Origin of the sequence: Pseudonocardia sp., from assembly GCF_025465255.1 — a bacterium.
Classification (GTDB): Bacteria; Actinomycetota; Actinomycetes; order Mycobacteriales; family Pseudonocardiaceae; genus Pseudonocardia.
The window spans coordinates 56,198-112,609 of record NZ_JAODNI010000026.1; the positions used below are offsets into that span (position 1 = coordinate 56,198).

Genomic DNA, 56,412 nt, shown 5'->3' on the forward strand with positions numbered 1-56,412 from the left:
CGTGACGGTGCGCTCGACGAGCGGGCGGCGCATCAGGTCGTCGAAGGTCAGGGTGATCTCGCGGTCGACCATGCCGTGGATGCGCAGCCGCCAGTCCGCCGCGCGCAGCTGGGGGATCCGCAGGGCCACGTCGATCCGGTAGAAGTCCGCGTTCGACGTCAGGAAGCGGGTCGTGCCGGGCACGGCGGAGGCGAAGTCCACGCCCGCCGGGATCGCCGGCGCGGGGGTGGTGGAGCCCGCGAGCATGCGGGTGACCGTCGCGCGGGACTCCTCCGCGCCGCGGCCGAGCAGCAGGCCCCCGCCGCCGGAGGCCAGAGCGCCGAGACCGACCGCGGCGGACGAGCCGATCAGCACCTTGCGCCGGGAGACCCCGGTGCCCGCCGTCCGCTCGTCCGCCGCGTCGAGTGCGAGGCGGTGCAGCCACCGGAACGAGACGACGCCGGCGAGCAGCGACGCGAGCGGCGCCACCAGGTCCAGTGGCGCGAACGACGGGGCGAACGCGACGGCCGCGAAGCCGGCGACGCCCAGGACGGTGACCACGGCGACACCCGGGCGCCGGCTGCGGCGCGACGCGATGCCGGCCGCCGCGGCCACCAGCAGGATCACCACGGCCATGCCGCCGAGCAGGATCGGCTTGTCCGCGGTCCCGAAGGTCGCCTTCGCGAACTCGGTGACCGGCTCCGGCGAGTAGCGGATGACCGTGTCGCCGACCGCGAGATAGGGCGAGGACGACGGGGAGACGACCCCCGCGACGAGGCTCCCCGCGCCGAGCGCGGCCCCGACGGCCAGTACGCCGATCAGCGCGGCGAGAGGCCACGGGATGACCCGGGACCGGGGCGTGGGTGCCGCCTCGGGGGCGACTGCTGTGCTCACGACCGTGCTTTCGGCGCCCGGGCCCCAGCGGTTCGGCGCCTCATCGCAGGCGCCTCATGTCAGGCACTTCATTTCGGGCCTCATCTCGGGCGCCTCACGTCAGGGCCGAACGGAACCGCTTCTCCTCCACCCGCCAGAACCCGTGCTCCCGGCCGTCGATCAGGATCACCGGGACCCGGTCCCCGTACTCGGCGCGCAGCTCGCCGTCGGCGTCCACGTCCGTGGCCTCCCACGGGACGCCCAGCTCACCGCAGATCCGGCTCACCTCGGCCTCGGCGGTCTCGCACAGATGGCAGCCGACCCGCGTCAGCACGGTCACCGAATGACTCATCGTCCTAAACCTCCGCGAGGGTGCGGCGGGCGATCTTGCCCGTCGGGGTGCGCGGCAGCTCGTCGACGAACGCGACCGTCGTCGGCCGCTTGAAGCGGGCCAGCCGCAGCGCGCAGTGCTCGACCACCTGTTCCTCGGTGAGGTCCGAGCCGGGCGTGCGGACGATGACCGCCTTCACCGCCGCACCCGTCCGGTCGTCCGGGATGCCGATGACCGCGGCCTCGGCCACCTCCGCCAGCTCGGCGAGCACCTGCTCGACCTCGCGTGGGTAGACGTTGAAGCCGTTGACGATCACCAGGTCCGACGTGCGGTCGACGAGGTGCAGGTCCCCGTTCCCGTCCAGGTAGCCGACGTCCGCGGTGCGGAACCAGCCGTCGGCGTCCGGGCCGCCCTCGCCGTCGGGCCAGTAGCCGGAGAACAGGCTGGGCCCGCGCAGGGCGACGAGGCCGGTGTCGTCCGCGGGATCGGTGTAGACGTCCGCCACGTCCCCCTCCTCGCCCTCGTCCTCGTCGTTCCGGGAGTCCGTGAGGGGGCGCCCTTCGGCGTCGACGAGACGCAGCTCGACGCCCGGGAGCGGCCGTCCGACGGAGCCGGGGCGGGCCGCGCCGCCGACCTGGTTGCTCGTGACGACCGGCCCGGCCTCGCTGAGCCCGTAACCCTCGACGATGTCCAGCCCCGTGGCGTCGTGGAACGCGGCGAACCACTTCGGCGGCAGCGGCGCCCCGCCCGAGGTGCAGATGCGGACGCCGGCGAACCCGGCCCGCAGCTGCTCCGCGGGCACGTCGAGCAGCGCGCGGTACATCGACGGGACGCCGGCGATCGCGCTGACCCGCTGCCTGACCAGCAGATCCGGCATCGTGTCGGCGTCGAAGCGCTCGGTGAGCACGACCGTGGCACCGGCCCAGGAGACCTGCAGCAGCCCGGCGGCGAGGCCGAACACGTGGAACAGCGGCAGGGCCAGCAGGACCCGGTCCGTCGGGGTGACCGGGGAGGGGCGCAGCGAGGCGAGCTGCGCACGGTTCGCGAGCAGCGCCCGGTGGGAGAGACGGACACCTCGCGGACGGCCCGTGGTGCCGGACGTGTAGACAAGGAGCGCGATGGCCTCCCCACCGTCCCCGCTCGCTTCCCGAGCACCGTCGGCGCTCCCCGCCCGCGGACCCGTGGCCGCCGCCCCTTCACCCGAGGGAGGCGGCGGGAGCACCTGCGCGCCCACGCCGGCGGCCGCCACGGCGCTCTCCCCCGCTCCGGCGACCACCACCCGGGGGGTGGCGTCACCCAGGATGATCTCCAGCTCGCGCGCCACCGCGCCCGGTCCGATCGGGACCACGACGGCACCGGCCCGCAGCGCACCGAACACGGCGACGCCGAAGGCCTCGCCGTTGGGCAGCAGGACGGCCACCCGGTCGCCCGGGGTGACCCCCGCGGCCCGCAGCCGCTCCGCCTCGATGCCGGCCGCCGCGTGCAGGTCCGCCCAGGTCAGCGTGGTGCCGCGGGTGACGTCGACCAGTGCGGGATGCTCCGGCCCGTTCGCCGCGGCCCGCTCGACCAGCGCGTACACGTGCGTGAGGCCCTGCGGCACGCGACCTTCTCCGTCTCGTGGGCCTTCTCCTGGCACGGCACTCGCTCCTCGGGATACGACACGGCAGGCGCGGCCGCCGGTGACGGCCGATCCGACGAGTGTCGCAGAGACTCCGCGTGCGACGAGCGGGCGCAGGTGCGGACCGCCCGTACGGGTCGACCCCCGAGCGGTCGGGCAGCCACGCCGACAGCACGTCCCGGGACGACGGACGGCTCGACACGCCGTCACGGACGGACACGCTGCGCCACCACGACGTTCACCGCGCGTAGTCTCCCGCTCACCGGATCCTCCCGGCGGCGAGCGGCGCGGCGCGTCGGGGGGCTCCGTCCCGGACCTATGCTCCGCCGCTACGACCGGATCAACGCACGACCGTCCGGATCGGCACGAGACCTCACCCAAGGGAGTGGCATGCAGCCTGTTGCCAGCGCTCGGCGGGCTCACCCGCGGGGCCCTGTCCGACTCCGGGCACGCAGGGCTTCATGACCCGCCCGATGCGCCCCCGGCTCCGCGCCGACGCCGGCTGGCACGCCGACGCCGCGGTGCGGCCGACTCCCCCCACGAGGACGCCTGTGGCACCACTGACCCAAGCTCCCCCGACCCAGCCCTCCCCGCCCGGGCAGCGACCGACGACACCCCATCGGCCGGCCGCACAGACGCCCCCGGCCCAGTCGCCCGTGCACGGTGAGCGCTACGACGCCGTCCCGCAGGCGGACGCACCGCTCGCCCCCGGGGCCGGTCCGGCGGACCGCTCCGCCCCGGTGCCGCAGCAGCGCCCCGTGACGCCCTCCGCCGAGGAGCACCCGGTGGAGCCGTCGCCCGAGGAGGGCGGCACCTGGACGCTGGTCAAGCGCTGCCAGGCCGGCGACCTCGCCGCGTTCAGCGAGCTGTACGAGAAGTACCACGAGGTCGTCTACCGCTACGTGCTCTTCCGCATGGGGGACCGCACGCTCGCCGAGGACCTCACCCAGGAGACGTTCGTCCGGGCCCTGCGCCGGATCGGCTCGGTCAGCTACCAGGGCCGCGACATCGGTGCGTGGTTCGTCACCATCGCCCGAAACCTGATCTTCGACCACGTGAAGTCCAGCCGCTACCGGCTGGAGTCCACGACGTCGGAGATCGTGGACTACTCCCCCACCACGCACGGCCCCGAGCAGCAGGTGCTGGAGAACGCCACCAACGACGAGCTCCGCATCGCGATCGCGAAGCTGAACCCCGACCAGCAGGAATGCATCCAGATGCGGTTCCTACAAGGCCTGTCCGTGGCCGAGACGGCCGAGCGGATGCAGCGCAACGAGGGTGCGGTCAAGGCCCTGCAGCACCGCGCCGTCCGCCGGCTCGCCACCCTGCTCCCCGATGGTGTGCGATGAGTGCGCGCTATATCGGCCATTGTGGCCGTGTCGTTACGGGTGCGACGAACGAACAACTCGAAGCGGTGAACGGTCCCTACGCCGTAACCGACGACCGCCTGGCTCGTTGTGTGGGTGAACGTCGAAGCAGTGCGGGGTCCCGACCGGGCTCGGCGCTGACGAACAGTGCAGGGATGCAGTGAGGACGGCCAACATGCCCGCGGGACGGGGCGACGACGAGGAACGGTACGAGGCGTACGGGACACCTCCCGGCGCCGACGCCGCGGAGGAGCTCGCACACGAGCTCGCGCTGGCGGCTGCGCTCGACCGCAGCCGCTCCTCCCTGTCGCCGGACCGGCAAGCCTCGGTCCGGATGAAGCAGCGGTTGTTCGCGGCGCTCGCCGAGGAGGGCTTCGGCCCCGGCGGCGGCGTCGACACGATGGCTCCGCCGGCGGCACCGCCGCCCGGACCGACCGAGACGACCGTGGAGATGGCCTCCGTGGCCGGTCCGCGGCCGGACGGCGGGACAGGCGGCACGGACGCCCCGACGACCGTGGCAGGCGTGTCGGTCGGCGCGGGTGGTACCCGCACCCTCACGAGCGCCGGCGCCGGTACGGACGTGCCGCGGGGGCGCAAGCCCCGCCACGTCCTCCCGTCGGACCACCCGGACCAGCCGAACCGCCCCGGCGGTGCCCGCGGCTCGCGCCGGCCCGGCGGCCGCCCGAGCCTGCGCAAGCGGGTCGCGCTGGTCAGCGGGGCCGCCCTGCTGGCGCTCGTCGCCATCGCAGGCGGTGGCGCACTGGTCGCCCGCAACGCCCTGCCCGGAGATGCGCTGTACGCCATGAAGCGCGCCTCGGAGTCCACCGGCACCGTCTTCACCTTCAGTGACGACGCGCTCGGCCACCGCCACCTCGACCTCGCCGCGACCCGGCTGGGCGAGATCAACCGGATGGTCGCCGACGGTTCCCCGGACGCGGCGCTCGTCGGCGCGGCGCTCGGGCAGTTCCGCGACTCCGCCACCGCCGGGTCCGTGACCCTGCTCGGCGACGGCGCACCGACCAGCACCGAGCTGGGGGACCTGCGCACCTGGACGACCGAGCAGGCGGCCGTGATGCGGGGGATGTCCCCGTCGCTGCCCGCCGCGAACCGTTCGGACATCGAGCAGTCCTACGCGCTGCTCAACGCGATGAACCAGCGCGCCGAGGCGCTGCGGGCCCGCACGGGCTGCAGCGAGGTCGTCGCGGGCGCCGACGAGCTGGGGGCGGTCCCGGCCTCCGCGTCCTGTGTCCCGACGTCGGCGACCGTCGCCGACCAGAGCGGCGAGTCGGAGCAGCAGCCCCGGCCGACGACGACCCAGTCGTCGCAGGCCGGGACGACGACCACCCAGGACGGGACCGGCACCACGGCCCCCGAGGGCACGACGACCACGCCGCCCACGGGCACCACGACCGAGGAGCAGGGCGATCTGCTCGACGTCCTGCCCGGCGACGGCCGGCTCGGCGTCGACGGGGCGGCCGGGAGTGCCGAGACAGCCGCGCCGGACGCCGCCGAGGGCTCCGCGGACCCGACGACCAGCGGCACGGCCACGCCGCCGCTGCTGCCGCCGATCACCCTGCCCCCGCTGCTGCCCGGCCTGCTGGGCGGTTGATCCACTCGCACCACGGTGCACCTCTGCACGGCCCGGACGGCACTCTCCTCGTGAGGGTGCCGTTCGTCCGTTCGGGAGGCCCTCGACAAGTAGTCTGTCGGGTGTTCGTCGTCCGTCGTTCCGGAAGGCTCCCAGGTGGTTGGACAAGGTGACCCGCGCCCAGGCGACGGGGACACGGGGCTCGACGGGAAGGGACCCGGCCTGACCGGGGACGGGACGCCGCTCGGGATGGGCGGCCGGGCCGAGGTGGCCGGCGTGGCCGAGTCCGGTGACGTCATGGACAAGGTCACCGCGCTGGACCCCGCGGTCCGCGCCGGGGAGGCCGCCGCCGCCGCGGCCGTCGCCGCGGGCGAGACCCCGGTGGCGTCGGACGCCCCGCCGACGGACCTCACGGCCGCCGCGTTCTTCGACGTGGACAACACGATGATGGTCGGCGCGTCGATCTTCCACTTCGCCCGCGGTCTGGCCGCGCGCAAGTTCTTCACCACCTCGGACATGGCCGGATTCGCCTGGCAGCAGATCAAGTTCCGGATCGGCGGCCGGGAGGACAAGACCGGGATCGCCGGGCACCGGGACACCGCGCTGTCGTTCGTCGCGGGCCGGCCGGTCGAGGAGGTCGTCACCCTCGGCGAGGAGATCTACGACGAGCTGATGGCGGACCGGATCTGGACCGGCACCCGCGCGCTCGCCCAGATGCATCTCGACGCCGGGCAGCGGGTCTGGCTGGTCACGGCCACCCCGGTGGAGCTCGCCCTGATCATCGCGCGCCGCCTCGGGCTCACCGGGGCCCTGGGCACCGTCGCGGAGAGCGTCGACGGACACTACACGGGCCGGCTCGTCGGGGAGATCCTGCACGGCCCGGCCAAGGCGCACGCCGTGCGCGCGCTGGCCGCCACCGAGGGGCTGGACCTACGGCGCTGCGCCGCCTACTCGGACTCGGTGAACGACGTGCCGATGCTCTCGGCCGTCGGTACCGCGGTCGCGGTCAACCCGGACTCGGAGCTGCGGGACGTCGCGAAGTCCCACGGGTGGCAGATCCGGGACTTCCGGACGGGCCGCAGGGCCGCCCGGATCGGCGTCCCGTCCGTACTGGGCGCCGGGGCCGTCGCGGGCGCCGTGGCGGCGGGCGTCGCGTACAAGCGCCGCTGACGCGGCCCGTGCGCGGATAACGTTGTTCCAGCGACGTTTTTCCGCGCACGGACCCCCGGTCAGCCGAGGAAGACGTTCCTGCGCTGGCTCAGCAGCCGGTAGAGGGTGTGCTGGATGGTCTCGCGCACCTGGTCCGTCAGGTTGAACACCAGCATCGGGTCGTCGGCGTCCGCGGGGTCGTGCTGGTCCGTGCGGATCGGCTCGCCGAACTCGATGTACCACTTCGACGGCAACGGGATCGCCCCGAGCGGGCCGAGCAGCGGGAACAGCGGCGTGACCGGGAAGTACGGCGCCCCGATCAGCCGGGCCAGCGGCGCGATGTCCCCGATCTTCGGGTAGGTCTCCTCCGCCCCGACGATCGAGCACGGGATGATCGGCACACCGGTCCGCAGCGCCGCCGACACGAAGCCACCCCGGCCGAAGCGCTGCAGCTTGTAGCGGTCCCGGAACGGCTTCCCGATGCCCTTGAAGCCCTCCGGGTAGACGCCGACGAGCTCGCCGGAGTCCATCAGCCGCTCGGCGTCCGGCATGCAGGCGAGCGTGGCGCCGTTCTTGCGGGCCAGCTCCCCCACGATCGGGAGCTTGAACATCAGGTCGGCGCCGAGGAGACGCAGCTGGCGGTGCCGGGGATGGTCGTCGTGCAGGGCGACGGTGGTCATCAACGCGTCCAGCGGCAGGGTGCCCGAGTGGTTGGCGACGATCAGCGCGCCGCCGGCGTCCGGGACGTTGTGCATGCCGATCGTCTCGACCCGGAACCACTTGCGGTACAGCGGGCGGACCGCCGGTAGCAGCACCGAGTCCGCGAGGTCGCGGTCGTAGCCGAACTCGTCGACCGTGTAGTCGCCGGACAGGCGGCGCCGGGCGAAGGTCAGGAGCTGCTCGAGCCCCACCTCCCAGGCGGCGGGGTCCGGAGCCGACTCGGGTTCGGGCTCCCGCACCGCCGACGGGTGGGTGATCGGTTCCGCCGGCGGCCCGGAGCTCCGGTTCCGCCGCGCCCCGCTCCCCGCGCCCAGCTTCCAGCGCGTCCGTGACCCGTTCTCGTCAGCGTGCAGCGGGATGACCCGTGCTTCCGGCACGCCGACCCCCTCTCGCCGAAGAACCTCGTGCGTTCGTGCTCACCGTCACGAACTGCCGTCTCTACGTGACCACGGCGACGCCGTCAACCGCCCCGCGCCGAGCGGCCTCAATGCAGCAACCGGGCCAGGGACAGCACACCCCGCTCCGCCGAGGCGAGCCGCTCCGCCCCGAGGACCGGGCGCAGTGCCCGGCCCCGAACGTAGTCGTCGAAGGCCTGGGCCGTGGTCCACCGCGGGGCGAAGCCGAAGTCCTCCTTCAGCCGGGCAGTGTCGACGACCCGGCCGAAGTTGAGGAAGCGCATCTGCTCCGGCGAGAAGTCCACGACCCGGGCGCCACGCAGGATCCGCCCGACCGGTCCCACCGCGGCGCTGGGGACGCCGACGGCGATCTTCCCGGCGCGCCGGATGGCCTGGGAGAGCAACAGCACGCCGTCCGCAGCGACGTTGTAGACGCCCGGGAGCTCCTGGGTGGCCGCGCGCTCGAGCACGGCGAGGCCGTCCTCCTCGTGCAGCAGCTGCACGCGGGCGTCGTAGCCGAGCACCGTCGGGATCACCGGGAGCATGAAGTAGCCGGTGAGCACGGTGTCGATGCGCGGGCCGATGAAGTTGGAGAACCGCAGCACCGTGACCGAGACGTCGGGCCGGCGCCGGCCGAAGCCGCGCAGGTAGCCCTCGATCTCCGCGGCGTCCTTGGCGTAGCCGCCGGACGGGAGCTCCTTGGGCGTCATGGCCTCGTCGAACAGGGCCGGGTCCCGGGGGCTGGAGCCGTAGACGGCCGTCGTGGACTTGAGGACCACGCGGCGGACCGACGGGGCCTTCTGGCACGCGGCGAGGAGCTGCATCGTGCCGATGACGTTCATCTCCTTCATCGCCGTCCGCCCGCCGGAGGAGCCCGGGGTGGAGGAGAGCGACGCGTGCACCACGGTGTCCACCGAGGCGCCGGAGATGACCTTGGCGATGAGCGGGTTGCGGATGTCCGCGCGGACGAACTCGGCGCGGCCCATCCGGCGCAGCAGGTCCCGGGGCGGCGGCACGGTGTCCACGCCCAGCACCCGGTCGATGTCCGGGTCCGCGGCGAGCCGCGCGGCGAGGTTGCCCCCGAGGAACTTGCTCACCCCGGTGACGAGCACGACCGACGGCTTCGTCCCGGGCGGGGAGGTCCGGCCGTTCGTCCGTGAGCTGGCCATCAGGGTCCGGGCCTTCCTGCTGCGTCGCGGTGGGGACGAGGTGGTCCGCCGACACCGAACCCCCGGGTCGCACGGGGCGATCCGGGGGTCGGGGCTTGTACCGGCGACGACCGGCCCTGGTCGTTCATCGGGCCGGCGCCGCCGTCACGTCACTTGCCGAGCTTGCGACGCTGCACGCGGGTCTTGCGAAGGAGCTTGCGGTGCTTCTTCTTCGACATCCGCTTGCGGCGCTTCTTGATGACTGAGCCCATGCGTCAGGCCCTCCCTGCTCTGTTGCGTCACGTGTGGTGCGTTACGGGTGTCCCGTCCGAGCCCGCGGCCACACGAGAGGACCGGAGACCGCGCGGACATCGCGCGCACGCACGCGCGGACGGCGAGACGATGACCGACCTGGGATCCTACCCGCCGGGGTCCGAGACTGCGCAGCCCGGGCGGTCAGCCCGCGTCGAAGTAGGCGCTGCGCAGGTAGTCCTCGACCGCGCGCTTCGGAACCCGGAAGGACCGGCCCACCCGCGCAGCCGGGAGCTCCCCGCCGTGGACGAGCCGGTACACGGTCATCTTCGAGACCCGCATCATGGCGGCGACCTCGGCGACGGTCAGGAACTGCACCGCGCCCAGGCCTATCTGGTCGGGCCTGCCCAACGGCTGTTCGGGCGTGCCCTGCTGTTCGGGCGTTCCGGAGGCCATCCGAACACCGCCTTCCTCGACTCCGCCGAGCCGTCCGGGGTGGCGTCCCCGGGCGGGTTCAGGCGTGTGAGACGTGAGTCTAGCGGGACCGGTGTGACGACTTCGACAGGCTCACCACACGGGTGAGGACTTCAGGCGCGCGTCAGGGTGACCTGTCCTCGTCCGATCGGGGCATCACTTCTGCACCGTGCGTCCCAGCTCCACCGATCGGTCGCGGGCGGCCTCGATCGCGGCGATGAGCGCCGCACGCACTCCGTGACGTTCGAGCTCACGGATGGCGGAGATCGTGGTCCCCGCCGGTGAGGTGACGTTCTCCCGCAGGATGACGGGGTGGTCGTCGGACTCGCGGAGCATGACGGCGGCCCCGTAGGCGGACTGGACGATCAGGTCCGCGGCGACGGCGCGCGGCAGGCCCAGCAGGATCCCGGCGTCGATCATGGCTTCGACCAGGTAGAAGAAGTACGCCGGGCCGGAGCCGGAGAGCGCGGTCACGGCGTCCTGCTGGGTCTCCGGGACCCGGACGACGCGGCCGACCGCACCGAGTAGCTCCTCGACGACGGCCAGGTGCTCGTCCGTGGCGTGACTGCCGGCGGAGATCGCGCTCATCGCCTCGCCGACCACCATCGGGGTGTTCGGCATGACCCGCACGACCGGGGTGCCCGCGGGCAGCCCGCCCTCGAACAGCGCGGTCGGCAGCCCCGCGCACAGCGTGACGACGAGTGTGCCGGCGTCGAGCGCGCCGTCCAGGTCCCGCAGGACGGGCGCGATGTCCTGCGGCTTGACGGCCACGACCACGACGTCGGCCTTGGCCGCGGCCGTCGGCACGTCCGCGCTCTCGACCCCCAGCCGCCCGGTCAGCTCGGCCGCCCGCTCGGGATGGCGTTCGGTGAACACCAGGTCCCCGGGCGCCCGCCCCGCCTTCAACAGCCCCGAAAGGAGCGCCTCGCCGATCTTCCCGGCCCCCAGCACCGCGATGCGTGTCATGGGACCGACGGTAGCCGCCGGGTCCGCAGGGCCGCCGGGGAGTTCCTGCCGGCGGGGTCAGGGGCGGGGCAGCGGCGCCAGGGCGATCTGGCGCGCCTGGCAGACCAGCCGGCCCGCGGAGTCGACGACGGTGACGTCCTCGTCGAACCAGGTGCCCCGGACGGACGCCGAGCGCGACTCCAGGCGCAGCCAGCCCGGCGCCGGGTGGGCCCGTAGCAGCGCGGTGAGCTGCACGGTCGGCGCCCAGCCCGGGTCGCCGAGGTTGAACAGCGTCGGCGGCAGGATGTCCCCCGCGAGCAGCGCGTAGAGGACGTCGGGCTCCTCGCCGATCGGTCGCGTCCAGCCGCGGATGATCGGCGGGCCCTGCTCGCCCCGGACGAACGGGATCGTCTCACCGTCGTAGCGGACCTCCGTGGAGGCGGCGAGCCCCGCGGCCGGAGCGAGCCGGTTCGCGCTCCGGTCGAGCGCCTCGGCGGGCGGCTCCGCGGCAATGTCCGGCAGGTCGGACCAGCGCGGCGCGTCCGTGGGCAGCCGGCCAGCGGTCACCGTGGCCGTCAGCATGAGCTTGTCGCCCTGGGTCATCCGGACCGCGGCGACCGACGCCGTGCGGCCCAGCTTGAGCACCTCCGTGCTCATCTCGACGGGCCCGAGGCCCGGAGCCCGCAGGAACTCGGTGCTGATCGCGACGGGGTCGAGCGCGGTGCCCGTCCCGGCGGCCAGCCGGCCCAGCGCGGCCTTGGCCAGCAGCACCATCAGCAGCCCGCCGTGGGCCTTGTCCCCGACCGCGAACCGCTCACCGATCTCGGCGGTGAACCGGCCGTCGCCGGCGTCCGCGACGACCGTCGACTCCGAGAACGGGCGCCGGGTCACCTCCTGCGCGGGGGCGCTCATGGTCGTCCTTGGGAGTGGCGGGGAACGAGACACATGCATTACGGGTACCACCCGGCCGTCACGGGGACCGAGGCCCTGTGACCTACGTCAACCCGGTCACGCGGATTGGCACCGGGCCCGGACGGGGCGCGGGGACCGGCCCGGGCTGCAGGTTCAGCCTCGCGTAGAGCAGCGAATCACTGAGCATCGCGACACGCGCCTGGCGCGTCCGGGCCCGCCGGGTGCTGACCTCGAGGACGACGACGCCGCCGGCGTGGGCGAACGGGCCCGCGCTCAGCCGTTCGCAGAGCTCCCGGCAGGGCTGGTTGCCGCGGCCGGGGACGAGGTGCTCGTCCCGCGGGGCACCGCTCCCGTCCGTCAGGTGGACGTGCACGAGGCCGGTGCCCATCCGCTCCTGCATCGCGAGGGCGTCCGAGCCCGCGGCGGCGGTGTGCGAGAGATCGAGGGTGTAGAAGGCGTGGCCGACCTCGGTGGGATCGAAACCGGGCGCGTACGGGACGGTCCGGATCCCGCCGCGGCACACGGGGAACATGTTCTCGACGGCCAGCCGGACGCCGGCGGTCTCGCCGGCCCGGGCGACCTCGTCGGAGAACGCGGCGGCGTAGCGGCGCTGCCAGCGGAACGGCGGGTGCAGGACGACCGTGCCGGCCCCCAGGAGGTCCGCGGCGACGACGGAACGCCGGATGCGGCCGATCGGGTCCGAACCCCAGACGCGTTGGGTGACGGCCAGGCAGGGGGCGTGCACGGCCAGCACGGGGACGCCGTAGCGCCGGACGAGCCGGTCGACCGCGCGGACGTCCTGGCTCACCGGATCCGTCCAGATCATCAGCTCGACGCCGTCGTAGCCCAGATCCGCGGCGATCTCGAACGCGGCGGCGGCCGGTTCGGGGTAGACGGACGCGGTGGAGAGCGCGACCGGCGGCACCGGCGCGGCTCCGTTCCCCGACCCGTCCACGGCTAGCGGTCGAGCAGGACGAGGATCGCCGGGGACACCGTGAGCAGCAGCCCGACGAGGACGGCGAACACGGTGGTCCGCAGGTCGTCGTTGCGCAGGAGCGCGCGGACCCCGATGACCAGGCCGACCGTCAGGATCACCGCCGCGGCGAGGGCCACCACCGGCAGGTTGAACCAGAGGTACCGGAACCCCACCCAGATGGCCGCGCCCGCGAGGGCACCGGCGATCCACTGGCCGATGACCACGGCCCAGGCCTGCCCGGTGCCGGCCTCCTCGTCGAGGTCGTCGTCCTCCTCGAGCTCCGCGACGCGACGACGGCTGCCGAGCCCGGCGGGCGCCTCGTCCGGACGCACGCGACGGTCCGCCGGGTACTCGGCGTCGTCCAGCTCGTCGTCGAGGTCGTCCGGGTCGAAGGCCGCGGCCTCGGTCGCCGGGCCGCCGTCGTCCGCGGGGCGGCCGGGGGCGTCGTCGTCGTCCAGCGGGAGGCCGCCGAGCTGGGTCGGCGGGCCGCCGTCGTCCGCGAGAGCCCGCGCCCGGTCCGCGGCGCCGCGCTCGCCCCGGCGGGGGGCGTCGATCGGGCCGGTCGCCGGCTCGGCGCCGGCGTTGTCGGTGTAGCGGGGGATCTGCTCGGTGGGGCGCTCCGGAGCCGTGGCCCGGGCCGCCGGCCGCCCGTTCGTCACGGGCGCGGGTGACGGGAAGGTGGCGCGCGGCGGCATGCCGCGGCCCGGGGACTGGGCGGGGCCCTGCAGGCTCTGGGCCTGGCCGGGGCGGGCCGGGGGCTGGGGCCGGCCGACGCGCTCCGGGGAGGGCTGCTGGGTCTGCCGGTCGGAGATCCGGGGGTTGCGGGGCGACGGGTCCTGGGCCCGGCGGTCCGGGGCCGGACGGTCCGGAGCCGGTGCGAGGGCCGGGTGTTCAGGAGCCGGGCGATCCGGGGCCGGGCGTTCGGGGACGTCCGCGGCGGGCTCCGGGGCGCGGCGGCGTCCCGTGTACGCCGCGACCCCGTTCGTGCCGGATCCGTCGGGGCCGAAACCGTTCGGGCCGGAGCCGTTCGGGGTGTATGCGGTGCGGCCGTTGCTCGCCGCCTCCGGGGTGCCGGCGTCCCAGCTATTCGCGGATCCGCCGTCGACGGGCGCGCGGCCGGACTCGTGGCCGTGGCTGCCGAAGCCGTTGCGGCCCGCTCCGTTCCGGTCCGGTCCGTTCCGGTCCGGTCCGGCGCTGCGGAACCCGCCGCCGCCTGCGGGCTCGGGCGCCGCCCGTCGCCCGGCGGACGGGGGTTCCTCGCTGAGCCACGGCCGGGCGGTGGGCACCTGCGGGCCCATCGTCGCGGCTCCGGCGGGCGCGGCGCGGCGCCCGTCGGAGCCCTCGCCGTCAGGGGTCTCGACGGGGTCGTCGGCCTCTCGGCGGCGTCGCCGACGACCGGCGCCGCCGCCGCCGTTCTCGGCGAGCAGCTCGGCGACCGTGCGCTGACGGGGCTGGTCGGTCTCTGAACTCATCCGCTACACCGTGCCCCGTCCGACGTCAAGCGTCCAAGTGCTGATGGCGCGTCCTGCGCCGAGCGGTCGCTCCGGGACGACCCATCGAGCGTGTCGAGCCTCCGGAGGATCACTCCTTCGCGCAACGCCCAGGGGCAGATGTCGAGTTCGGACACCTTCAGCGCGCGCATCGCGGCCTCCGCGACGAGGGCGCCCGCGACGACCTGGTGGGCCCGGCTCGCGCTCACCCCCTCCAACTCGGCGAGGTCCGCGGAGGACATCCGGCTGATGAACGACATGAGCTGGCGCAGCCCCACGTCGGTGAGCGTGCGGCGGACCCGCAGCCCGGCGCTCGACGGCTGCGCACCCGTGAGCCGGGCGAGCGAGCGGAACGTCTTGGACGTCCCGACGACCAGATCCGGTTCCCCGTCGCGGCGCAGATCCCGGGCCACCGGCGCGAGGTCCGCGTCGAGCTTCTCGCGCAGCGCGGCGACCTCCGCGCGGCTGGGCGGGTCCGAGGTGAAGTGGTCCCGGGTGAGCCGGCCCGCCCCGAGCGGCAGCGACGCGGCCGCGGCCGGGTGCTCGTCCCGCCCGGTGGCGAGCTCGAGCGAGCCGCCGCCGATGTCCAGGACCAGCAACCGCCCGGCGGACCAGCCGTACCAGCGGCGGACGGCCAGGAAGGTGTAGCGCGCCTCGTCGTCCCCCGGCAGGACCTGGAGCGCGACGCCCGTCTCCGCCCGGACCCGGGTGAGCACGGCGGCGGAGTTGGTGGCGTCCCGTAGGGCGGACGTGGCGAAGGCGAGCAGGTCGTCGCAGCCGAGCGCGATCGACGCGTCCCGCGCCCTGTGCACCGCCGCGACCAGGGAGTCCGCGCCGGAGCGGTCCAGCGCCCCGTCCCGGCCCAGGTGCTCGGCGAGGCGCAGCTCCGCCTTCTCCGACGTCATCGGGGTCGGGTGCCCACCACGATGCGCGTCCACCACCAGCAGATGGACGGTGTTGGAACCGACGTCGAGCACACCCAGGCGCACGCGATCAGGTTACCGACCCGTATCACCGCCGTTCTCCGACCGTGACCGAACCGTCCCCCGAGCCTCGGAACCCGCGATCATGGGCAGACGGTCGCGGATCGCGTCGATCATGGGTGAAGTGTCGCGTGACGGCCGGTTCCGGCGGCCTTCTGTCCATGATCCACGTGCCGTGACGGCCGTCCTGACATGATCAACAGGGCGGGCGTCGCTGGGCTCGGGCAGGACAGGCTCGGGCAGGACGGGCCGGAACCCGCCCGGGCGTCCACAGATGTCTCGAACCATTCGACCTCGGCCGGGAGCGGCAGCGGGTGGGCCTGGAGTACGACGGCGACGCACACACCGGCCGGCGGGCGCAGCGACGGGACCGCCGCAGGATGAACTTCCTCGAGGACGCGGGATGGACGGTCTTCCACGCCACAGACCTGGACGTCCTGGCGAATCCCGCGCCGCTGATGGCGAAGGTCGCAGCCGCGCTCGACCGCGGATCACGGGCAGCCGGTCTTCCGAAGCTCTCGATAATGGGCTCGGGGTCGTACTTTCCGGCTCCGCGACGCCCTTCACCCATGATCGGCGCACCTCACGGGCGTTCGGCCCGTGACCCCGCGCAGGTCAGGTCTCGAACTTGTAGCCCAGGCCCCGGACCGTGACCAGGTGCTTCGGCACCGACGGGTCCGTCTCGACCTTCGCCCGCAGCCGCTTGACGTGCACGTCGAGGGTCTTGGTGTCCCCCACGTAGTCCGCGCCCCAGACCCGGTCGATCAGCTGGCCGCGGGTGAGCACCCGGCCGGCGTTGCGGAGCAGGTACTCCAGGAGGTCGAACTCCTTGAGCGGCAGCGCCACCTCCGCCCCGCCGACGCTCACGACGTGCCGGTCGACGTCCATCCGCACCGGGCCCGCCTCGAGCACCGCGCCGCCGCTCTCGGGCTCGCCCGCGCCGTCACCGCCGCGACGCAGGACCGCCCGGACGCGCGCGATGAGCTCGCGGGCCGAGTAGGGCTTGGTGACATAGTCGTCGGCGCCGAGCTCGAGGCCCACCACCTTGTCGATCTCGCTGTCCCGCGCCGTCACCATGATCACCGGGACGGCAGAGCGCGTGCGCAGCGCCTTGCAGACGTCCGTGCCGCTCATGCCGGGGAGCATGAGGTCGAGCAGCACGATGTCGGCGCCGTTGCGGTCGAACTCCTCCAGCGCCTGCTGTCCGGTAATCGCGACGGCGGTGGTGAAGCCCTCCTTCCGCAGCAGGAAGGCGAGCGGGTCCGCGAAGGACTCCTCGTCCTCGACGATCAGCACCCTGGTCATGTCGATCCTCCAGCTCTGCCGGCGTCCGCCGCCGGATCGGGGAGTTCCGGAGTATCGGTCTCCGGGACGTCGGCGCCGCGGACGGGCAGCCGCATGGTGAAGGTGGATCCGGTCCCGGGCCTGCTCCACAGCCGCACCTCGCCGCCGTGGTTGGCGAGCACGTGCTTGACGATGGCCAGGCCGAGCCCGGTCCCGCCGGTCGCCCGCGAGCGTGCGGGGTCGACGCGGAAGAAGCGCTCGAAGACGCGTTCCTGGTGCTCGGGGGCGATCCCGATGCCGCGGTCGGTCACCGCGATCTCGATCCAGGCGCCCGCGAGCCGGCGGGTGACCGAGACCGAGGCCTCGGGCGGCGAGTACGCGATGGCGTTCTCGACGAGGTTGACCAGGGCGGTGACCAGCAGCGTCCGGTCCCCGTCGACCTTGAGGCCGGCCGGGTCGTCGACGGTGATCTCGATGCCCGCGGCCTCGGCGGAGAGCCGGGCCCGGGCGAGGGACTCCTCCACGACGTCGTCGACGTCGACGGCGGCCAGCTCGGGCAGCTTCTCCGCGCCGGTCAGCCGGGAGAGCGCGATCAGCTCGGTGACGAGCGAGCCGAGCCGGGTCGACTCGCGCAGGATCTTGCTGGCGAAACGGTGGACCTCGACGGGGTCGTCCGCGGCGTCGAGCACCGCCTCGGCCAGCAGCCCGACGGCGCCGACCGGCGTCTTGAGCTCGTGCGACACGTTCGCGACGAAGTCCCGCCGGGTGGCCTCGAGCCGCACGACCTCGGAGGTGTCGGCCGCCTCGACGACGGTGAACCCGTCCCCCAGCGGCCGCACCGTCGCGACGACGGCCGTGGGCCGGCGGGCGCGGTACTCCAGTGGCGAGAGATCCACCTCGCAGGGCGAACCGTCGGCGAGCACCTGCTGGCAGGCGGCCCAGGCCCGGGGGTCCGGGCGTCCGTCCCGGACCACGCCGAGCTCGGTCGCGCGGGCGTTGGCCAGGACGACGTCCCCGCTCGGGGCGAGCACGGCCGTCCCGCCGCCGGCGGAGCGGAACACCCGCTGCAGCAGCTCCGCGAGGGTGGGGACGTCCCGCCGGTCGCGCGGGCGGGACGTCCCTCCCGTGCGGGACCGGGTACGACCCGGCCGCCGGGAACGCAGGCCGAGCAGGAGACCGACCCCACCCCCGACGAGGAGGGCGGCGACGGCCACCAGCACGAACGCCAGCACGGTCACATGCGGCATCGTAGGCAGCCCGACCAGCCCGAACACAGCTCCACGGGCCCCAAGGTGACCCTGCTGACGCCCCGGAACGGCAGAGTTCCGTCCTCGTTCACCCCGCGTTCACCCAGCTGGATGACGCGCGCCGGGACGGGGTCAGCGGCCCTGGTTCGCCACGCCCTTGATGGCCTCTTCCGCGGCGGCCGGGTCCAGGTAGACGCCGCCCGGCGTGGTGGGCTTCAGGTCGTCGTCGAGCTCGTAGCGCAGCGGGATGCCGGTGGGGATGTTGAGGCCGGCGATGTCCTCGTCGGAGATCCCGTCAAGCTCCTTGACCAGGGCCCGCAGGGAGTTCCCGTGCGCCGCCACCAGCACCGTCCTCCCCGCCCGCAGGTCGGGCACGATGGCCCCGTCCCAGTACGGCAGCATCCGCGCGACGACGTCCGCGAGGCACTCGGTGAGCGGGGCCTCGATGCCGGCGTAGCGCTGGTCCCCGTCCTGGGACCACTCCGAGCCCTTCTCGATCGGCGGCGGCGGTACGTCGTAGGAGCGGCGCCAGGTCATGAACTGCTCCTCGCCGAACTCCTCGCGGATCTGCTTCTTGTCCTTGCCCTGCAGCGCGCCGTAGTGCCGCTCGTTGAGCCGCCAGTCCCGCCGGACGGGGATCCAGTGCCGGTCGGCCGCGTCGAGGGCGAGGTTCGCGGTGTTGATCGCGCGGCGCAGCAGCGAGGTGTGCAGGACGTCCGGGAGCAGCCCGGCCTCCTTCATCAGCTCGCCCCCGCGGACGGCCTCGGCCTCGCCGACCTCCGACAAGGGCACGTCGACCCACCCGGTGAACAGGTTCTCGACGTTCCAGTCGCTCTGTCCGTGGCGCAGCAGCACGAGTGTCGGCATGGCGCACAGCTTGCCAGTCGGAGTCCGTTCCAGCGGTGCGGACGTGAGAAGGATCAGGCGGGCGGAGGGTCAGTCCGCGCAGGCGCCGGGGACCGGCCGGGCGTCCGGATCGGCGGTGAGCGGGCCGAGCATCGCGCGGCAGATCGCGGCGAGCTGACCGACCTGCTCGGTGCTCAGCACGTCGAACAGGTTCTCCCGGACGCTGCGCACGTGTCCGGGCGCGGCCGCGGCCAGCGCCGCGAGGCCCGCCGGCGTGAGCTCGGCGAAGGTGCTGCGCCGGTCGTCCGGGCAGGGGCGCCGCAGCACCCAGCCCTGCCGCTCGAGCCGGGCGACGGCGTGGCTGATCCGGCTCTGCGAGCTCTGGGTGATGTCCGCGAGCTCGCTCATCCGCAGCGTCCGGGCCGGGACCTCGGAGAGCATCGCCAGGATCTGGTAGTACGCCAGCGGCATCCCGGCCTCGCGCTGCAGCTGGCGGTCGAGCGCGCCGTCGAGCAGAGTCGTCGCCGCCACGAAGGCGAGCCATGCCGCGCGCTCCTCGGCGGTGAGCCAGCGCGTCCCCTCGTCCATGCCGTGAGCCTACGACAGCCTGCTTGAACATTCATGCTTCTGCGCGTAGCGTCACTGTTGAACTTTCAAACAGTAAGGAGCATTCATGCCCGTCCAGCGCCTCAACCACGCCGTCCTCTACGTCCGCGACGTCGACCGGAGCGTGGCGTTCTACACGGAGGCCCTCGGTTTCCGGGTGAGGACGGCGCTCCCCGGCCGGGCCGCGTTCCTGCAGGCCGAAGGCTCCACGAACGACCACGACCTCGGCCTGTTCGCGATCGGCGGGGAGGCCGGCGCCTCCACGGCCGGGCGCGGAGCCGTCGGGCTCTACCACCTGGCCTGGGAGGTGGACACGCTCGCCGAGCTCGCTCGGATCGCCGGTGTGCTCCGGGCGAACGGCGCGCTCGTCGGTGCGTCGGACCACGGCAGCACGAAGGCCCTCTACGCCCAGGACCCGGACGGCCTGGAGTTCGAGGTGAGCTGGCTGGTGCCGGCGGAGCTGCTGTCCCCGGACACCGCCATGCGCACCACCCCGCTCGACCTCGAGGCGGAGATCGCCCGCTACGGGGCCGGGACCGCCGGCGGCATCGGGGTGTCGGTGCCCGTCGCACCCTGACAGCAGCCGGGCCGCGCAGGGCACGGCGCCTCGACCGGACGGCCGACACGGGTCACCGCTCGTATCCCGCGAGCGACCACCCGTCGCGCGGCCGAGACGACGACGGAACCTCCCAGGACATGCCCAGCTAGCCTCGCTCCAATTTGGCCAGGAGAAGGGGTCCCGTATGTCGCCTGCCGCACTGCCCACCGCTGATCCGTTACCGGATGGGGGGTTGCGCCATGACGGTCTCTTCTACGACGACGACGCGAGCTACCTCGGCGGCCTCCTGGACTTCGTCCACGGCGGGCTGGGTCGGGACGAACCAGTACTCGTCGCCGTCCCGGGCCGCAACCTGGAGCTGGTCCGCGACGGTCTCGGCGACGACGCCCGGCGGGTCCGGCTCGCGGACATGGCGGTGGCCGGCCGCAACCCCGGCCGGATCATCGGCACGGTGCTGCGGGCGTTCGCCGAGGAGCACGCGGGACGGAGGGTCCGGATCGTCGGGGAGCCGATCTGGGCCGGTCGTTCGGACGAGGAGTACCCGGCCTGCGCGGAGCACGAGGCGCTGATCAACGTCGCCCTGGCGGACACCCTGGTGCACGTGATCTGCCCGTACGACACCACCCGGCTGAGGGAGCCGGTGCTGGAGGACGCGCTGCGCACCCATCCGGACATCAGCGACGGCACGAGCCGCTGGACCAGCCCGGGGTACGTGGACCCGGCCGCCACGGCGCGCTCGTTCGACCGGCCGCTGCCCCCGCCGCCCGACGACGCGGACCTGGTCGTGCTCAGCACCCTGACCGGTCCGCGCGGCGCCCGGCACCGGGTTCACGAGATCGCCGAGCAGGCCGGGATGGCGCCGGAGCGGATCTCGGACCTGCGCCGCATCGTGCAGGAGCTCGCGGTCAACACGATCGTCCACTCCGGCGGCTGCGGGGTGCTCCTGGCCTGGGTCGCCGAGGGCGAGGTCAGGGTGGAGCTGCAGGACAGCGGCCGGATCCCGGACGTCCTCGCCGGGCGCCGGCATCCCGGCCGCGGGCACGAGGACCACGGGTTGTGGCTGGTCCACCGGCTGGCGGACCTCGTCCGGATCCACCGGCATGCGGAGGGAACGGACGTGCGGATCCACGTCCGGGTCTAGGTCGACCGACCGGACGGCTAGGGTCTGTTCGGCCCGAGCTCCATCTGGTAGCCGTCCCGCGCGGAGAACTGCGCGGTGAGGGTGAACCGGTCCCCGCGGACGAGCGTGTGCCGCCACTCGACCGGCACCCCGCCCGAGCTGCCCAGGCGTTCGATCGCGAGCGCCGCGACCCCGGGCCCGACGCCCAGCAGCCGCCGCTCCTCCTCCGTCGGGATCACCGCGCGGATGTTCTCCCGGCCGCCCGCGACGCGGATCCCGCAGAGCCGCGCCAGCTCGTCGTAGAGGCCGGTGTGGGTGAAGTCGACGTCCAGCAGCGGCGCCGCCAGGTCCTCCGGCAGCCACACCCGGTCGACGGCCAGCGGCTCACCGTCCGCGAGGCGCAGCCGTTCGAGATGGACGAGCGGCGTGGACTCCTCCCGGCCGAGCCGCGCGGCGACCACCCCGTCCGCGCGGACGTCCAGGGTGTGCACGACGCTGCGCTGCACGCGTCCCGTGCCCTCGACCGCGGAGAACAGGCTGTAGATCGCGCCGAGCTGCTGCTCGATCTCCATCGGCGCGGCCAGCCGGGGCGCGCGGCCCCGCCCGGCGACGACCACGCCCTCGTCCCGCAGCCGGCGCAGCGCCTCGCGCACGGTGTGCCGGCTGACCCCGTACTCGGCGACGAGGGCCAGCTCACCGGGGAACGCGGCGTCGAACTCGTGGGCGTCGAGCCGGATGCGCAGGTCCGCGAGCAGCTGCGCCCACAACGGGGCCGCCCCGTTGCGGACCAACGTGCCGGCCGGCATCCGCCACCCCTTCCTCGACGTGCCGGGAGAGCCTATCCGGCTACCCTCCCCGGATCATGACGGTCCTCCGCTCGATCGCCCTCTTCGTGCTCGCCGCGGTCGCGGAGATCGGCGGCGCGTGGCTCGTCTGGCAGGGCGTCCGCGAGCACCGGGGCCTGCTGTGGACGGGCGCCGGCGTCGTAGCCCTGGGGATCTACGGCTTCGTCGCGACCCTGCAGCCGGACGCGGACTTCGGCCGGATCCTGGCCGCGTACGGCGGCGTGTTCGTCGCCGGGTCGCTGGCGTGGGCGATGGTGGTCGACGGGTTCCGGCCGGACCGGTTCGACGTCGTCGGCGCCGCGATCTGCCTGCTCGGCGTCGGAGTGATCATGTACGGGCCCCGGGCGGCCTGACCCGCCTCAGCTCGGCCCCGACTCCGACCTCCCGATCGCCGGCGACACCGCGCTCCCGCTCGACGACGAAGCCCCCTGGCCCGCCACCCCCACGATCACCGCCGCGGACGCGAGCACGACCACCCCGATCACGACGCCGGCGAACCACCGCCGCCGGGCCACTCCCGATGCCCTCATGCACCCAGGACGGAGGAGGTGGGCGCGTCCGTTGGTCGTTGCGTGGATATCGTCGCCCTGGCAACGAGAAACGCGCGCAGGCGGCGAAGCCGCTAGAAGAGGTGCTCGAACGCCTTCAGGTTCGCCAGGGACTCCCCGCGCTCCGTCCGCCACGCGTACTCCCGGCGGATCGAGGAGGCGAAGCCCAGCTCGAGGAACGTGTTGAAGTCCCCGTCCGCGGCCTCCAGGACCTGGCCGAGCACCCGGTCCAGCTCCTCGGCGTCCACGGCGTGCAGCGGGATCCGGCCCAGCAGGTGGATGTCCCCGACCCGGTCCAGCGCGTAGTGCACCCCGTAGAGGCGGGCGTTGCGCTGCAGCATGAAGCGATAGACGCCCTCGTGGTTCTCGTCCGGCTGCCGGCAGACGAAGGCCTGCACGAACAGGGTCCGGTCCCGCACGAGCAGCCAGGTCGGCGTCTGCAGGCGGTTGGTGCCCGGCAGCTGGACGAGGTACTGCCCGGCCTCGCGCCGGGTGTGCTCGACGTCCAGCTCCGCCAGCGCGGCGCCGATCGTCGCGTCGGGGTCCTGCTGGTCCGTCATCGGCGGTTCTCCGATCATCCGTCGACGATCCCCGCGAGCGCACTCCGCCGCATGCGGGCCGTGAACTCGTCCGCCGCGCCGGCGTAGGTGTCCAGCAGCGCGTCGGTCGTGCGGTCCCAGGAGAACTCCCGCGCGTGGACGACGGCCCCGAGGGCCAGCTCGTCCCGCCGGCGGGGCTGCAGGGCGACCCGGGCCAGCGCGTCGGCCCACTGGCCGGAGCCGTGCCCGGGGACCAGCAACCCCGAGCGGCCGTCGGCGACCGCGACCGGCAGCCCGCCGACCCGCGCCGCGACGACCGGAGTCCCGCAGGCCTGCGCCTCCAGCGCGACCAGCCCGAAGGACTCGTTGTGGCTGGGGACCGCGACGACGTCCGCCGCCCGGTACACGTCCGCGAGCCCCTTGCCCTGCGGCGGCAGGAAGCGCATGACGTCGGTGATGCCGAGGCTGTCCGCGAGCCGGTGCAGCGACGTCGGTTCGGTGAGCCCGCTGCCCGACGGGCCGCCCGCGATCAGCACGACCAGCCGCTCGCGCAGCGACGGATCGCGGTGCAGCAGCTCGGCGGCCGCGCGGAGCAGCACGTCCGGGGCCTTGAGCGGCTGGATCCGGCCGACGAAGGCGAGCACGACGGCGTCGGACGCGAGCCCGAGCGCGGCCCGGGAGGCCGGCCGGTCACCGGGCCGGAAGCGGTCGAGGTCCACGCCCGGCGCGACGGCGACGGTACGCATGGGGTCCGCGCCGCAAAGCTCGACGAGCTGCCGGGCCTCGGCCTCGGTGTTGGCGACGAGCCGGTCCGCCTCGGCCACGACCTGGTCCTCGCCGATCACCCGGACCACCGGCTCCGGGCTGTCCCCCTCGGCGAGCGCGGCGTTCTTGACCCGGGCGAGGGTGTGCGCGCTGTGCACGAGCGGCACGCCCCAGCGGTCCCGGGCGAGCCAGCCGACCTGGCCGGAGAGCCAGTAGTGCGAGTGCACGACGCCGTACCAGCCGGGCTCCTGCCGGGCCTCGGCGCGCAGCACGCCCGCGGTGAACGCGCAGAGCTGGCTGGGCAGGTCCTGCTTGCCGAGCCCCTCGAACGGGCCGGCGGCGACGTGCCGGACGAGGACGCCGGGCGCGAGCTCCGCGACGGGCGGCTGCTCCGACGACGTGGCGCGGGTGAAGATCTCGACGGGCACACCGCGGCGGGCCATCCGGACGGCCGTCTCGACGATGTAGACGTTCATCCCGCCGGCGTCGCCGGTGCCGGGCTGCTCCATCGGCGAGGTGTGCACGGACAGCACGGCCACCCGGCCGGGCCGGTTGCCGGGACGTCGGTGGCCCAACTGATCTCTCACGTACTCGTTCCTAGCACGCAGGCCGGCGTGTCACCCATCGGTGGGGCTGGCAGCGTGATCGGCCAGCGAGGCCAGCAACGCCCGTACGGGATCGGCGGCGTGCCACCGTCCGCCGGCATCGGGCCAGGCCGGGACGCTGCGGACCCCCTGTTCGGGCCGCCGCAGCCGTATCCGCAGGTCCTCGTGCCGGCGCAGCTCACCGGCCGGCACGTCGACGCCGAGTGTGTGGCACACCACGAGGACCTCGGGCAGCGCGGACCACGCGACCGGCTCGCCCTCCCCCACGATCTCCGCCGCCACGACGTCGGAGGAGAGGGGGAGGTCGAGCAGCTCGGCGAGCGCGGCCGGGTCCCCGCCCCCCACCAGCTCGCCCGCGGGCAGGACGGCCGCGGTCCACGGGGCGTCGAGGACGACCGCGTCGTCGACCGCCACGACACCCCCGGCGAGCGAGCGGACGCGTTCCGGCAGCTCGAGCCGGTCGACGTCCACCAGCTCCTCGACGAGCGCGTCCGCCAGCGCGGCGTGCGCGGCCAGGGCGAGTCCCGCGTCCGGGGTGCGGGCGGGGTCGCCGAGCCGGGCGAGCAGGTCCGCGGCGTCGTCGGTCGAGCGGACGACGAGCCCGGCGCGCACCCCGATCGCGGCGAGCAGCGTCTCGTCGATCCCGGTGTCCGGGACCGGGTCGTAGAACCCGGCGAGCGCGGACGCCGAGGGCAGCCGCCAGTACGCCGGCGCCCGGCCTCCGAGAAGGGCGTTCCGGGCGAGCCACCAGCCCGTGTAACCACCGCTGCGCAGCACCGCGGCCCGGGTGTCCGGCTCGGCGGCGAGCAGTCGCAGCGCAGCCGGCCAGGCGTCGTCCGCGACGAGGTCGAGGTCCCGGACCGCGACGACCCGGGCGGGCCCGCCCTCGAGCGAGTCCCACCACAGGTCCTCGTCGTGCAGCTCGTGGTCCGGCCCGACCGGCTCCTCGTCGACGACCACGGCGAACCCGTCCAGCACCCCGGCCGCGACGAACGCCTCCCGCGGGATCCGCGTCGCCCACCGGCCGTCCAGGACCCCGACCGGCGCGTCCGGATCGAGCAGCGGCGCCAGCGCGGCGTCCGGGAGCATCAGCTCGTCGGCCCGGGCCGGGTTCCCCTCGGAGTCCGGCAGGGCGAGGGCCCCCGTCCCGGCGACACGGTCGCCGGTGGCGCCGAGCAGGCCGAGGACCGCCGCGGCCAGCGGTTCCGGGTCCAGCCCGGCGTCCGCGTCGTCGAGGGAGCGGTCGACGGCGTCCCGCACCGCCGGGTGCTCCAGCAGCGACGCCGGGTCGGCGGCGCCGGCGCCGAGGCGGGCCAGCAACGGGTGGACGGCCTCGGGCGCAGCCACGTGCAGGCCGGGCAGCCCCAGCTCCGCAACGGTCCGTACCGCGGGATCGGCATCCGGCTCGGCCAGGAGAACCGACGCGGCCCCGGCCGCCAGCCGCCCGTCGGCGAGCGGGACGGGCAGCGCCCGCAGCTCCTCGGCCAGCCCCGGAACGGTCTCCGCGGCCGGTTCCAGGGCGGCGTAGAGGTCGCGCCACCAGGTGTCCGGCCGCTCGACGCGCAGCAGCCGCTCGGTCAGCTCGGCCGCGGGGACGCGGGTGACCCCCAGCTCCTGCAGCGCGGCCGGCCCCGACTCCGGGACGTCGACCAGCCGCTCGAACGCCGGGTCGGCGGCGGCGAGCAGCGCGGGCAGCCCCTCGGCGCCCGGGACGTCCAGCCACTCGGCCCGCCGGGGCGCGAGCGCCGGGCCGGCCGCGCCGGGCAGCCAGGCGCCGTCTCGCAGCACGTCGAGCAGGGCCTCGCGGAGCAGGCCGTCGAGCGGGGAGGCCGGGAACCCGGGTCCCGGGACGAGCAGGGTGCGCTCGGCGGGCGGGACGGACTCGACGAGGTCGAGGTAGGCCACGCCGGCCTCGCGGACGAGGGCGTCCGTGAGGGGGCCGGGCCGGACCCTGCGACGGTCCGGTTCCAGGGGCAGGGTCGCGATCAGCCGGGCGGGCAGGGTCAGCCGCTCGCCGCTGGCCGTCGGGGCGTGCAGCACCTCGCCGGCGGGCAGCGGGCCGTCGAGCGGGAGGGCCCAGCAGACGGACCAGGTGCGGCGTTCGCGCTGCTCGACGGCGGTGTCGGCGGTGGCCTCGTCGAGGGCCCCGGAGCGGCGGGCGAGCCGCCAGCGGCGGCCCCCGACGGTCGCGACGTCCCCGTCGTCCGTCCGCGCGAGCACGGTCTCGCCGACGGCGATCTCGGCCAGGTCCGGCAGCGCGAGCAGCAGGTCAGGGGCCGCCTCGCGGGCCTCGGCGAGCAGGGCCTCGCCGTCGGTCCCGGGACGCAGCGGGAGCCGGACCTCGGTCTCGTAGCCGTCCGGCGGGGCCGGCTCGTCCTCGTCGACCGGCCAGACCAGCCGCAGCACCGGGAGCTGTCCGGCGCGGCGGGCCAGCTCGGCCGCGGGGCCGGGCAACCCGGCGACCTCCTCTGCGGTCCGGGTGGCCGAGAACCGCACCCCTCGTCCGTCCGCCGCGACGATCCGGGGCTCGGGCGACACCGGGACCACCGCCGCGAACCCGACGCCGAAGCGTCCGACGGAGCCGTGGTCGTCCCGCTTGGCGGAGGCGCGGAGCGAGGCGAGGGCCGCGACCCCGGCCGCGTCGAGGGGCGCCCCGGTGTTGGCGACGCGCAGCTCGCGGTCGGTCAGCGAGACCCGGAGCCGACCGGGACGGCCCGCGGCGCGGGCGGCGTCCGCGGCGTTCTGCGCGAGCTCGACGAACCACGCCTCCGCGTAGCCGCCGAGCAGCAGGTCCTCCTCGGCGTTCGCATCCTCGCGGAAGCGGGTGGGCGAGGCGGCCCAGGCGCCGAGGACGGCGTCGCGGAGCGCGGCCGTCGAGAAGGGATCGGGCGCGCTCAGGACGGTGCTCAGGAGTTCTGCGACTCGGGAACGGACTCCATGTCCACACCGTCGTCGTAGACCAGCTCGGCGACGTGCACCGGCGATCCCTGCTCGACGACGACATCCGAGTGGGCGCCGCACCCGAACTCGACGGAGACGACGCTGCCGTCCGCGGGGGCGTACTCGTTGCCGCAGACACCGAACCCGGCGCGCAGCGACCCGGCCAGCGGGAGGAAGAACGCGCAGGTGCCGCACACCGCGGGGGCCGAGCGAGCCATGTCCGCGGACGGGCCGTGCGGGCCCGCGTGCCAGCGCTCGGCGGCGTCGAGCCGGCCCTCGTGGCTCAGCACGCGGGTGCGGCCGAGGCCGACCTCCACCGCGACCTCCTCGACCGCCGGGTCGTCCGAGGCGAGGTAGGCGGGCACGAGCCGGGTGTCGTCCGGGGCGGGCGGCAGCAGGTCGCCGACGCCGAGGTCACCCGGGCGGACGCGCTCCTGCCAGGGCACCCAGACGGGGCCGACCAGGGCGTCGTCGCCGGGGACCAGCACGACCTCGCTGACCGTCACCGGCTCGTCCTCGCCGGCACACGCCATGGTCACCGACCAGCGCCAGCCGCGGTAGCCGGGCACCTCCGAGGCGAAGTAGTGGGTCAGCGCCGAGACGCCTTCCGGCCGGGCCTCGAGGTGCTGCCCGACGACGCCGGGGGCCGCGGTCCGGCCGACCTCGGCGGCCGCCTCCTCGACGGCGGCGGCACGGGCCTGCTCCACCGCCTCCACGAGAAGGCGCTGCTGGTCGGGGGACGTCACGGCGCTCACGTGCTCGATTGTGCCACCCCTTCCCGGCGCGCCGGACCGGGTCCGCCCCGCGGTGGTGCGGCACCATCTCCCGGGTGCGTCCCCTCCGGCCCCTCTCCGCCGTGCTCGTGCTGGTCGTCGCGGCCGTGGCGGGCTGCGGGGCGGCCGCCGCGCCGGCGGACGCCGTCCCCGCGCAGCGACCCGCGGTCCTCGGCACCGTCCCGCACGACCGCACCGCCTTCACCGAGGGACTCGAGCTCTCCGGCGGCACGCTGTACGAGGGGACGGGGCTGTCGAACCTCTCCGAGCTGCGGGAACTCGACCCGGCCACCGGGGCCGTCCGGCGCGCGGCGCCCCTGCCGGGCGGGTACTTCGGCGAGGGCGTGACGGTCGTCGGGGACCGGATCTGGCAGCTCACCTACAAGGACGGCGTCGCGTTGCAGTGGGACCGGGCGTCGCTGACGGTGCTGCGGGAGGCCCCGATCAGCACCGAGGGCTGGGGCCTGTGCGGGGACGGCACACGGCTGGTCCGCTCCGACGGCACCCCGACCCTGCACTTCCACGACCCGGCGACGTTCGCCGAGACGGGCACCGTGGACGTCACCCTCGACGGGCGGCCGCTCCCCGAGATCAACGAGCTCGAGTGCGTCGACGGCCGGGTCTGGGCCAACGTCTGGCGCACCGAGCGGATCGTCCGGATCGACCCGGCGACGGGGGCGGTGGACCGGGTCGTCGACGCGTCCGGGCTGCTCACCGCGGACGAGCGCGCGGGCACCGACGTGCTCAACGGCATCGCGCACCTCTCCGGGGACGAGTACCTGATCACCGGGAAGTACTGGCCGAGCTTGTTCCGGGTGCGCCTGCCGTCCTGATCCGTGCCCGCGGACCGGTCGGCGATGTGATCGGGACATGGCGGCGGGACACGCCTCGTGATCGCGTTCGCCGGGGCAGAATGGGCCCATGGCGCGGTCCTCCTCCTCCGGCAGGTGGCCCGGCCGTGGCCGCAGGCGCTGGGTGACGGTCGACGGCGCGACCGCGACGGGTGGCCCGGTCTCCCCGGATCCCGGGCCGGCCCCGTCGGCGCAGGAGTCCGGCCCGGCCGGGCAGGAGCCCGGTCCGGTTCCTCGGCAGCCGGAGCCGCCCCGCACGCCGCCGCTGAACCGGGAACCGACGATCCGCCGCCGCTACCCCTGGCACGACGACCCGGACTACGACCCGGCCGAGTACCGCCGCGTCCAGCCCGCGACCCCCGCGCCCCCGACCTCGGAGGACCGGCCCACCGACCGCGTCGAGACCTGGCGGACGAACCTGGGCCCGGACGACCCCCGGGCGGACGCCGGCTGGTCCGCGGCCGGGCCGCCGCCCGTCGAGGAGACGCCGGAGGAGGCTCCTGAGGCACCCGCGGAGGCGCCGCGCACCCGGGGCGAGGCGCGGGTCCCGAGGAAGCTGACCGTCACCCGCGTCGCCGCCATGCGCAGCCGCCAGCTCACCGGGCGGGTCGTGGACACGTTCCACCGCGCCGCGACGGCGGACGGTGCGGACCGTTCCGGGCTCACCGCGCTCACCTACGCGACGATGATGAGCTACGCCGTCGACGCCGCGGTGGCCGTCGCGCTCGCGAACACCCTGTTCTTCGCGGCCGCGAGCGCCGAGAGCAAGACCAACGTCGCGCTCTACCTCGCGATCACGGCCGCGCCGTTCGCCGTCGTGGCGCCGGTGATCGGCCCGCTGCTGGACAAGCTGCAGCGCGGGCGCCGCGCCGCGCTGGCCGTGTCGTTCGCCGGGCGCGCCGTGCTCGCCGTCGTCATGGCGCTGAACTACGACAACTGGATCCTCTACCCGGCCGCGCTCGGCACCATGGTGCTGAGCAAGTCGTTCGTGGTGCTCAAGGCCGCGGTCACCCCGCGCGTGCTGCCGGAACGGATCACGCTGGCCACCACGAACTCCCGGTTGACGACGTTCGGGCTGGCCGCGGGCGGGGTGTTCGGCGGTATCGCGGCCGGGGTCGCGGGCATGTTCGGGTCGCCCGCCGCGCTCTACTACACGGCCGCGCTGTGCGTCGTCGGCACGTGGCTCTGCCTGCGGATCCCGCGCTGGGTGGAGACGACGTCCGGGGAGATCCCGGCCCAGCTGCGGAGCACCCGGCGCGCCAAGCGGCAGCCGATCGGCCGGTCCGTGCTGATCGCGCTGTGGGGCAACAGCGCCGTCCGGGTGCTCACCGGCTTCCTGACCCTGTTCGTCGCGTTCGTCGTCAAGGAGCAGACGGCGTCGGACCCGAAGCAGCAGCTGTTCCTGATCGGCATCATCGGCGCGGCCGCGGGCGTCGGCTCGTTCCTCGGCAACGGCGTGGGCTCGCGGGCGTCGTTCGGCCACGCCGAGGCCGTGGTGCTGTGCTGCATCGCCGCGGCGTGCGCGTCGGCGGTGGTGGCGGCGGTGTTCCCGGGCATCTTCACGGCCGCGATCGTCGGCCTCGTCGGCGCGACGTCCAGCGCGCTCGCCAAGGTCTGCCTCGACGCCGTGATCCAGCGGGACCTGCCCGAGGCGTCCCGCGCGTCGGCGTTCGGCCGCTCCGAGACCGTCCTGCAGATCGCCTGGGTGTTCGGCGGCGCGCTCGGGGTCCTGCTCCCGCACAGCACGTTCTGGATCGGGTTCTGCGTGGTGGCGTGCGTGGTCGGCGTCATCGGGATCCAGACGTTCATGCTGCTGAAGAACCGCACGCTCGTCCCCGGGCTGGGGGTCCGGGCCGCGCCGGCGCCCGAGCCGTCCCGGGTCCCGGGCTGATCCGTACGCTGGGCGTGTGCCCCGTCGTGTCGTCGCCGCGCTCCTCACCGCCGGAACCGCCCTCCTGCTCGCCGGTTGCGGCGCGTCGGACAGCCCCGAGGTGACGTGGACGGTCGGCGGCACGGACCGCACCGTCGGCCCCACCCAGTTCTGCGACATGAGGATGGAGAACTGCTCGGACGACCAGGCCGCGCAGGTCGCGCTGCCGGTCCCGGCGGGCACCGAGGTGAAGGTGGCAGTGCCGGAGGAGGTCTCCGCGGCGCCGTGGAGCGTCGTGTTCTCCTACACCGCCCCGGACGGCACCCGCACGGACGGCCGGAGCCCGATCTTCACGCCGAACGCGCAGCAGGACTACACGCTGGCCCTGCCGGACCCGGCGGACACCCTGGTCACCGCACAGGTCCAGCTCCTGGGGGCCGCCCCGGGCATCGACCCGGCAACCGGCGAGGTCAACTTCCCCACCCGCGGAACCTGGGTCCTGGTCGCCGCCCCCTGACCGCGGACGGCCTGGAGGGCGGCGAGCCCGCGACCTACCGGATCGCGGGCGGAGATGGTCTTCCCGGACACCTGAGCGTGAGCGGGGCTCAGCCGTCGAGGTCGCGCGCGACCGCGCGGACGACCTCCGCGGCCAGCTTCGCCGTCTTGCGGTCCGGGTAGCGGCCCCGGCGCAGGTCGGGCTGCACCCGGGCGTCGAGGAGCTTGATCATGTCCTCGATCAGCCCGTGCAGCTCCTCCGCCGGCCGGCGCCTGGCCTCGACGACGGACGGCGGCGCCTCGACCAGGCGCACGGACAGCGCCTGCGGGCCGCGCCGGCCCTCGGCCATCCCGAACTCCACACGCTGGCCCGCCTTGAGCGCCTCGATCCCCGCCGGGAGCGAGGCCTTGCGGACGTAGACGTCCTCGCCACCGTCCTGAGCGAGGAACCCGAAGCCCTTCTCGGCGTCGTACCACTTGACCCTGCCGGTCGGCACCTGCTTCTCACCCGTCCTCGATCGACACCTCGCAGTCGTGCGGCGCTCGACGCGCACGGCACGACAAACGCGCCCCGAGACTCCCGCCGGCGGCACACAACTGGTGGGCTCGCCGAGCGACACCGGGACGCGCTGTCCTCCAAGACTAGTCGCGGACAGGCCCGCGTGCACCGGCGTTCGGACGCCGGATTGGGCGCGGATTCAGACGTTCTTGATCGCGGCCGCCTCGCCGAGGTCCAGCAGCCCGACGGACTTCTCCCGCATCTCGACCTTGCGGACCTTGCCGGTGACCGTCATCGGGAAGTCGTCGACGACGAGCACGTAGCGCGGGATCTTGTAGTGGGCGAGCCTGCCGGTGGCGAACTCCCGCACGGCCTCCGCCGACAGGTCGGCGACGCCCTCGCGCAGCTGCACCCAGGCGCAGAGCTCCTCGCCGTACTTGGCGTCCGGGACCCCGATGACCTGCGCGTCGACGATGTCCGGGTGCGTGTAGAGGAACTCCTCGATCTCGCGCGGGTACACGTTCTCGCCGCCGCGGATGACCATGTCCTTGATCCGGCCGGTGATGTTGACGTACCCCTCGGCGTCCATGACGCCCAGGTCACCGGTGTGCATCCAGCGCGCCGCGTCGATGGCCTCGGCCGTCTTCTCCGGCTCGTCCCAATAGCCGAGCATCACCGAGTAGCCGCGGGTGCACAGCTCACCCGGTTCGCCCCGGGGCACCGTCAGGCCGGTGTCCGGGTCGACGATCTTGATCTCGAGGTGCGGGTGCACCCGACCGACCGTGGAGACACGCAGCTCGAGCGAGTCGTCCGCGCGGGTCTGCATGGACACCGGCGAGGTCTCCGTCATGCCGTAGCAGATGGTGACCTCCTCCATGCCCATCCGGGAGACGACCTGCTTCATCACCTCGACCGGGCACGGCGAGCCGGCCATGATCCCGGTCCGCAGGCTGGCGAGGTCGTAGGACTCGAAGTCCGGGTGGTTGAGCTCGGCGATGAACATCGTGGGCACCCCGTAGAGCGAGGTGCACCGCTCCGTCGCGACGGCGTCGAGGGTCGCCTTCGGGTCGAAGCCCTGCGCCGGGATGACCATCGTCGCACCGTTCGACGTGCACGCGAGGTTGCCCATCACCATGCCGAAGCAGTGGTAGAAGGGCACCGGGATGCAGACCCGGTCCTCGGGCGTGTAGCCGGAGATCCGGCCGACGAAGTAGCCGTTGTTGAGGATGTTGTGGTGCGAGAGCGTCGCGCCCTTGGGGAAGCCCGTGGTGCCGGACGTGTACTGGATGTTGATCGGCTCGTCCGGGCTCAACTCGCCCTGCATCTGCGCCAGCAGCTCGGCCGAGCCTCCCCGGCCGGTCTCCAGCAGCGCGTCCCACTCGGGTGAGCCGATCAGGACGACGCTGCGCAGGTCGGGGCAGTTCCCGCGGACCTCGGAGATCATCCCCGCGTAGTCCGAGGTCTTGAACTCGCGCGCCGAGACCAGCAGCGAGATCCCGGCCTGCTTGAGCACGTACTCCAGCTCGTGGGTGCGGTAGGCGGGATTGATGTTGACCAGGACGGCGCCGATCTTCGCGGTCGCGTACTGGGTCAGCGTCCACTCCGCCATGTTCGGCGCCCAGATGCCGACCCGGTCGCCCTTCTCCACCCCGGCGTCGAGCAGTCCGAGCGCAAGCGCGTCCACGTCCCGCTTCAGCTCCGCGTAGGTCCAGCGACGCCCGGTGGCGACCTCGACCACGGCCTCGCGGTCCGGGTCACCGGCGACGGTCCGGTCGAAGTTGTCGCCGATGGTGTCGCCCAGCAGGGGCACGTCGGAGGTTCCGGAGGCGTAGGAAGGCACCGCGGGCGAGGTCACGACGTTGGTCTCCTCGGTCGTCGGGGGCGTGATCGTCGCCATATCCTGCTGTCCCGGACGGCGGTGCGCCACCTCCCCACGGGGAGTACTCCGCGAAATGGAGCTGCGCCCGGGCGATACCCTCGACGGATGCACGACCCCCGCGTCCTGCTGGACCCCGCGACCGACGCGGTGCGCAAGCTTGCGCGCCGCGGCTTCCACCTCGACACCACCGCGCTCGAGAAGCTGCTGAGCGGGCGCAACGCCGCCATCCAGCGCGGCGACGAGTCCCGGGCGGAGTCCAAGCGGCTGGCGTCGGCGGTGAAGGGCGCGTCGCCCGAGGAACGCCCCGCGCTCGTCGAACGGGCCCGGGAGATGAAGGCGACGATCACGCTCGCGGACGAGGAGCAGAAGGTCCTCGACGCCGAGCTGCAGGAGCTGCTGCTCGGCATCCCGAACCTGCCGGCGGACGAGCTGCCCGACGGCGCGAGCGACGAGGACGCGGAGCAGGTCCGCACCTGGGGCGAGCCGCAGCACTTCGACTTCACCGCGCTGGACCACGTGGACCTGGGCGAGAAGCTCGGGATCCTGGACCTGCAGCGCGCCACCAAGCTCTCGGGCCCGCGGTTCGCGGTGCTCAAGGGCAAGGGCGCGGCGCTCGAGCGGGCCATCGCGCGGTTCCTGCTCGACGTGCACACCGATCGTCACGGGTACACAGAGTGGTCCGTCCCCGCGCTGGTCACCCGGGCCACGATGACCGGGACCGGGCAGCTGCCGAAGTTCGAGCAGGACCTGTTCCGCACCGAGGTCGCGGACCGCGAGCTGTTCCTCATCCCCACCGCCGAGGTCCCGCTCACGAACCTGCACGCCAAGGAGACCCTCGCGACCGAGGACCTCCCGCTGGCCTACACCGCGCACACGCCGTGCTTCCGCTCGGAAGCGGGCTCGTACGGCCGGGACACCCGCGGGCTGATCCGGGTGCACGAGTTCTCGAAGGTCGAGCTCGTCCGGTTCGTGGAGCCGGAGCGGTCGCGGGCGGAGCTCGAGGTGCTGGTCGGGCACGCCGAGGCCGTCATGCAGGAGCTCGGGCTGGCGTACCGCGTGGTGCGGCTCGCGGCCGGGGACATCGGTTTCTCCGCGGAGGCCACCTACGACATCGAGGTGTGGCTGCCCAGCCAGAACCGGTACCGGGAGATCTCCTCGATCTCGGACTTCGGCACCTTCCAGGCCCGGCGCGCGGGGATCCGCACGAAGAGCAAGGACGGCACCCGCGGGTTCGCGGCCACGCTCAACGGCTCGGGCCTGCCGATCGGCCGCACCCTGGTCGCGATCTTGGAGCAGGGCCAGCAGCCGGACGGCTCGGTGAAGATCCCCGAGGCCCTGGTCCCCTACACGGGCTTCAGCGAACTGCGCTGACGCGCCCCGTGCGCGCGGTCCGGCTCCCCACCTCGTACGTCCGCCGGGAGCCGCTCGGCGTCGTCGGGTCGATCACGCACTGGAACTACCCGATGATGATGGCGACCTGGGAGACGGGGCCCGCGCTGGCCGCCGGGAACACCATGGTCCTCAAGCCGTCGGACACCACGCCGGCGGGCACGGTCCGGCTCGGGGAGCTGTTCGCGGAGGTGCTCCGACCAGGCCGCGGGCGTGCAGTTCTCCCGCGACGAGGACTACATCCGGGTCAAGCACGTGATGAGCAAGTACGCGTAGCGGCGGCCCGCGTCGATCTTCACGAACGGCACTTTCGCTCACTAGGTATGAGCGAGAGTGTCGTTCGTGCATTCCGCCGGAGGCCCCGCTACAGGCCGCCCGTGTTCAGGAGAAGGTTGGGCGTACCTCCCGTCTCGCCGCCCTGGATCACGCCCTGGGTGGCGTGGGCCAGGATCCACTGTTTGACGGTCGCGCTCGGGGCGTCCCCGTGGGCCTGCTTGTAGAGCGCCCCGACCCCGGCCGCGAACGGCGCCGCCATCGACGTGCCCGTGTATGACGCCGTCCGGCCGTTCGGCGTGGTCGAGATGATCCGGGTGCCCGGGGCGTAGAGGCCGACGCAGCGGCCGGTGCTCGAGGTGGTGTTGCGCGTGTCGTCGATGGTCGAGTTCGCGACCACCAGGACCCCCGGCGCGGCGCGCGGGGCGACCGTGCAGTCGTCGGCGCCGGAGTTGCCCGCGGACGAGGCGACGAACACCCCCGAGTCGACGAGCTCGGTGACGGCGGAGAGCAGCGTCTCCGACGGCCCGTAGCTCCAGGACATGACGGCGACGGCGGGGCCGCCCGAGTGGTTCTGCAGCACCCAGTCGATCCCCGCGAGCAGCGAGGACAGCGTCCCGGAGCCGTTGCAGTCGAGCACCTTCACCGAGCGGACCTGCGCGTCCTTCGCGACCCCGTAGTCCGTCGACGCGGCGATCCCCGCGACGACCGTGCCGTGCCCGTCGCAGTCCTCGGGGTTGTCGTCGATCGTGTTGGTGCCGATGCGCGCGCGGCCGCCGAACTCGGGATGCGTCACGTCGACCCCGGTGTCCAGCACGTAGACGGTGACGCCCGCGCCGGTCGCCTTGGTCGTGTAGTGCCCGTCCAGCGGAAGGTTCTGCTGGTCGATGCGGTCCAGGCCCCAGTTGACCGGCTTGTCCTGAGTCCCCTCCGTGGTGACCGCGCGGGGCTCGAGCGGGTCGATCCGCCGGTCCTGCTCGAGGCCGAGGATGCCGGGCCGGGTGCGGAGCTGCGCGAGCTGCAGCGGGGTCAGCGGGGCGGCGAACCCGGCGAAGGCCCGCAGATAGTTCTGCGTGACCTGCGCGCCGACGGCCCGGGCGGCGGCGGCCGCCTCCTGCACGTCCTGGGCGAGCACCACGTAGTCCGACGCGGTCCCGGCCAGCTGCGGCCCCAGCGCGTCCGCGGGCGTCGCCTGCGACGGCCTGGACACGGGTGCGACGGACGCGGAGTCCGACGCGCTCGCGGTCCCGGACAGCACGAGGGCCGCGATCACCTGGGTCGCGATCACCCCGAGGGCGCTCCGCTTCAGCAGCCTTGTCACGGTCCGCGACGTTACGGGGACGCACTCGCGAGAAGAAAGAACACGATCGGGGCGCACGTGACTCGTGTGGCGCAAGTGGTCACGTTCCGTCCACTAACAGCCCGGCCGTCGACACGCAGCGCGACCCTCAGGTCGTCGCCAGGTGAATCTCGACCTCTGTCGCCTTCACGGAGAACCACAGGTCGGCACCCGGTTCGACGGCGAGGTCCGCCACCGCGGCGGGCGTGACGTCCGCGGCGATCCCGTCCACCCAGTCGGGACCACCCGACCGAGGGACGGCGCGCAGCCGGACGACGTCCCCGTGCGGCTCGATCGCCGCCAGCCGGACCGGCACGACGTTGCGCGGGCTGCCGTGGGGCTCGTCGGTGAAGACCGAAACGGCGGACGGCGGGAACACCGCGACGACGTTGTCCCCGGCCGCGCTCTCACCCCCCGCCAGCCCGGAGACGAGGGTGCCGTCCACGGTCCGCAGGCCGTCCCCCTCCCGCACGCCCGGCACCAGGTCCAGCCCCGCGATCCGGGCGGTGAACGCGCTGCGCGGGCGGGCCAGGACGGCCCGGGTCGGGCCGTGCTCGACGACGCGGCCGGCGGCCAGCACGACCACCCGGTCCGCGAGCACGAGCGCGTCGAGGGCGGAGTGGGTGACGAGCACGGCGGTCTGCTTGCCGTCCCGGATCATCCGGCGCAGCAGCGAGCGCATGGCCGGCGCCGCGTCGACGTCCAGGGCGGCCAGCGGCTCGTCGAGCAGCAGGAGGCCGGGGCCGGGGGCGATCGCCCGGGCCAGGGCGACGCGCTGCTGCTGGCCGCCGGACATCTGCGAGGGCTTGCGCTCGGCGAGGGAATCGGCCGCCCCGGGCAGGACGTCCGCGAGCAGCTCCCGCGCCCGCGCCTCGGCGGCCCGCCGCGGCACGCCCTGGGCGCGGGGCCCGAACGCCACGTTCCCGACGGCCGTGAGGTGCGGGAACAGCATGGCCTGTTGCGCGAGCAGGCCGACCCCGCGCCGGTGTGCGGGTACGAACACCCCGTGCTCGACGTCCGTGACCACCCGGTCCCCGACCCGCACCGTCCCGGAGTCCGGGCGCAGCAGCCCGGACAGCACGCCGAGCAGCGTCGACTTCCCGGCGCCGTTCGGGCCCAGCACGGCGAGCACCTCACCGGGCGCCGCGGACACGTCGACGTCCAGGGAGAAGGAGGGCCGCTCCAGCCGGAAGCGGGCGTCGAGGCTCATCGCCCTCCCCCGCTCACAGCAGGCCCTCCGAACCCCGCGGCCGCCCGACCACGATCACGATCATCGCGACCACGACCAGCAGCAGCGACAGCGCGACCGCGCCCGCCACGTCCGTCTCCCGCTCCAGGTAGACGAGCAGCGGCAGGGTCCGTGTGGTGCCCTGCAGGCTGCCCGCGAACGCGATCGTCGCGCCGAACTCCCCCATGCACCGCGCGAACGCGAGGACCGAGCCGGATGCGAGCCCGGGCAACACGAGCGGGACGGTGACCCGGCGGAAGGCCAGGCCCGGCGAGGCGCCGAGGGTCGCGGCGACGGCCTCGTAGCGGCCCCCGGCGGTGCGCAGCGCCCCCTCGAGCGAGACCACGAGGAACGGCAGCGCCACGAACGTCTGGGCCAGCACGACGGCGGCCGTCGTGAACGGCACCGTGATCCCGAAGGCGAGCTCGAGCCCGCGCCCGACCAGCCCGGTGCGCCCGACCAGGAACAGCAGCGCGAGACCCCCGACGACCGGCGGCAGCACCAAGGGCAGCAGCACCACCGAGCGCAGCGTCCGCAGCCCGCGCATCCGGCCGCGCGCCAGGATCACCGCGAGCGGCCCGCCGAGCAGGATGCACAGCAGCGTGGAGATCGCGGCCGTGGTCAGGGAGAGCCGTAGCGCGTCCAGGGCGGCGTCGCCGAGCAGCAGCTCCGGCATCCGGGGCCAGTCCGCCTTCAGCAGCAGGCCGAGGACGGGCAGGGCGATCAGCGCGAACGCGAACGTGGCCGGCACCCAGAGCCACCGCGGGAACCCGACGGCGGCGTCGTGGCGCCTGTCGACCTCCCTGCGGTCGACTCCCCGGCGGGCGCGGGAGGCCTGCAGGGTCATGACGAGCGGACGCCGGTCACGAACTTCCGCCGGGGACCTCGACGACGACGTTCGTCGACTTGATGACGGCGACGGCGAGCGAGCCCGGTTCGAGCCCCAGGTCCCGCACCGCCTCGCTGCTCATCAGGGAAACCACGCGGTGCGGCCCGCACTGCATCTCGACCTGCGCCATGACCTTGTCGGTGATCACCGACGTCACGAGGCCGACCAGCCGGTTGCGAGCCGAGCGCTGCACTCCGGAGGGGTCCGGCGCCGCGTGGGCGTTGTGCCGGGCGAACGCCGCGAGCGCGGCACCGTCGATGACCTTACGGTTCGACGCGTCGGGCTGGACGGGAAGCGTCCCGGCCTCGACCCAGCGGCGAACGGTGTCGTCGCTGACCCCGAGCAGCCGGGCTGCTTCTGCGATCCTGAACTGCGGCACGACGCGGATCCTATGTCCGCTAATGCGTGACAACCAGCCGTGGGACGACGACCGACGCGCATCACCTCCTCTAATGCAGCTGCCTTGTGGTCGAATGGTCCCCGTGGACTTCGAATCCAGCGCCGTCTCTGCCGACTACACCAAGCGCATGCGCGCGTTCCTCGACGAGGAGGTGCTGCCCGCCGAGGCCACGTACGACGCTTGGCGGGCCGAGCGCCGGGGGACGCCGCAGGAGTGGGACCTGCCCCCGGTCGTCGAGGAACTGAAGACCAAGGCCCGCGGCCTCGGGCTGTGGAACCTGTTCCTGCCGGCGATCTCCGGGCTGTCGAACCTCGAGTACGCCGCCGTCGCCGAGGTGTCCGGCTGGTCGCCGGTGATCGCGCCCGAGGCGATCAACTGCCAGGCCCCGGACACCGGGAACATGGAGACGCTGCACCTCTTCGGCACCCCCGAGCAGCAGGAGCAGTGGCTCAACCCGCTGCTCGAGGGCGAGATCCGCTCGGCCTTCGCGATGACGGAGCCCGGCGTGGCGTCCTCCGACGCCACCAACATCGAGACGCTCATCACCCGCGACGGGGACGACTACGTCATCAACGGCCGCAAGTGGTGGATCTCCGGTGCGGCGGACCAGCGCTGCAAGATCTTCATCGTCATGGGCAAGACCGACGTCGACGCGCCGCGGCACCGCCAGCAGTCGATGATCCTGGTCCCGCGGGACACCCCGGGCCTGGAGATCCTGCGCCACCTGCCGACCTTCGGCTACCAGGACCAGCACGGGCACTCCGAGCTGCAGCTGACCGACGTCCGGGTGCCGGCGACCAACCTGCTCGGCGAGGAGGGCGGCGGGTTCGCCATCGCGCAGGCCCGCCTCGGCCCCGGCCGCATCCACCACTGCATGCGACTGATCGGCATGGCCGAGCGCGCCGTCGAGCTGATGGTGAAGCGCGCCAAGGAACGCGTCGCGTTCGGCAAGCCGCTGGCCGAGCAGGGCGTGGTGCGGGAGCAGATCGCGCTGTCCCGGATGGAGATCGAGCAGGCCCGCCTGCTGGTGCTCAAGACCGCGTGGTTGATCGACAAGTTCGGCGCGAAGGGCGCGGCGTCCGAGATCGCCTCGATCAAGGTCGTGGTGCCGCGGATGGCGTGCACGGTGATCGACCGGGCGATGCAGATCCACGGCGGCGCCGCGATGAGCGACGACACCCCGCTCGCCTACTTCTACACGTGGGCCCGGGCGCTGCGCTTCGCCGACGGCCCGGACGAGGTGCACATCCGCAGCGTCGCCCGCCAGGAGCTCGGCCGGCACTGACGGGAGCCGCCGGGGCGACCGGCGGTACTCCATCGTTCGGCCGAGGGGACTCGTCCGACTGCCCGATACGCCGTCCCGGCCCGCGGGGCAGGGTGATCGTCGAATGATCATCCTGCCCGGCGACGAAGGACCGCACCGATGAGCACGACCTACCGACCCCCGCCGACCGCGACCCGGCTGCGCTTCCTCGACGCCCTGCGTGGCGTCGCGATCACCGGCATCGTCTTCGTCAACATCCCGGACATGACCGGGCTGGGCTCGGACCTGCCGGGCGCGGACCTCGGTGTGGCCCGGACCGTCCTGGACCTCACGGTGCAGACCCGGTTCGTGCCGATCTTCGAGTTCCTGTTCGGCGTCGGGATGTGGTTCATCGTGTCCGGCGCCCGGGAGCGCGGGGTGACCCCCTGGGTCCCGATGGTGCTGCGCCTGACCGCCCTGTTCGGCATCGGTTTCCTGCACTCGAAGGTGTACCCGGGGGAGGTGCTCACCCTCTACGCCACGGCCGGGCTGCTGGTGCTGCCGATCGTCGTGCTGGCGCCGCGATGGCTACAGCTCGGCCTGGGGTCCGTGGCCGCGGTGACGGTGTTCCTCCTGGCCGGGAGCTCGGCGGCGGAGGTCCCCGGCATCATGCTGCTCGGCGCGGCCGCGGCCGCCTACGGCGTGCCCGCCCTGCTCGACCGCGGTGCCCGGGCCGTCGGGTTCGTCTTCCTCGCCGCCGCGGCCCTCTCGGTCGCCGCGGTGTGGCTGCAGACCTCGGCCCCGGGCGATCCCCGGTTCGTCGCCGCCGGTGGCCGGGCGGGTCTCGTCATGGCGGTCGCGTACGTCACCGGGCTCTCCCTGCTCTGGACGACCCGAGCCCGGACCGCGATCGCGGCCGTCTTCGAGCCGATCGGCCGGATGGCCCTGACGAACTACGTGACCGCGTCCCTCGTCGTGGTCCCCACGGGCCTCCTGCTGGGCTTCGCCGGCTCCACGGACCTCGTCCCCGCACTCGTCCTCGGCGCCTGCGTGATCGCCGTGCAGAGCGTGGTGAGCCGGATCTGGCTGCACCACTTCCGCTACGGCCCGCTCGAGTGGGTCTGGCGGGCGATGACATGGCGGACGCTGCCCCGCTTCACGGCCGGGTGAGCACGCACGGGTGCGGCGCCGGCGATCCCGGCCCCGGGATCGATGGCCAGACCGGGCCCGTATGTCGCCCACGACCAGGTCCGACGCCGCGTCCTGTCCGGTCGGTCAGGACGACGGCGCGGTCCCAGGCCGCGTCTGCGGCGCCGCCTGCGCCGTCCCACCGCATCCGCGGAGCAGTCTGACCTGGCGTTTTCCGCCGTGGTCGAAGATCACCGCTGACGGTTACGCTCGTGGGGTGACGGCAACCGAACTCGGCCTCCCCGCGATCAAGGGAACCACTGTCCGGGACCCGGGCCGCCCGGACGACAAGCGGCTGATCGACACGTTCGGTCGGGTCGCGACCGACCTCCGCATCTCGTTGACGGACCGCTGCAACCTGCGCTGCACCTACTGCATGCCCGCCGAGGGCCTGGACTGGATGCCCAAGGACGAGCAGCTCAGCGACGCGGAGCTCATGCGGCTCGTCACGATCGCGGTGCGGGACCTGGGCGTGCACGAGCTGCGCTTCACCGGCGGTGAGCCGCTGCTGCGCAAGGGCCTCGAGGACGTCATCGCCGCGTCGGCCGCGCTCGAACCGCGGCCGGACATCTCGCTGACCACCAACGGCATCGGCCTGGCCCGTCGCGCGGAGGCACTCGCCGCCGCGGGCGTGAACCGGCTCAACGTGTCCATGGACACGCTGCGCCAGGACCGGTTCGCCACGATCACCCGCCGGGACCGCCTGTCCGACGTGCTGGACGGGCTCGCCGCGGCCCGCGCCGCCGGCCTCGCCCCGGTGAAGATCAACACCGTGCTGCTGCGCGGGATGAACGACGACGAGGCCTGCGACCTGCTCGGCTTCGCCGTCGAGCACGGCTACGAGCTGCGCTTCATCGAGCAGATGCCGCTCGACGCCCAGCACGGCTGGGAACGCACCGAGATGATCACCGCCGGCGAGATCATGGAGCGGCTGTCCGAGCGCTTCACCCTCACCCCGGACGGCGAGGAGCGCGGCGGCGCCCCGGCCGAGCGCTACCTCGTCGACGGCGGCCCGGCCCGGGTCGGCGTCATCGCGTCGGTGACCCGGCCGTTCTGCGGCGCCTGCGACCGCACCCGGCTCACCGCGGACGGCCAGGTCCGCTCCTGCCTGTTCGCCCGCACCGAGACGGACCTGCGGGCCCTGCTCCGCGGCGGCGCGGACGACCGCGAGATCGCCGAGACCTGGCGGCACGCCATGTGGGGCAAGCTCGCCGGCCACGGGATCGACGACCCCGGCTTCCTGCAGCCGGACCGCCCGATGAGCGCGATCGGCGGCTGAGGACGATGGCTCCCGTGAACTCCGACACGACGACGGCCGCGGCCGCGGCGACCGCGGTGGCGACGTTGACGGTCCGCTACTTCGCGGCGGCTCGGGCCGCCGCGGGCACCACGAGCGAGACCGTCGAGATACCCGCGGGCACGAGCGTCGAGGAGCTGGCGGAGATCCTCGCGGCCCGGCACGGCGCCGAGCTGGCGAAGGTCCTGCCGCGCTGCTCCTACCTGGTCGACGAGGTCGCCGTGCGGGACCGGGCACTCGAGCTGACGCACGGCGCCACCGTGGACGTCCTGCCACCCTTCGCTGGCGGCTGAGCGACCGTCCGCACCGCCCGGGCGGGAGGGCCCGGCAGCGCGATGTCGTGCGTGACCGGCCGGTCCGGCACCAGGACCCAGTCCGCGAACGGCTCCCCCGCCGCGTCCCCGGCCGGCGTGCAGATCAGCAGATGGATGCCGGGCTCGGGCGGGGTCAGCCGGTAACCGCCGTCGCCGGACGTGGTGGCCCGGTCCCGCTGGCGCCCGTGCACGTCGACGAGCGTGACGGTGGCCGGCACCGGCACGCCGCCGGACAGCACGCGTCCGGCCAGGACGTGGACCGGCTCGGCCGGCACGGGGCTCGTCCGGGGCACCGATCCCACTGCCGGGGCGATCCCGGGGCAACCGGCCAGCGAGAGCAACGCGTCGAGCAGGTACCCCAGCTCGTGCACCAGCGACCGGACCTGCTGGTCCGCGACGTCGATCCCCGACAGCAGGTCCGCGGTCGCGGTGGACGACACGGCGTCCGGCCTCGGGTCCTCGGCCCGCAGCGCGTCCACGAGCACGGCGATGCCGTCGACCGCCGAGCCCAGCGCCGCGCGTCGCCCCGGGTCCAGGTTCCGGTTCTGCTCGGCGAGCCCGGCCAGCCTGCGGGCGTGGTGGGCGAGCGCGGTGTAGATCCGCAGCCTCCGCTGCCGGTCGCTGTCCGCGGCCATGAGCGCGGGCCGGACCAACGGGGTGCACAGCAGCAGGAGCTGGTGCAGGTGGGCGTCGAGGGTACGGGCGTCCGCGGGCAGATCGACGGCCACCGCCGGGTCCTTCAGCTGGGCGGCGAGTCCGTCGAGCAGGGTGTGGAGCTGGTCGAGCACGAGCCGGCGGGCGACGGTGACGGCCGCCCGGGCGCGCGTCGGCAGCACGACCAGGGCGACCGCGCAGCCGATCGCGCCGCCGACCGCGGTCTCCTCCAGCCGCAGCACCATCAGCGCCGGGGTGAAGGTCCCGAGCAGCGCGTAGAGCTCGCCGACCAGCAGCGTGAAGAAGAAGGTCATCAGCGCATAGGACACCCGGAACAGGTAGAACGCCCCGAAGATGCTCAGCAGCGCCAGCGGGAGCGCGACCGCGATCGAATGCCCGGTCAGCGCGACGAGCGGGATCGCGAGGCCGATCCCGACCACGGTGCCGAGCACGCGGTTGACGGCCTTCGCGACGGTCTCCGCGGACGTCGCGGTGCCGGTGAAGGCCAGGAACGCGGCCAGCACGGCCCAGTAGTAGCGCTGCCCGGAGACCGCGTCCCCGACCGCGATGGCCAGCCCGGTCGCGACCGCGACCTGCACGGCCTGCCGGGTGGTCAGCGAGATCCGGGTCCACCAGCCGCCCTCGCGGCCGTCGAGCATGGCCTGGATGGTCTTGACGGAGCCGGGCATGTTGCCGCCGAACAGCTGAACGGCGGGGACGAACCCGGCGTCGTCGGCGACGGCGGCTCCGGTCGCCGGTGCGGACGCGGCGGCCGGCGCGGCCGTCCACTCCCGCCGGGCCTGGACCAGGACCTGCGCGGACGCCGCCATCCGCCGCACGACGTGCGCGGTCTCGACGCCGGGGACCGGGAGCGGGCCGCCGAGCCGGCCGGACAGGTCGTCGAGCAGGTCGGCCTGCGCCGCGACGACGTCCCAGCGCCCGGTGCGGACCGCGGCCAGCAGCGCGTTCGCGGGGCCCCCGACGGGCTCGGGCAGCCGGGGGCCGCAGGCGGCGAGGAGCCGGGCGCCCTCCGCGAGGCCGGCGGCGGCGAGCTCACCGTCGAAGAGGGCGCGGCGGACCGCCTCGGCCGCGGCGTCGTCGACGATGGCCCCCGGGGTGCCGAGCTGCCCGTCGATGATCAGGGCGGCCTCGTTGACCCGGATCAGCCGCCCGCTGAGCGTGCCGAGCAGCCGCTCCGTCCGGGTTGCGGAGCCGCGCTCACCCGGCCCGGGCCGGGCCGCGGTCAGCAGGTCCGACGCCGCCGCGCCGACCGCCTGCACCCGGGCCTCGAAGCCGTGCACGAGGCGCCGCAGCACACGGTCGTTGCGCACCGGCAGCAGGACCAGGTCCAGCAGCATCGTCCAGGCCGCCGCGACGCCGATCGCCATCAGCACCACCGGCACCTGCGCGATCCTCAGCTGCAGGAACAGCGCGAAGAAGTAGCCGATGAACGCGATCATGCCGGAGACGAAGTAGCGCGGCCCGAAACGGCGCAGGAGCACGGCCACGAACATGACCAGGACGAACACCACCAGCGACGCGAGCCGGTACCGGTCGACCGACAGCGCGACGAGCATGCCGGCGACCATGAAGACCGGGAGGTGGAGGAGGGTCACGGCCCGGCCGCCAGGGGTGGTGTCCGCGATTCCGAACGACACCATCATCGCGAGGATCGCGCCGAGCATCATCGGGATCATCGCCGGCTGCCCGACGAGCTGCGCGACCACGAACTCGACCAGCAGGGTGGAGCCGACCCCGAGCGTCGCCCGTCCGGCCGAGGTGAGGCGGTTGAGCCCCGGGTCCGAGGCCGCCAGTCGATCGCGCCAGTCCGTCCGTCGCCCCGTCACCTCGTCCGCTCCTCCCGATCACCCATTAGTTGCTTTTGCTAACTGTATCGGGTGATCCGGCCACGCACCGGCTCGTCGGCGCCACGAACGGGTGATCAGGCCTCGGCGAGCGAGCGGTAGGACGGCCAGTGACCTGCGGTGGTCGTGATCGTCGTGGCGGCGAGCATGGCGTGCACCACCGCCCGCGCGACGACGTCCGCCGCGGCTGCGTGCACCGCGAACAGCGCCGTGGCGTCCGGCGCGGGCCGGACGCCCGTGGCCAGGGCGAAGGCGGCGTCGCCGTCCATGATCGTGTGGACCGGTGAGAGGGCGCGGGCGAGTCCGTCGTGCCCCATCGTCGCGAGCCGGCCGCAGCCCGCCTTGTCCAGCGTCAAGTCCGTCGCCAGGACGATCAGCGACGTCGCCGTGCCCGGCCGGGGCACGGCGCGTCGCTCGGCGGCCTCGCGGAGCGCGTCGACGGCGCCCGAGGCGGTGGGCAGGTCCGGGAACTCGCCCGGCAGGCCGAGCCGGGCACCCAGCAGCACGCCGGTGGCGACGTCCACGGCGGAGCCGACCGCGTTCACCGCGACCAGCGCCGCGACGGTCGTCCCGTCCTCGAGCACGGCGCTCGCGGTCCCCGTACCGCCCTTGAGGCCGCCCGCGGCGGCGCCCGTGCCCGCACCGACGACGCCCTGGGTGATCGTGCCCCCGGAGGCGACGTCCACGGCGTGCGCCCCCAGCGCGGCCCCCGGACGGGCGCGGACGTCCCCGCCGCGGCCGAGGTCGAACAGCACGGCCGCCGGCACGATCGGCACGACGGCGCCGGGCACCGCGAAGCCCTCACCCGCGGCCTCGAGCCGGGCCATCACCCCGCCCGCGGTGTCGAGCCCGTAGGCGCTGCCGCCGCTCAGGACGATCGCGTGCACCCGGTCCACCGTGGTGCCGGGGACCAGCAGGTCCGTTTCCCGGGTGCCCGGGGCCGCGCCGCGGACGTCCGCCCCGGCGGCCGCGCCCCCGGGAGGCGCCAGGACGACGGTGACGCCGCTGAGCGCCCCGTCCCCGGTCAGCGACGCCTGCCCCACCCGCAGGCCGGTCACGTCGGTCAGGCCGTTGCGGGGTCCGGGGCGCACAAGGTCATCCAACACCAGCGGCGCCCGGCACCCCTGCCCGCGCCGCTCAGCCGTGCCGGTCGACGGCTCCGGTCGGGCGGCCGTCGACGCAGCTCAGCTGCACGCGCACCCGGGTCTCCGCCGACTCGAACTCCACCCGCGGACCGCCGTCGTGCTGCTCGTTCCGCATCGCGAAGCCCTGCGCCGGGCTGACCGAGACGACGACCGGTACGCCCGCCTCGCAGCGCGCGACCAGGGTGCCGCCCTCCTGCGCCGAGACGACCACGGCCTGCCCGGAGGCCGGCGGCGCGGCGGGAGTCGGGTTCGCCGTGGGAGTGGGGGGTGCCGGTGCGGCCACGGAAGGGGCCGTGGCGGAGAGCCGGGCGTCGACCTCCGCCGCGCTGAGCGGCCGGCCCTGTCCGGCGCCGGTGAGCCCGCTGCCGATCGACCCGACGGCCGTCAGCCCGACGAGCAGCGCGCCGACCGCGGCCGCCACCCAGAGGGTGAGCAGGGTCGCGGATCGGGCACCTCGGGAGGTCACCCGCCCAGCATGCCGTCGATCAGGGTTAAGGCGGGGATAAGACCGCGCTAGCGTCACCCCACAGAGGACCCGGGATGCCCTCGCCGTGTCCTACGGTTCTCCGCGTGGCCCAGGTGCTCCTCGTCGAGGACGACCCCGCGATCCGCGGCGCGCTCATCCGCGGGCTGACCGAGCGCGGGCACGCCGTCGACTCCGCGCCCACCGCCATGGCCGGTTTGGAGAGCGCCGTCGGCCGCCGGCCGGACCTGGTCGTGCTGGACCTGGGCCTGCCCGATCTCGACGGCGTCACCATGCTGCGGATGCTGCGCGGCGCGAGCCGGGTCCCGGTGATCGTCGCGACGGCCCGGGACGACGAGGCGGAGATCGTCTCGGTCCTCGACGCCGGCGCGGACGACTACCTCGTCAAACCGTTCAGCGCGGCCCAGCTCGACGCCCGCATCCGGGCCGTGCTGCGCCGCACCGGGGACGCGGCGCCGGACCCGACGGTCGTCGTCGGCGGGTTGCGGGTGGACCCGCGGGGCCGCCGGGCGAGCCTCGACGGCGCCGAGCTGGAGCTGACGCCGCGGGAGTTCGAGCTGCTGCACTACCTCGCGGCCCGGGAGGGCGAGGTCGTCAGCAAGCGGGAGCTGCTCACGCAGGTCTGGCAACAGCCCTACGGCGGCGCGGACAAGACCGTCGACGTGCACCTGTCCTGGTTGCGCCGCAAGCTCGGCGAGACCGCGTCGACCGCCCGCTACCTGCACTCCGTCCGCGGGGTCGGGGTGCGGATCAGCGCACCCGAGACCCCGTGAGGCGCCGCGTCCTGGTCCTCGTCGGGGCCATCACGACCCTGGTGCTCGTCGCGTTCCTCGTGCCGCTGGCGCTGCTCGTGCGGACGGTGGCCACGGACCGGGCCGTCGCGGCAGCGACCGCGGAGGCCCAGTCGCTCACCCCGCTGGTCGCCACGGCGGATGCGGCCTCGCTCCGGCTGAGCATCGAGCAGGTCGACGCGACGTCCCGGGCGGACATCGCCCTCTACCTGCCGGGCGGGACGACGATCGGCGGCGCGGGCGTCACGCCGCCGCCCCGGACACCGCTGGTCGAGCTCGGCACCCGCGGGCAGAGCGCGTCGACCGTCGTGCCCGGGGGCCGGGAGATCGTGTTCGCCGTCCGGGACGCGACCGGGGCCGGCGGCGCCGTCCGCGCCTTCGTGCCGGACGCCGAGCTCACCCGCGGGGTCGACCGTTCCTGGTTGCTGCTGGCCGGGCTGGGGCTGCTCCTGCTCCTCGTCGGGCTGCTGCTGGGCGACCGGCTCGCCCGCACCCTCGTCCGGGCGACGACCGATCTGGCGCACGTCTCGGACCGGCTGGCCCGCGGGGAGCTCGACGCCCGCGCGGACCCGGGCGCCCCGGGCGAGCTGGGCGTCGTCGCGGGCGCACTCAACGGGCTGGCCTCGCGGATCGACGGGCTGCTGCGGGAGGAGCGGGAGAACGTCGCCGACCTCGCACACCGCGTCCGGACCCCGCTCACGGCGCTGCGGCTGGAGGCGGAGTCGCTGCCGGACCCGGACGACGCCGCGCGGATCGGCGCCGGCGTCGACGACGTGCAGCGGGCGGTCACCGGCGCCATCGACCAGGCCCGCCGCCGCGGCACGGAAGCCCGCGTCACCGACGCGGCCGCCGCGGTCCGGGACCGGGTCGCGTTCTGGGCGGTGCTGGCCGAGGACACGGACCGGGCCGTGACGGTGGACGTCCCCGACGAGCCGGTCCCCGTCGCCCTGGGCCGCGGGGACCTCGAGGCCTGCGTCGACGCCCTGCTGGGCAACGTCTTCGCCCACACCCCGGACGGCACCGCGTTCGCGGTCCGGCTGACGCCCCGACCCGGAGGCGGTGCTGAGCTGGTCGTGTCCGACGCCGGCCCGGGCATCGCCGCGGGGGCGCCCGCGACGGCACGCGGGGTGAGCGGGGCCGGCTCGACGGGCCTGGGGCTGGACATCGTGCGCCGCGGCGCGGAGCAGGCGGGCGGTGCGCTGCGGCTGGAGAGCTCCCCGGCGGGTGGGCTGCGCGTGGTCGTCGAGCTGGGTGCGCCGGGTTAACGCCTCCTTAGGCGCGACGCAGCGCGCCGTTGGGGCGCGGCCCGGCATCGTCCTCGGTGTCCGGTCCACGACCAGTGAAGAGGAAACCACGATGACCACCCGCCGCCTGCTCACCCTCGGTGCCGCCGTCACCGCCGCGCTCGTCGCCCTGGGCGGCACCGCCCTCGCCTTCTCCGGCGACGACGCGACCCGGACGGGGACCGACGACACCGTCAGGACGTCGGCCGCCACGACGATGCCGACCACGACCTTCCCGCTGCCGAGTCCGGCGGCGACGATCGACCGCTCCGCCGCGGAGCAGGCCGCCCTGGCCCACGTCGGCGGCGGCACGATCACCCACCACACCGAGAGCGAGACCGAGCACGGCCGCGGGTTCTGGGAGGTCGAGGTCACGGACGCGCGGGGCGCACACACCCTCTACGTCGACACCACGACCGGCGCGGTCGCCGAGCGGGGCACGGCCAGGACCGGGAGCGCCGCCCCGACCGGGGGCAGCGCGGTGCGGGTGGACGACAGGGGCGGCCGGAGCGGCGTCGACGACTCCGGCCTGCGCGTCGACGACTCCGGCCGCGGTGTCGACGGCTCCGGCCGGCACGGCGGGGACGACCGGAGCGGTCGCCACGGCGGAGATGACGACGGCCCGAACCACGACTGAGCTCCCCACCCGGGAACGGGACAGGGCCGGTGACCCCGAGCGGGGTCACCGGCCCTGTGCCGTGGGTGGAGCGCCGGGATCAGCTGGAGCGGACCCGCCGAATGATCATGAAGATCACCAGCAGGGCGGCCAGCGCACCGGCGACCGGGGCGAGCCGCTTGAGCACCGGGGCGCCCGCGGAGTCCAGCAGGTCGATCGCGTCGACGGAGCTGCGGGTCGGGCTCGACGCCGGCTTCGGCGTCGTGACCGCCGCGGGGGCGCCCGGGGCCGTGGACGACGCACCGGCGGCCGGGGCGGCCGAGCCGTTCGCCGACGGCGTCGCGGCGGGGGCCGGGGCCTCCTGCTTGTCCCCGAGCTTGTCCGCCAGGCAGGACGAGAACTGGCCGATGATCTTGTCCGCCACGTCCGAGATCACGCCGCGGCCGAACTGCGCCGGACGCCCGGTGATGGACATGTCGGTCACCATCGTGACCTCGGTCTTGTCCGGCCCGTCCGCCTTCATCGAGCCTGTGACCTTCGCGGCGGCGGTGCCGTTGCCGCGCGAGTCACGGCCCGTCGCGTCGATGACGACCTTGTGGTTTGCGTCGTCCCGGTCGATGTAGGTGCCCTTGCCCTTGTACGTCAGGGAGATCGGGCCCAGCTTCACCTTCACCGTGCCGGTGAAGGAGTCGTTCTCGTACTCGGTGAGCGTGGCGCCCGGGAAGCACGGCGCGACGGTCTCGGGGTTGTTCAGAGCCGCCCACGCCTCCTCGATGGGCGCCGCGATGGTGAACTTGTTCTCCAGCTGCATTGCTACTGCCTCCTCGTCGCAGGCCGCACTTCCACACCCCGTCGGATGCGGTGACGGCGGAAACGGCGGAACGCCCGCCCGGAAAGACCAGGCGAGCGTCCCACCGAAATAGGGTCTCCGTCAGCCGGCGGCCGCGAGCACCGCCCGGCCGGTGAGGACCCTGGCCAGGTGCTCACGGTAGTCGGCGGCGGCGTCCGCGTCACTGGGTGCCGCAGTGCCCTCGGTCGCGTGTTCGGCCGCGGCCCGAACCGCATCCGCGGTGGCGGACTGCCCGACGAGCGCCTGCTCGACCCCGGTGGCCCGGATCGGCGTGGTGCCCATGTTGGTCAGACCGATGCGGGCCTCGGCGATGGTGCCGCCGTCGATCCTCAGCGCGGCGGCGACCGCGCACATCGACCAGGCCTGCGCGGTGCGGTTGAACTTCTCGTAGTGGCTGGTCCAACCGGTGTACTTCGGGAACCGGACCTGGGTGAGGATCTCGCCCTCGCCGATCGCGGTGGTGAAGTAGTCCACGAAGAAGTCCGCCGCGGTCACCGTGCGGGTGCCGGAGGTCCCGGCGATGACGAACTCGGCCTCCAGCGCCAGCGCGACGGCGCCGAGGTCGCCGGCCGGGTCCGCGTGGGCGAGCGCGCCGCCCAGCGTGCCGCGGTGGCGCACCTGCGGGTCCGCGACCGTCGACGTGGCCTGGGCGAGCAGCGCGACGTGCTGCTTCACCAGGTCGTCCCGCAGGACGTCGTGGTGCGGTGCCATCGCGCCGATCGCGATCCGGTCGCCGTCGTCGGAGATCGTCCGGAGCTCGGGGATACCCCCGAGGTCGATGACCACCGACGGCGCGGCGAGCCGGAGCCGGAGCACCGGGAGCAGGCTCTGCCCGCCGGCGAGGATCTTGGCGTCCTCACCGGCCTGGACCAGCGCCTGCACTGCCTCGTCGACCGACGCCGGCTTGACGTAGTCGAACTGGGACGGGATCACTGGACCTCTCCCTGCGGGTTGTTCGGGTCGATCGAGCCGAGACCGGCACCCGGTGAGTGGGTGTCGATCGGGGTCTCCCGGGTGGCCTTGCCCTGGGCGTCCTGGATCGCCCGCCAGACCCGCTGCGAGGTGCAGGGCATCTCGACCTCGCGGACACCGAGGTGGCGGATCGCGTCGATCACGCCGTTGACGATGGCCGGCGTCGAGGCGATGGTGCCCGCCTCGCCGACGCCCTTGACGCCCAGCGGGTTGGACGTGGCCGGGGTCTCCACCGTCGCCGTGGTGAAGCTCGGCAGGTCCGCGGCCGACGGCAGGGTGTAGTCCACGAACGTGCCGTTGACCAGCGTGCCCTGCTCGTCGTAGTTGGCCTCCTCGAAGAGGGCCTGCGCGATGCCCTGGGCCAGACCGCCGTGCACCTGGCCCTCCGCGATCAGTGGGTTGACGACGGTGCCGATGTCGTCGACGCAGACGTAGTGCCGCAGGTCGACGTGCCCGGTCTCGGTGTCGACCTCGATCGCGGCGAGGTGGGTGCCGTGCGGGTAGGAGAAGTTCTCCGGGTCGTAGACGGCGTCGGAGTCAAGAGAGGGCTCCATGTCCGCCGGGTAGTCGTGCCCGGTGAACGCGGCCCAGGCGATCTCCTGGATGGCCTTGCCCTGGCCGGTGCCCCTGACGGTGAACTGGCCCGCGTTGAACTCGATGTCCTCCTCGGACGCCTCGAGCATGTGCGCGGCGATCTTCTTCGCCTTCGCGACGACCTTCTCCGTCGCCTTGACGATGGCGATGCCGCCGACGACGAGCGAGCGCGACCCGTAGGTGTCCAGGCCCTTCGGGGAGATCTGCGTGTCCCCGTGCAGGATCTCGACGTCCTCGAAGGGCACCCCGAGCTGGTCCGCGACGATCTGGCTGAACGCCGTCTCGTGGCCCTGCCCGTGCCCGGAGGCGCCGGTGACGACCTCGACCTTCCCGGTGGCAAGCATCCGGACGCTGGCGGCCTCCCAGCCACCCGCCCCGTAGCCCAGCGAGCCCAGCACGCGCGACGGCGCGAGGCCGCACATCTCGGTGAAGGTGGAGATGCCGATGCCGAGCTGGACCTTGTCGCCGTTGCGGCGGCGCTCCTCCTGCTCACGGCGCAGGCCGGCGTAGTCGAAGAGCTCGACGGCCTTGTCCGTGGCTTGCTCGTAGTTGCCCGAGTCGTAGGTGAGCCCGACGACGGTGGTGAACGGGAACTCCTCGTGCGTGATCCAGTTCTGCTTCCGCAGCTCGAGCGGGTCCCGGCCGAGCTCGACGGCCAGCTCGTCCATGATCCGCTCGATGGCGAACGTGGCCTCGGGACGCCCGGCACCGCGGTAGGCGCCGGTCGGCGTCTTGGTGGTCAGCACCGTCGTGCAGGTGAACTTGTAGGCCGGGATCTTGTAGATCGCGTTGAACATGAAGGCACCGAGCACCGGGACGCCGGGGCCGACGAGCTCCAGGTAGGCGCCCATGTCCGCGAGCAGCCTCACGTCCAGGCCGGTGACCGTGCCGTCCTTCTTGGCCGTGATCGTGATGTCCTGGATCTGGTCCCGGCCGTGGTGCGCCGCGAGCAGGGACTCCGAGCGGGTCTCGGTCCACTTGACCGGCTTGCCGAGCTTCTGCGCCACGACCACGCACAGGAGCTCCTCGGGGGTGACGGACAGCTTGCCGCCGAACCCACCGCCCACGTCGGGGGCGATGACCCGGAGCTTGCTCTCCGGGATGCCCAGCGTCGCCGTGGTCATCGTGCGCAGCACGTGCGGCACCTGGGTGGCCGAGTACATGACGATCTGCTCGCCGGTCGGGTCCACCACCGCGGAGCGCGGCTCCATGAACGCCGGGATGAGCCGCTGCTGGCGGAAGCGGCGGCGGACGACGACGGAGTCCGGGTCCGCCTCGGCGGCGGTGATCGCCTCGTCCACGTCGCCACCGGTGCCGGCGGCGCCCGCGTCGAAGACCCACACGTCGCTGACGTTGGTCTCCAGCGACGGGTGGACGAGGTCCGCGCCGTCGGCGACGGCGGCCTCCATGTCGAGCACGGGCGCGAGCGGCTCGTAGTCGGCCTCGACGAGGTCCGCGGCATCCCGCGCCTCGGCGGCCGAGCGGGCGAGCACCACCGCGATGCCCTCGCCGGCGAAGTGCACGGTGTCGATGGCGAGCAGCGGGCGCTGGGGCGCCTTCTCGTTCGGGGTGAGCGGCCAGACGTGCGGCAGACCGATGCCCTCCGCGCCGAGGTCGGCGGCGGTGTAGACGCCGAAGACACCCGGGGAGGCCTCGGCGGCGGACTTGTCGATCCCGGTGATCGTCGCGTGGGCGATCGGTGACCGGACGACGTGCAGGAACACTGTGCCGGTCGGGGTGATGGAGTCGGTGAAACGGGTTCGGCCGGTGATCAGACGCGCGTCTTCCTTGCGGGTCCGGGCCTTACCGAATTCGAGCGCGGTGGGTTCGGCGGTCGTCGTCATGGTGTTCAGTTGCCTCCCGCGACGGGGGCCGGCGTCTCGGTCGGGACGGAGGCGCCCGGCTTCATGAGCTGCGCGGCGCGCTGCACCGAGCGGACGATGTTCTGGTAGCCGGTGCAGCGGCAGAGGTTGCCCTCGATGCCCTCGCGCACCTCGTGCTCGTCGGGGTCGGGGTTGTCGCCGAGCAGGTCGACGGCGGCCATGATCATGCCGGGCGTGCAGTAGCCGCACTGCAGGCCGTGGCACTCGTTGAAGGCGCTCTGCACGGGGTGCAGCTGGCCGTCGCGCGCGAGCCCCTCGATGGTGGTGACCTCGGTGCCGTCGGCCTGGACGGCCAGGACGGAGCAGGACTTCACGCTCTGCCCGTTCAGACTGACGGTGCAGGCACCGCAGTTGCTCGTGTCACAGCCGATGAGGGTGCCGGTCTTGCCCAGCCGCTCCCTCAGGTACTGCACCAGCAGCATGCGGGGCTCGACGTCGTCGGCGTAGTTCACGCCGTCGACGGTGACCCGGACCTGTGCCATGGAATCCACTCCTCGTCCGCGACCGGCATCCCTGCCGGACCGCGCAGGACTTCCCGCGGGAACCGCGCACGCGTTGTGGCGGCGACCACATCTCACCGCCGATGATCGCCTCGTGCAACATGCCTGCGGCCGTGTTCGGGCCGGTCGGCCGGGTGAGGAACGGGGATCGGCAGAAGCGTGCACAGAACGAATCCGCAGGCGCGGTTGAATGCGGGCTAGAACCCCGTAGCAGCGACAAGCCCGTCCACGATTTATCACCCGAGTGGATTAAGCCTGTCGGACGGCACCGCCCCCCACCAGAGGTGTCGTGACACCCGCCGGCGGGCTTGCGCGGCGCGTGGTGGGCCCCGTCGGCAGCAGCGGGGCGGCCGTCCGCGCGCGCAGGGCCCCCCACCAGAGCCCGCTTCCGTACGCAAGATCGTCCAACCGGTGGGCCACCACGTGCCCGAGCAGGCCGGGACGGACGGCGGGATCCCGGTCCCGATGGGTCCACCAGTCCCCGACGCCCTCGGCGAGCGCCGCGACGAGCACCGCCCGCCGGGCACGCGTCGAGAACGGGACCGCGAGCGCCGCGACGGGCCAGAAGTGCCGGGTGAGCCCGGAGGCGAGCTGCAGGACCGCGCCGGCGAGCCCGAGGCCCGTCAGCCTCGCCGCGGACATCCGGGGATCCCGCAGCCGGCTCAGCTTGCGGGACAGCCGTTCCGTCGCGACGGCGGTGACGGCGGCAGCGCCCGCGTACGCCCATCGGCGCTGCAGCAGGAGCAGCGCGCACACCACCGCGGACCAGGGCGAGAGCACCATCGGCGGCACCGACCCGGGATGGCGTAGCGCGAGCGGCGCCGCGCCGGTGCCGTAGTAGGCCTTGCGCAGCCACCACGCACGCGGATCGCTGCGGTGCTCGTGCGCCACCTCCGACGACGGCTCGTACCGCAGCCGCCAGCCCGCGGCGTGCAGGCGCAGGACCAGGTCGACGTCCTCGGCGACGTGCATCCGCTCGTCGAAGCCGGCCCCCAGCGCCGCCTTGCGCACGAGCAGTGCGGCGCTCGGGACGTACGCGACCCGGGAGCGCGGGACGACGAGCGCGGGGTCGGGGCCGAGGTCCAACGACGAGCGGACGGCCTCGTAGCGGCCGAGGAGGCCCCGGTGCGGCGGGAGGGCGACGATCCGCGGCGCGACGAGCGCGACCGCCGGGTCCGCGAGGTGCGCGAGCAGCGGCGCGAGCCAGCCGTCGAGCGGGACGACGTCCGAGTCCAGGAACGCGACCAGCGGGGTCGCTGCCGCGGCGAGCCCGGCGTTGCGGGCGGCGGCGGGACCCTTCGAGCGCTCGTGCCGGACGACCTCGCCACCGGCGGCGTGCACCTCGTGCGCGAGGAACACGGGGTCCGCGCTGCCGTCGTCGACCACGATCAGACCACCGAGGCCCGCGGGCAACGCGGCGAGGAGGCGACCGAGCGGCCGGTCCTTGACCGGGACGACGACCGTCACGTCCCCGGCGTCAGGGGCACCGGGCTGCGGAAGGGTCGGGTGGGCGAGCCCGGCGTCGAGCAGGGTTCGGGCCAGGGCCGTGGAGACGGGGTTCCGCGCGGTGAGGGTCTGCGCGGAACCGAGGGCCTCGCGGGCCGCGGGGCGCAGGTGCACCAGGCGCGGCGGGGCGCCGCCGAGGAGCGCCGCGCCGCCGTCCGCGCCGGGGAGCCGGCGGACACGACGGTCCAGCGCGACCCGGAAGCCGTCGGGGAGCCGCGTCGCCGCGGGACCGGTACTC

Annotated in this window: 53 protein-coding genes and 1 pseudogene (1 of these 54 running past the window's edge); 19 read left to right on the forward strand and 35 right to left on the reverse strand. The window is 74.1% G+C overall.

All coding sequences use genetic code 11. The features are described 5' to 3' along the window. The 3 genes from JWP64_RS02745 to JWP64_RS02755 all read right to left on the reverse strand — a co-directional run. Positions 1–873 carry the 5' portion of a molybdopterin-dependent oxidoreductase gene (locus JWP64_RS02745; RefSeq protein WP_297491875.1) on the reverse strand. Its footprint begins 711 nt before the window's first position, so 873 of the gene's 1,584 nt are visible here — the first part of the coding sequence; its start codon is at positions 871–873; its stop codon lies off the left edge, out of view. A gap of 94 nt (positions 874–967) precedes the next feature. After that, entirely contained in the window at positions 968–1,204 is a 237-nt protein-coding gene (locus tag JWP64_RS02750) for a glutaredoxin family protein (protein WP_297491877.1), read from the reverse strand. A 4-nt stretch (positions 1,205–1,208) separates the two neighbouring features. After that, positions 1,209–2,783, reverse strand: coding sequence for an AMP-binding protein (locus JWP64_RS02755; RefSeq protein ID WP_297491879.1), 1,575 nt, complete (start codon positions 2,781–2,783; stop codon positions 1,209–1,211). An 803-nt stretch (positions 2,784–3,586) separates the two neighbouring features. On the opposite strand from JWP64_RS02755, the gene JWP64_RS02760 reads away from it, so the two are divergent. From JWP64_RS02760 to JWP64_RS02770, 3 genes are all read left to right on the forward strand, one after another. Further along, positions 3,587–4,150, forward strand: coding sequence for a sigma-70 family RNA polymerase sigma factor (locus tag JWP64_RS02760; protein ID WP_297491976.1), 564 nt, complete (start codon positions 3,587–3,589; stop codon positions 4,148–4,150). Between the two features lie 193 nt (positions 4,151–4,343). Then, complete coding sequence (locus JWP64_RS02765; protein ID WP_297491881.1) at positions 4,344–5,777, forward strand: DUF5667 domain-containing protein; 1,434 nt, start codon at positions 4,344–4,346, stop codon at positions 5,775–5,777. Between the two features lie 276 nt (positions 5,778–6,053). Next, positions 6,054–6,926 carry an HAD-IB family hydrolase gene (locus JWP64_RS02770; RefSeq protein ID WP_297491978.1) on the forward strand — a complete coding sequence of 291 codons (873 nt, stop codon included), beginning with the start codon at positions 6,054–6,056 and terminating at the stop codon, positions 6,924–6,926. 59 nt (positions 6,927–6,985) lie between these two features. Here the strand turns inward: JWP64_RS02770 and JWP64_RS02775 are convergent, their stop codons facing one another. From JWP64_RS02775 to JWP64_RS02815, 9 genes are all read right to left on the reverse strand, one after another. Then, positions 6,986–8,002 carry a lysophospholipid acyltransferase family protein gene (locus JWP64_RS02775; RefSeq protein WP_297491883.1) on the reverse strand — a complete coding sequence of 339 codons (1,017 nt, stop codon included), beginning with the start codon at positions 8,000–8,002 and terminating at the stop codon, positions 6,986–6,988. A 107-nt stretch (positions 8,003–8,109) separates the two neighbouring features. Next, positions 8,110–9,189, reverse strand: a complete 1,080-nt coding sequence (locus JWP64_RS02780; RefSeq protein ID WP_297491885.1) for an NAD-dependent epimerase/dehydratase family protein — start codon at positions 9,187–9,189, stop codon at positions 8,110–8,112. 149 nt (positions 9,190–9,338) lie between these two features. After that, positions 9,339–9,440 carry an AURKAIP1/COX24 domain-containing protein gene (locus tag JWP64_RS02785; RefSeq protein WP_010241351.1) on the reverse strand — a complete coding sequence of 34 codons (102 nt, stop codon included), beginning with the start codon at positions 9,438–9,440 and terminating at the stop codon, positions 9,339–9,341. Positions 9,441–9,624: 184 nt separating this feature from the next. Then, positions 9,625–9,876, reverse strand: a complete 252-nt coding sequence (locus JWP64_RS02790; RefSeq protein ID WP_297491888.1) for a helix-turn-helix domain-containing protein — start codon at positions 9,874–9,876, stop codon at positions 9,625–9,627. A 174-nt stretch (positions 9,877–10,050) separates the two neighbouring features. Continuing rightward, positions 10,051–10,860, reverse strand: coding sequence for a pyrroline-5-carboxylate reductase (gene proC, locus JWP64_RS02795; protein ID WP_297491890.1), 810 nt, complete (start codon positions 10,858–10,860; stop codon positions 10,051–10,053). Positions 10,861–10,917: 57 nt separating this feature from the next. Further along, positions 10,918–11,751 (reverse strand): thioesterase family protein, encoded by an 834-nt coding sequence (locus JWP64_RS02800; protein ID WP_297491892.1) that lies wholly within the window; start codon positions 11,749–11,751, stop codon positions 10,918–10,920. 82 nt (positions 11,752–11,833) lie between these two features. Then, entirely contained in the window at positions 11,834–12,676 is an 843-nt protein-coding gene (locus tag JWP64_RS02805; RefSeq protein ID WP_297491894.1) for a sugar phosphate isomerase/epimerase, read from the reverse strand. 32 nt (positions 12,677–12,708) lie between these two features. Next, complete coding sequence (locus JWP64_RS02810; RefSeq protein ID WP_297491896.1) at positions 12,709–14,199, reverse strand: hypothetical protein; 1,491 nt, start codon at positions 14,197–14,199, stop codon at positions 12,709–12,711. After that, positions 14,196–15,206, reverse strand: a complete 1,011-nt coding sequence (locus tag JWP64_RS02815; protein ID WP_297491898.1) for a Ppx/GppA phosphatase family protein — start codon at positions 15,204–15,206, stop codon at positions 14,196–14,198. Before JWP64_RS02815 ends, JWP64_RS02810 begins: the two co-directional genes overlap by 4 nt. Before the next feature lie 308 nt (positions 15,207–15,514). Here JWP64_RS02815 and JWP64_RS31350 point away from each other — a divergent pair, with 308 nt between their 5' ends. Then, a complete protein-coding gene (locus JWP64_RS31350) occupies positions 15,515–15,853 on the forward strand; it encodes a DUF559 domain-containing protein (protein ID WP_366889281.1) in 339 nt (112 codons plus the stop codon). On the opposite strand, the gene JWP64_RS02820 is transcribed toward JWP64_RS31350, so the two are convergent. The 4 genes from JWP64_RS02820 to JWP64_RS02835 form a co-directional block, all read right to left on the reverse strand. After that, positions 15,816–16,505 carry a response regulator transcription factor gene (locus tag JWP64_RS02820; protein WP_297491900.1) on the reverse strand — a complete coding sequence of 230 codons (690 nt, stop codon included), beginning with the start codon at positions 16,503–16,505 and terminating at the stop codon, positions 15,816–15,818. The two genes, JWP64_RS31350 and JWP64_RS02820, sit on opposite strands and share 38 nt — an antisense overlap. Further along, the gene (locus tag JWP64_RS02825; RefSeq protein WP_297491902.1) at positions 16,502–17,731 is read right to left on the reverse strand and encodes an ATP-binding protein; all 1,230 of its coding nucleotides are present in this window, start codon (positions 17,729–17,731) and stop codon (positions 16,502–16,504) included. Before JWP64_RS02825 ends, JWP64_RS02820 begins: the two co-directional genes overlap by 4 nt. A gap of 132 nt (positions 17,732–17,863) precedes the next feature. Beyond that, positions 17,864–18,598, reverse strand: coding sequence for a phosphoglyceromutase (locus tag JWP64_RS02830; protein ID WP_297491904.1), 735 nt, complete (start codon positions 18,596–18,598; stop codon positions 17,864–17,866). A gap of 69 nt (positions 18,599–18,667) precedes the next feature. Next, positions 18,668–19,165: a MarR family transcriptional regulator gene (locus JWP64_RS02835; protein WP_297491906.1), complete on the reverse strand. Its 498-nt coding sequence runs from the start codon at positions 19,163–19,165 to the stop codon at positions 18,668–18,670. An 85-nt stretch (positions 19,166–19,250) separates the two neighbouring features. On the opposite strand from JWP64_RS02835, the gene JWP64_RS02840 reads away from it, so the two are divergent. Together JWP64_RS02840 and JWP64_RS02845 are read left to right on the forward strand one after the other, a co-directional pair. Then, entirely contained in the window at positions 19,251–19,760 is a 510-nt protein-coding gene (locus tag JWP64_RS02840) for a VOC family protein (protein WP_297491908.1), read from the forward strand. A gap of 214 nt (positions 19,761–19,974) precedes the next feature. Then, positions 19,975–20,883 carry a sensor histidine kinase gene (locus tag JWP64_RS02845; protein ID WP_297491909.1) on the forward strand — a complete coding sequence of 303 codons (909 nt, stop codon included), beginning with the start codon at positions 19,975–19,977 and terminating at the stop codon, positions 20,881–20,883. Positions 20,884–20,900: 17 nt separating this feature from the next. Here the strand turns inward: JWP64_RS02845 and JWP64_RS02850 are convergent, their stop codons facing one another. Then, positions 20,901–21,668 (reverse strand): GntR family transcriptional regulator, encoded by a 768-nt coding sequence (locus JWP64_RS02850; RefSeq protein WP_297491910.1) that lies wholly within the window; start codon positions 21,666–21,668, stop codon positions 20,901–20,903. A 53-nt stretch (positions 21,669–21,721) separates the two neighbouring features. Here JWP64_RS02850 and JWP64_RS02855 point away from each other — a divergent pair, with 53 nt between their 5' ends. Next, positions 21,722–22,060, forward strand: a complete 339-nt coding sequence (locus JWP64_RS02855) for a YnfA family protein (protein WP_297491980.1) — start codon at positions 21,722–21,724, stop codon at positions 22,058–22,060. Between the two features lie 269 nt (positions 22,061–22,329). Here JWP64_RS02855 and JWP64_RS02860 read toward each other — a convergent pair whose 3' ends face one another. Genes JWP64_RS02860 through JWP64_RS02875 form a run of 4 tightly spaced genes read right to left on the reverse strand, consistent with a single transcriptional unit; the run spans position 22,330 to position 27,859 of the window. Next, positions 22,330–22,815, reverse strand: a complete 486-nt coding sequence (locus tag JWP64_RS02860) for a YbjN domain-containing protein (RefSeq protein WP_297491982.1) — start codon at positions 22,813–22,815, stop codon at positions 22,330–22,332. Positions 22,816–22,829: 14 nt separating this feature from the next. Beyond that, on the reverse strand, positions 22,830–24,134 hold the full coding sequence (gene mshA, locus JWP64_RS02865) for a D-inositol-3-phosphate glycosyltransferase (protein WP_297491984.1): 1,305 nt from the start codon (positions 24,132–24,134) through the stop codon (positions 22,830–22,832). Between the two features lie 42 nt (positions 24,135–24,176). Next, positions 24,177–27,185 carry a hypothetical protein gene (locus JWP64_RS02870; RefSeq protein ID WP_297491911.1) on the reverse strand — a complete coding sequence of 1,003 codons (3,009 nt, stop codon included), beginning with the start codon at positions 27,183–27,185 and terminating at the stop codon, positions 24,177–24,179. Continuing rightward, on the reverse strand, positions 27,071–27,859 hold the full coding sequence (locus JWP64_RS02875) for a DUF3027 domain-containing protein (protein ID WP_297491912.1): 789 nt from the start codon (positions 27,857–27,859) through the stop codon (positions 27,071–27,073). The genes JWP64_RS02870 and JWP64_RS02875 overlap by 115 nt, the downstream gene beginning before the upstream one ends. 74 nt (positions 27,860–27,933) lie before the next feature. Between JWP64_RS02875 and JWP64_RS02880 the strand changes: the two genes are divergently transcribed. The 3 genes from JWP64_RS02880 to JWP64_RS02890 all read left to right on the forward strand — a co-directional run bounded on the left by JWP64_RS02880 (position 27,934) and on the right by JWP64_RS02890 (position 31,115). Continuing rightward, positions 27,934–28,710, forward strand: coding sequence for a glutaminyl-peptide cyclotransferase (locus JWP64_RS02880; protein WP_297491914.1), 777 nt, complete (start codon positions 27,934–27,936; stop codon positions 28,708–28,710). An 88-nt stretch (positions 28,711–28,798) separates the two neighbouring features. Continuing rightward, positions 28,799–30,619 carry an MFS transporter gene (locus tag JWP64_RS02885; protein ID WP_297491916.1) on the forward strand — a complete coding sequence of 607 codons (1,821 nt, stop codon included), beginning with the start codon at positions 28,799–28,801 and terminating at the stop codon, positions 30,617–30,619. Positions 30,620–30,635: 16 nt separating this feature from the next. Then, complete coding sequence (locus tag JWP64_RS02890; RefSeq protein WP_297491918.1) at positions 30,636–31,115, forward strand: DUF2771 family protein; 480 nt, start codon at positions 30,636–30,638, stop codon at positions 31,113–31,115. 88 nt (positions 31,116–31,203) lie between these two features. On the opposite strand, the gene JWP64_RS02895 is transcribed toward JWP64_RS02890, so the two are convergent. Next, positions 31,204–31,590: a cold-shock protein gene (locus JWP64_RS02895; RefSeq protein WP_297491920.1), complete on the reverse strand. Its 387-nt coding sequence runs from the start codon at positions 31,588–31,590 to the stop codon at positions 31,204–31,206. A gap of 201 nt (positions 31,591–31,791) precedes the next feature. After that, a complete protein-coding gene (locus tag JWP64_RS02900; RefSeq protein WP_297491922.1) occupies positions 31,792–33,489 on the reverse strand; it encodes an AMP-binding protein in 1,698 nt (565 codons plus the stop codon). 87 nt (positions 33,490–33,576) lie between these two features. Between JWP64_RS02900 and serS the strand changes: the two genes are divergently transcribed. Both serS and JWP64_RS02910 read left to right on the forward strand, forming a co-directional pair. Further along, positions 33,577–34,842 (forward strand): serine--tRNA ligase, encoded by a 1,266-nt coding sequence (gene serS, locus JWP64_RS02905; RefSeq protein WP_297491925.1) that lies wholly within the window; start codon positions 33,577–33,579, stop codon positions 34,840–34,842. Positions 34,843–34,871: 29 nt separating this feature from the next. After that, positions 34,872–35,066 (forward strand): annotated as a pseudogene (locus tag JWP64_RS02910) (aldehyde dehydrogenase family protein); the annotation flags it as partial. A 158-nt stretch (positions 35,067–35,224) separates the two neighbouring features. On the opposite strand, the gene JWP64_RS02915 reads toward JWP64_RS02910, so the two are convergent. The 4 genes from JWP64_RS02915 to JWP64_RS02930 all read right to left on the reverse strand — a co-directional run bounded on the left by JWP64_RS02915 (position 35,225) and on the right by JWP64_RS02930 (position 38,968). Further along, positions 35,225–36,454, reverse strand: coding sequence for a S8 family peptidase (locus JWP64_RS02915; protein WP_297491927.1), 1,230 nt, complete (start codon positions 36,452–36,454; stop codon positions 35,225–35,227). A gap of 127 nt (positions 36,455–36,581) precedes the next feature. Next, on the reverse strand, positions 36,582–37,682 hold the full coding sequence (locus JWP64_RS02920) for an ABC transporter ATP-binding protein (protein ID WP_297491929.1): 1,101 nt from the start codon (positions 37,680–37,682) through the stop codon (positions 36,582–36,584). A 13-nt stretch (positions 37,683–37,695) separates the two neighbouring features. Then, positions 37,696–38,547 carry an ABC transporter permease gene (locus tag JWP64_RS02925; protein ID WP_297491931.1) on the reverse strand — a complete coding sequence of 284 codons (852 nt, stop codon included), beginning with the start codon at positions 38,545–38,547 and terminating at the stop codon, positions 37,696–37,698. A 16-nt stretch (positions 38,548–38,563) separates the two neighbouring features. Beyond that, positions 38,564–38,968, reverse strand: coding sequence for a molybdopterin-binding protein (locus JWP64_RS02930; RefSeq protein WP_297491933.1), 405 nt, complete (start codon positions 38,966–38,968; stop codon positions 38,564–38,566). Positions 38,969–39,071: 103 nt separating this feature from the next. Between JWP64_RS02930 and JWP64_RS02935 the strand changes: the two genes are divergently transcribed. From JWP64_RS02935 to JWP64_RS02950, 4 genes are all read left to right on the forward strand, one after another. Continuing rightward, complete coding sequence (locus JWP64_RS02935; RefSeq protein ID WP_297491935.1) at positions 39,072–40,274, forward strand: acyl-CoA dehydrogenase family protein; 1,203 nt, start codon at positions 39,072–39,074, stop codon at positions 40,272–40,274. Between the two features lie 138 nt (positions 40,275–40,412). Continuing rightward, complete coding sequence (locus JWP64_RS02940; RefSeq protein ID WP_297491937.1) at positions 40,413–41,402, forward strand: DUF418 domain-containing protein; 990 nt, start codon at positions 40,413–40,415, stop codon at positions 41,400–41,402. 235 nt (positions 41,403–41,637) lie between these two features. Further along, the gene (gene moaA, locus JWP64_RS02945; RefSeq protein WP_297491939.1) at positions 41,638–42,699 is read left to right on the forward strand and encodes a GTP 3',8-cyclase MoaA; all 1,062 of its coding nucleotides are present in this window, start codon (positions 41,638–41,640) and stop codon (positions 42,697–42,699) included. 14 nt (positions 42,700–42,713) lie between these two features. Further along, on the forward strand, positions 42,714–43,010 hold the full coding sequence (locus JWP64_RS02950) for a MoaD/ThiS family protein (RefSeq protein WP_297491942.1): 297 nt from the start codon (positions 42,714–42,716) through the stop codon (positions 43,008–43,010). On the opposite strand, the gene JWP64_RS02955 is transcribed toward JWP64_RS02950, so the two are convergent. The 3 genes from JWP64_RS02955 to JWP64_RS02965 form a co-directional block, all read right to left on the reverse strand. Continuing rightward, positions 42,917–45,532 carry an FUSC family protein gene (locus JWP64_RS02955; RefSeq protein WP_297491944.1) on the reverse strand — a complete coding sequence of 872 codons (2,616 nt, stop codon included), beginning with the start codon at positions 45,530–45,532 and terminating at the stop codon, positions 42,917–42,919. The genes JWP64_RS02950 and JWP64_RS02955 overlap by 94 nt on opposite strands. A 95-nt stretch (positions 45,533–45,627) precedes the next feature. Further along, complete coding sequence (locus JWP64_RS02960) at positions 45,628–46,641, reverse strand: P1 family peptidase (protein ID WP_297491946.1); 1,014 nt, start codon at positions 46,639–46,641, stop codon at positions 45,628–45,630. A gap of 46 nt (positions 46,642–46,687) precedes the next feature. Further along, entirely contained in the window at positions 46,688–47,161 is a 474-nt protein-coding gene (locus JWP64_RS02965) for a hypothetical protein (RefSeq protein WP_297491948.1), read from the reverse strand. A 104-nt stretch (positions 47,162–47,265) separates the two neighbouring features. Here JWP64_RS02965 and JWP64_RS02970 point away from each other — a divergent pair, with 104 nt between their 5' ends. From JWP64_RS02970 to JWP64_RS02980, 3 genes are all read left to right on the forward strand, one after another. Next, positions 47,266–47,952 (forward strand): response regulator transcription factor, encoded by a 687-nt coding sequence (locus JWP64_RS02970; RefSeq protein ID WP_297491950.1) that lies wholly within the window; start codon positions 47,266–47,268, stop codon positions 47,950–47,952. Next, positions 47,949–49,235, forward strand: coding sequence for a HAMP domain-containing sensor histidine kinase (locus JWP64_RS02975; protein WP_297491952.1), 1,287 nt, complete (start codon positions 47,949–47,951; stop codon positions 49,233–49,235). The genes JWP64_RS02970 and JWP64_RS02975 overlap by 4 nt, the downstream gene beginning before the upstream one ends. Positions 49,236–49,326: 91 nt before the next feature. Further along, positions 49,327–49,890 carry a PepSY domain-containing protein gene (locus tag JWP64_RS02980; protein WP_297491954.1) on the forward strand — a complete coding sequence of 188 codons (564 nt, stop codon included), beginning with the start codon at positions 49,327–49,329 and terminating at the stop codon, positions 49,888–49,890. 79 nt (positions 49,891–49,969) lie between these two features. On the opposite strand, the gene JWP64_RS02985 is transcribed toward JWP64_RS02980, so the two are convergent. From JWP64_RS02985 to mftF, 5 genes are all read right to left on the reverse strand, one after another. Then, complete coding sequence (locus JWP64_RS02985; RefSeq protein WP_297491955.1) at positions 49,970–50,680, reverse strand: SRPBCC family protein; 711 nt, start codon at positions 50,678–50,680, stop codon at positions 49,970–49,972. Between the two features lie 120 nt (positions 50,681–50,800). Further along, complete coding sequence (locus JWP64_RS02990) at positions 50,801–51,652, reverse strand: xanthine dehydrogenase family protein subunit M (RefSeq protein ID WP_297491957.1); 852 nt, start codon at positions 51,650–51,652, stop codon at positions 50,801–50,803. Beyond that, positions 51,649–54,129: a xanthine dehydrogenase family protein molybdopterin-binding subunit gene (locus tag JWP64_RS02995; protein WP_297491959.1), complete on the reverse strand. Its 2,481-nt coding sequence runs from the start codon at positions 54,127–54,129 to the stop codon at positions 51,649–51,651. The genes JWP64_RS02990 and JWP64_RS02995 overlap by 4 nt, the downstream gene beginning before the upstream one ends. Positions 54,130–54,134: 5 nt before the next feature. Beyond that, positions 54,135–54,650, reverse strand: a complete 516-nt coding sequence (locus tag JWP64_RS03000) for a (2Fe-2S)-binding protein (RefSeq protein WP_297491960.1) — start codon at positions 54,648–54,650, stop codon at positions 54,135–54,137. A gap of 267 nt (positions 54,651–54,917) precedes the next feature. Further along, on the reverse strand, positions 54,918–56,412 hold a 1,495-nt coding region (gene mftF, locus JWP64_RS03005; RefSeq protein ID WP_297491962.1), incomplete at its 5' end, for a mycofactocin biosynthesis glycosyltransferase MftF.

Coding starts and splice junctions, on each gene's coding strand:
- JWP64_RS02750 (WP_297491877.1), bottom strand. CDS start 1,204: ATGAGTCATTCGGTGACCGTGCTGACGCGGGTCGGCTGCCATCTGTGC.
- JWP64_RS02765 (WP_297491881.1), top strand. CDS start 4,344: ATGCCCGCGGGACGGGGCGACGACGAGGAACGGTACGAGGCGTACGGG.
- JWP64_RS02770 (WP_297491978.1), top strand. CDS start 6,054: ATGGACAAGGTCACCGCGCTGGACCCCGCGGTCCGCGCCGGGGAGGCC.
- JWP64_RS02780 (WP_297491885.1), bottom strand. CDS start 9,189: ATGGCCAGCTCACGGACGAACGGCCGGACCTCCCCGCCCGGGACGAAG.
- JWP64_RS02785 (WP_010241351.1), bottom strand. CDS start 9,440: ATGGGCTCAGTCATCAAGAAGCGCCGCAAGCGGATGTCGAAGAAGAAG.
- JWP64_RS02790 (WP_297491888.1), bottom strand. CDS start 9,876: ATGGCCTCCGGAACGCCCGAACAGCAGGGCACGCCCGAACAGCCGTTG.
- proC (WP_297491890.1), bottom strand. CDS start 10,860: ATGACACGCATCGCGGTGCTGGGGGCCGGGAAGATCGGCGAGGCGCTC.
- JWP64_RS02800 (WP_297491892.1), bottom strand. CDS start 11,751: ATGAGCGCCCCCGCGCAGGAGGTGACCCGGCGCCCGTTCTCGGAGTCG.
- JWP64_RS02810 (WP_297491896.1), bottom strand. CDS start 14,199: ATGAGTTCAGAGACCGACCAGCCCCGTCAGCGCACGGTCGCCGAGCTG.
- JWP64_RS02820 (WP_297491900.1), bottom strand. CDS start 16,505: ATGACCAGGGTGCTGATCGTCGAGGACGAGGAGTCCTTCGCGGACCCG.
- JWP64_RS02825 (WP_297491902.1), bottom strand. CDS start 17,731: ATGCCGCATGTGACCGTGCTGGCGTTCGTGCTGGTGGCCGTCGCCGCC.
- JWP64_RS02830 (WP_297491904.1), bottom strand. CDS start 18,598: ATGCCGACACTCGTGCTGCTGCGCCACGGACAGAGCGACTGGAACGTC.
- JWP64_RS02835 (WP_297491906.1), bottom strand. CDS start 19,165: ATGGACGAGGGGACGCGCTGGCTCACCGCCGAGGAGCGCGCGGCATGG.
- JWP64_RS02840 (WP_297491908.1), top strand. CDS start 19,251: ATGCCCGTCCAGCGCCTCAACCACGCCGTCCTCTACGTCCGCGACGTC.
- JWP64_RS02850 (WP_297491910.1), bottom strand. CDS start 21,668: ATGCCGGCCGGCACGTTGGTCCGCAACGGGGCGGCCCCGTTGTGGGCG.
- JWP64_RS02860 (WP_297491982.1), bottom strand. CDS start 22,815: ATGACGGACCAGCAGGACCCCGACGCGACGATCGGCGCCGCGCTGGCG.
- JWP64_RS02885 (WP_297491916.1), top strand. CDS start 28,799: ATGGCGCGGTCCTCCTCCTCCGGCAGGTGGCCCGGCCGTGGCCGCAGG.
- JWP64_RS02900 (WP_297491922.1), bottom strand. CDS start 33,489: ATGGCGACGATCACGCCCCCGACGACCGAGGAGACCAACGTCGTGACC.
- serS (WP_297491925.1), top strand. CDS start 33,577: ATGCACGACCCCCGCGTCCTGCTGGACCCCGCGACCGACGCGGTGCGC.
- JWP64_RS02920 (WP_297491929.1), bottom strand. CDS start 37,682: ATGAGCCTCGACGCCCGCTTCCGGCTGGAGCGGCCCTCCTTCTCCCTG.
- JWP64_RS02925 (WP_297491931.1), bottom strand. CDS start 38,547: ATGACCCTGCAGGCCTCCCGCGCCCGCCGGGGAGTCGACCGCAGGGAG.
- JWP64_RS02940 (WP_297491937.1), top strand. CDS start 40,413: ATGAGCACGACCTACCGACCCCCGCCGACCGCGACCCGGCTGCGCTTC.
- JWP64_RS02980 (WP_297491954.1), top strand. CDS start 49,327: ATGACCACCCGCCGCCTGCTCACCCTCGGTGCCGCCGTCACCGCCGCG.
- JWP64_RS02985 (WP_297491955.1), bottom strand. CDS start 50,680: ATGCAGCTGGAGAACAAGTTCACCATCGCGGCGCCCATCGAGGAGGCG.
- JWP64_RS02995 (WP_297491959.1), bottom strand. CDS start 54,129: ATGACGACGACCGCCGAACCCACCGCGCTCGAATTCGGTAAGGCCCGG.
- JWP64_RS03000 (WP_297491960.1), bottom strand. CDS start 54,650: ATGGCACAGGTCCGGGTCACCGTCGACGGCGTGAACTACGCCGACGAC.